This is a genomic window from Solibacillus sp. NPDC093137 (assembly GCF_050280445.1).
Taxonomy (GTDB): domain Bacteria; phylum Bacillota; class Bacilli; order Bacillales_A; family Planococcaceae; genus Solibacillus; species Solibacillus isronensis_B.
This window is the reverse complement of sequence record NZ_JBNNVH010000001.1, coordinates 1,152,766-1,210,436: the sequence shown is the minus strand read 5'-3', so window position 1 is coordinate 1,210,436 and position 57,671 is coordinate 1,152,766. Positions and strand designations below refer to the sequence as shown.

Here is a 57,671-nt window from a genome sequence, read left to right as displayed (position 1 = left end):
AAAATTAGAAAGTACTTACAAAGTTCTATGCGTGTAAATAGATTAATTCGTTGTGAAAAAGAGCGAGTAAAGTTTATTTTAATGTTAGAAGAAGTGGCCCGACTACGTAATAAATGATTATTTAAATTTACCTTGTGAACTGGTTGTTAAAGAATAAATTTAGACGGAGGAAAGGCACATGAAAAAAATAATTCTCTTTAATCTATTATTTTGTATAGTTGCTGTTTTTGTTGCTTTCAATTATTTTAATATTAAATCTCGAAGCGCGGTTGTATTCAATTATGTGGAAGGCTATATGGAGACTAACTATGGGATTGATGGGGAAAATATAATTTTAGTAGAAAACAATTTCCGAAGAGGAATGGGGTTGTTTGAAATAGAAGTTAAGGATAAAGTTACGAATACCTATTACTTTTTTGAAGTCGATATTAGAGATAACTATTCATTAATATATATTAGAGATCTTTCAGAGTTACATCGTAAAAATCAGGCTGATAATAAAAGGTGAGAGTGGGGGGAAGGGAAGTGATCAAACAAATTTATGCTTTTGAAAGCATACAGGATTTTGAAAACTATAAAGACGAAATTCAATTATTAAATAACAATTTGAATATGTATAAAGAATTGTTAATTAACCAATTTGAGCTCATAGAGTTACCTAAAACAATTGTTTGGACGAGTAGTAAGAATGCTACTACCGTATTTTCGCAAGTCCCTGTCCCAGCCTATACTAATCGGGAAACCATTTATATGTCGCCAAGTGTTAGTGAATGGAAGGCGTTTTACCTTTCGCTATTCGATGGTGAGGAATTAGAGAAAAGTGATGAATTGAGTACATAAAACAATATTTCCAATCACTGACGATCGATGACGTTTTTTGTATTTTAGCTCATGAATTAACACATCATATTGAACTTTTTCCTGATGAGTTTGAAGATGAGCGCAATAACAGTATTTGGTTTGAAGAAGGGATGTGTGAATATCTCTCTCAAAGAATGACATTATCGGAACAGCGATATAATGAATTAAGGAAAAATGAAAACTTATTGATTAAACTATTTAAGCCAAAGTATGGAGGCTTTTCATTAGACGACTTTGGAGCAGGTAGTTATCATCAAACATCGTTAGCTTCAATTATGCTCAATTATTGGAGAAGCACCGCTGCAATTCATTTTTTAGTAGAATGTCGCTATGAAGGCGACGTAAAAAAGGTATTTAGCAAATATGAAGAATGGCATGAAAAAGGGCGACAGCAACCTTTAACTGAATATTTTGGTGTGGAGAAATTTTAAAACCAACTATCGGTGGAATTCATGATGATGAATTTCTCCTTTTTACTTAATAAAGTGAAGGTGTGTCCGTTTCACTAAATAAATAATCTGTTTGTGCTAATATATTCAATAAGTCTTTGCTTTAGGAGGATCACATGAATTTGATCGCGCAACATCCTTATATTAAAGTAGAAAGAACCGTGACAAGTACTGAACAGTTTGAAATTGTACATGACCGGATCATTTATTTATACAATGATAAAGTCGTTACACAAAATAGAGTGTTTCCGATTAAAATTGTAATGGATTTTTCGTACCGGGAAATTGCAAAGCAGGGAGGGATCCTTTATTTACATACGTTGCAAGGTGTATATACGTATATCGTGAAATCCTCACCTGAAGCTTTCATCAATGCATATAGAGAATATTTTAAGTAAATGCAGTATTTGAAGAATTAGTTTTTTGTGGTAGGATATAGGCGGTGGCCGATTATATTAGACTTATTTGGATTTACTATTCCAGTGCATAATGAGGTGGTGGGAAGTTTGTTATATTTAACGCTGTTAGTAGGCTTGGTTTTGATCGTAATGACAACGAAGCTTACTCAGAAATTTAATCTTTCAGGCTTTTGGTTAATTGTTGGGCAAATTAGCGCATCATTAATCATTGTTTTGTTTGGTGATCTTGAAGTTAGTTATATTAATCAAATTGAATTAGGATTATTAGCGATTCCATTTTCTTTATTATTCCTAGTAGGGTTTTCTAATGTGATGAATATCGAAAAAGAGCAACAACCATTAATCTTGCTGTTGCCATGTATTTCATTACTTTGTCTTTCCATAGCGGCTTTGTTGATGGGTTATACATTTGCTTCAATTTCCGGACTATTTGCTGTGTTAACTATTATGTTGTGTGCTTCTATTTCAGGAAAAAAAACTTTAGGAAGAACCTTTACTACATCTATAGGTTTTGTAATTGCAGTACTGTCGTTGTCTTTACTTAAGCTTTCTTTTATCACAATTTACATTCCAATTTTTACTTTGGCATTACCGTTAGTAATTTATCTTTTCTTACAAAATAGATTAACTAGCGCACAGTCAATGATCATTAGCGCTTCAGTAGCTGTTTTGTTTGGTTTACTGATGTTTGTAATTCCCTTTAATATAATTTGGGATTTGGTAGTTGGGGCAACTGTTATTTTGGCTATTTCCCAATTCTCCCGTAAGTATCGATTTATTTAAAATTCATTTGGCGCGATTCTGTAATTGGAATCAGCGCTTATTTATTTTCTAGGGTGAAAATTTTGTACAAATAATCCTATGTAATTTTAGAGAATATAAAACTAAAGAAAAAAGAAAGAAGGTAACTGATGGGTATACTATTCGCTATATTATTTTTCGTTGGTCTCTTTGCTATATATGATTTGATTAGAAGAATGAACAATAATATTCTGGAACAGACGGAAGAAATAAAGAAATTAAGAGAAGAAATAAATCAAAGAGATTATAAATAATGTAAAGCACTCTTGGATAATGTTTTATCAAAATAAAAAATATAAATTCTTGTAGGGGGTTCTATCTTGCAACTATTAAATTTTACGAAAGATAAAGCGAAACCAGTTTTGAATTATAATTCAATTTTCACTACCTATAATAAAGTTATAAAAACTGAAACGCCCACAAATTTTGGATTTATTTATGTCGAAGCTAACGGTTTAGTAGGTCGTCATGAAGCACCTGTTCCACAATTGTTTATCGTGATTGAGGGAGAAGGTTGGGTTCAGGGGAAAAGCGACGAGAAGGTAAAATTGCAAATGGGTGAAGCTGTCTTATGGGAAAAAGGAGAAAGTCACGTTTGTGGTAGTCAAAAAGGTTTCACTGCTATTGATTATACAATCAGCAGAGTTACAAATATAGTATAGCCATTTTAAATTTTAGGAGGTAAAGAGTGAAAAATATACTGGGTTTAATAATGGGGTCTATAGCAGGTTGGTTAATATGGGGATATTTTACAGATGATTTTTCAGTAGAAAGGTTTTTCATGTTTTTAATGGGAATCATTATAGGGTACATAATCGGTAGAAGTAGGCCAAAAGAAGAAACTAAATAAGTACATAACTGGTACGACACATTCGTATTTCATAATTTAGAAATGCGCCTATTTTAAGGGGACAATCTAGGTTGGTGATTTTATTCCATATTTTGATAGAGGTATTTTGAATGCTTAGATTTTGAAATATCGGCGAGGTGGCAAATGAAAAACTTATTTTTATTTATCTTTGTCCTTTTGTTAAGCTCCATCTGTTTAGGTTGTACTAATGAAAATCACGTAGCAACATTAAAAGAGCCAACAGAAATTGTAATTGAATTAGAGAAAGTATATATGGAAATGCGGGAAATTGCTTGGGCAAGTTTGAGCGATACGGATAAAGAAACCGTGATGGGGAATTGGAAAGACGCGAAAGTAACTGAGGAACAGCTCAGCGTTAATGATGAAGTACTCCCAGATAATAATCCAATGAAAGTCATGAAAGTAATATTTAATACATCTCGAGACAGATTTCTGGGACCTATTGGCATCTATATAAATCCCGATACTAATAAAATAATTAGTAAAGACATAAGAATGTAAATACCTCTAAAACAACCCTCAGGATAAAGCTTATCCTTTTATCAGAAAAATAATTCAGGAGTGCTTTACTTTAAGAAGCATTTTCATCAATTGGGCGAGATTCTTAAACAAGAATTAGCGCCCATTTTACATTTAAGGGCATAAAATGTAGGAGAAATGTTATGAAGTGCAAGAATTTAAAAGAGGATAAAGTAGCGGATTACAAAATCCCTATTGACTATGTATATTTCATATCTAACAATAACCTTTATGCAGAAGCTGATTCGTCAGACTAGAAGGTGGAATAAAACGTGAGAAGAACGGAAAGAAGACAGCAAGAAAAATTAACCGGGCGGATATGGAGTAAGGTTAAAAATAAAAAAATAATGGTGAAGGTTATAGCAGTGGGTTCAGTATTTTTATTATGCTGTTTCCTCATATTTAATATTTTTGTTTGGGCAAGCGATGTCAGTAAACTAGAAGAACCCACTCCGCAGCCAACGATTATTTATGATCAAAATGGAGATATAGCCAGCAAGGTAACGGGTTCTAAAATAGATGGGGTCAGTATAGGACAGATTCCGGAACATCTTATTCATGCTGTAATTGCAACGGAAGACCAGAAGTTTTACAAGCATGGTGGAATTAATATGATAGGGATTGTTCGGGCATTGACTCAAAACATGATGAGTGGAGAAATAGTGGCTGGAGGCAGTACGATTACACAGCAGTTAGCTAAAAATGTCTTTCTAACACAAGAACGTACATATACGAGAAAGTTAAAAGAACTCATATTGACGAAGAAAATTGAACGAACATACGATAAAGACGAAATAATGGAACGGTACTTAAACCAGATTTACTTTGGTGAAGGCGCATGGGGCATACAGCGTGCTTCCGAAACGTACTTCGGCAAAGATGTTAGTGAATTAACATTAGGTGAGTCGGCTATGCTTGCGGGGTTGATTAAAGCGCCGTCAGTTTTGTCACCATTAAAAGATATGAATAAATCAGTTCAACGGAGAGACCTTGTTCTAGCATTAATGGAAAAGGAAGGTTACATAACTCAAAACGATGCAAAAAAAGCAAAAGAACAACCTATCGAATTAGAGGGCAAAAAGATGGATGATTATAAGGGGAAATATCCTTATTATGTAGACCATATTATTGAAGAAGCGATCGAACAATACGGGCTTACAGAAAATGAGGTACTTTCGGGTGGACTTCATATTTATACAGAACTTAATCCTGCAATACAAAATGCAGTTGAACAGGTATATAAAGATAATGAAATGTTTCCTGAAGGGCAATCGGACCAGTTAATCCAAAGTGGAGCAATCTTCATCAATCCCTCAACCGGAGGAATCACTGCACTAATTGGAGGTAGAGGGGAACATACTTTTAGAGGATTTAATCGAGCTACTCAATTAAAACGTCAGCCTGCGTCAACTATGAAACCATTGGCGGCGTATACTCCTGCTTTGGAGCAAGGATACGAAATCTATGATAAGTTACAAGATTCACCTATTAATATTGACGGGTATCAACCAATGAACTATGACAAACGATTCCATGGTGAAGTAACGATGTATGAAGCATTGGTGAATTCATACAACATCCCACCGGTATGGTTATTAAATAAAATGGGATTGAAATACGGTATAAATGCTGTTGAGCGTTTTGGTATTAAATTAAAAGAAGAGGATCATAATTTAGGTTTAGCACTTGGTGGTTTAAGTGAAGGTGTATCGCCTTTACAAATGGCTCAGGCATATTCCACATTTCCTAATGATGGTGTAATGGTAGAAGCACACTCTATACAAAAAATTGAAGATGCAGATGGCGAGGTCATTGCTAAGTGGCATCATAATGAGACGAGTGTTACGAAGCCCCTAGTCGCTCAAGAAATAACATATATGCTTCAGGGCGTTGTTGAAGAAGGTTCAGCAAAAAACGCTCAAGTGGAAGGATGGGAAGTAGCAGGTAAAACGGGCACGACCGAGCTTCCTTTTGCGAATTCAGGGGGCGCGAAGGATCATTGGTTTGTTGGATATACGCCAGAAATTGTTGGGGCAGTTTGGATGGGATATGATCAAACAGATGAAAATCATTATTTGATGGGAACTGGCGGATCTACTGTCACAAAGATTTTCAAAGCAGCTTTGGCTGAATCTATGACGGAATTTAACCAAAAAGAATTTAACTTACCTCTACTAGGCAAACAGCTAAAAGAGCAGGCGAAGATAGAGGAAGAGCAGAGGAAGAAAGAGAAAGAGATAAAGAAAAAAGAGAAGAAGGAGAAGGATAAGGAGAAGAAAGATAAAGAGAAGAAGGAGAAAGAAAAAGAGAAGAAAGAGAAGGATAAGGAGAAGAAAGAGAAAGAAAAAGAGAAGAAAGAGATGGATAAAAAGAAGAAAGACAAGGAAAAGGAGAACAAAAAGGAGGAAAAAGAGTAATTTGAAATGATCGAGGTTTATTATGAGGGACATCCTACTTTTCTAGGTATAATCTGTTTGCCGACTTTTGTTGCCATTTTTCCATTTAGTCGAAAAGAGGGGTTCCATACCATCTTTATTAAAAAAGTTTAAGTTTTAAAATTTTTTAATCTAAAGTGAAAAAGCCCGTGAAAAAATCTCACAGGCTTTGCTAATAAATTTATCAAGACTTAGGTTTTCTACTTATCAAAATTCGCACCATTATCACGTTTAAATGCTTGGTCTTTAGTAGGGGGGAATTCCTTTGCAATCTCTTCTAGGCTCTTCTGTTGTGATTTCATCGGAGCAAACGCATTGGACATTCGATTTGTTTGATTATTTGCAGGGAGGAATTCTTTCGCAATTTCTTCCTGGCTTTTCGGTTGTGATTTCATTGAAGCAAATGCATTGGACATTCGGTTAGCTTGATCAGCAGGAAGGAACTCTTTTGCAATTTCTTCGATTTTGGATTTAGCATCGGTTGAAAGGATGGGTGAAAATTCTTTCGCGATCTCGTAAAGAGTACCTAGCTTCGATTGATCATTACTTGCCTGCTTGTTTTCTTTATTGTTCTTATTTGACAATGTTATCATCTCCTCATACCTTAATATGAGAGATAGTGAATGGAATTATATCAAGAAATGATTGACAAAATTTTTAGTGATATTCTTGTTTTTTAGATAGGTGAACGTCATGAAAAGAATAAAAATAAAATTGATTATCGGGCGCGATTCTATCAAAAGAATCAGCGCTCTATCGTTATGACGCTTGTATGTAGCTTAGTTGTTTTTCTTTTATTCCGAATCAATTTTTAATGTATTCCAAATAGAACCCCAATTTTTACTTTGTAATCGATTTGAATAAATAGGATGTAATTTGGAGTCTGGATTAAATGGAGGAGTAGGTCTAACTAGTCCTTCAAATAAATCATTTAAGCCATAAGGAGCTAAGATTTCTATCTGATTGTTATTTAAATGAACGGCTACTGCAGTTGGAGTTTCAGGGAAATGAGCAACACTTTCAAATGATGATGAATAGGGAGAAAGTCTGTTTTTAACATGCATTCTGGCTTGATTTTTTACGGACCAGGGCAGATGAGGCATACTCTTTTGCAACTCGGATTCTAACGCTTTTTCAGACTCTATTGAACTATTCAACTCGTCAAAATATATAACATCAATATCATTTATTTCAGTTTGTACATTATGTAAGTAATCCCAAATTTTATTTCGAATAACACCCGCTGCGACCCAGCAATCATTTAATTGTAATTCTTGCACGGTTTTTAAAATCGACATCATAAGTTGATCTGATTTTATAATGTTCGTTAACTCTAATTCGTAATCCAAATGTAATCATCTCCTTTTTTACTGCTATTATATCCTTTGTATTTTGAACTAGCTATTCCTTATAAAAGATTATACAAACTTAATGCTTACAATGTTTTGCCTTAGAGAAGCACTGGAAGTCAGATTGATTTCATTAGGGAAATTCTTAACAAGTTTTCAGTTTAACTGGTAAAGTATGTATATGGAGGGGAGTTTAATGGGGAATTTTTTAGTTGTACTAATGATCTTTTTAATCGTTATTGCAAATGTTATTGGGTTTATAATCTTCAAAAAGGAGAAAAGCCTGTACTCTGCTGCATTGATAATATTACTGCTGGCAGGTGTATTTGGGGGACTAGGAATTGCGTTATCATTATTTATTAATGATGCCTTTGCCATATTCTACGGGCTGAATCTTGCCGGCTATTTACTAATTAATAGTCTGATTGTATTCCTTATTGCCATTTTAGTAACTATAATTAAGAAATTTTACAGTATTTTTTAAAATCGAATTATAAAGGCAATCCTCATCAGATGAAGATTGCCTCAAATTGGTTATTTATAGAGAAGTCTTCACTCTCTTATGCAACAGTATCATCGGTAGTACGTTTATTTCCTTTATAGATAAAATATAGGGAGATAAACATAAAGAATAAGGCAAATGTTCGTTTAACATCTAATTCTATGACTAAGCTATTGAACCACCCGAAATGATCAATAATCACTCCGATTACTAGTTGACCAGCTATACCAGCAATACTGGTTGCGATCACTCCAATTCGTGGTACTGCCATAACTGTCAACAGTAAATACATAGTACCTAAAAACGCTGCACTTAATTGCCATTTTGGCGCCTCTAAAATTCCTAGCAGATTCCCGTTACCGAAAAATAAAATAAATATGGTCAAAAACATTGTCCCAGTTAGAAAGGTTAAAAATGTTGTTTCAATTGTTCCGGCTTTTTGACTAAATGTACCATTGATAGATGATTGTGCGCTTAATGTGATACCGCCAATCAACGTGAATAGAATCATAAATAATCCCATGGAAATGCCTCCTAATTTATTAATATAAGTGCAATGATCATTGAAATAACTGCATATATTTTTTCTTTATTAATCTTATTTTTCTTACTCCCTAACCACCCGAAATGCTCGATCGTCATACTCATTACCAATTGCCCGATGATGACAGCAACCATTGTTATGCCTACTCCGACGAACGGGACACTTACAACGATGGAAGTTAAATAAACAACACCTAAGAGCCCTCCAAGCAATGCCCATTTAGGTGCCTCCAAAGTATAGGAAATCCTGCCTTTTCCAAAAAAGAGCCACAAAAGCCCCATGATGATTGAGCCCATAAAGAAGTTATAAAAGCTTGTTTCTATTTGTCCGATTGTTTTTCCTAGTTCAGCGTAAATTGCGCCTTCAAAGCTAAGTGCTGCTCCAGCTAAAAAAGCAAATAGATAAAATATAAAGCGCATAGATGAAATCCTCTTTTCGGTATAATTGTATATCTAGAAATATCAATATAAGTTTGATAAAAAAAAACAGAAATCAATAATATTAGATATCTGTTTTAAAGTATTCAGCTAACTGTTGAATAAATTCTTCATTACGTCTGTAGTATGTCCATTGTCCATGGCGAATCGACTCAAGTAAACCAGCTTTTTGCATCATATTTAAGTAGCTAGAAACAGTAGATTGAGAAATTTTGGCCTTTTCCTGAATATCCCCAACACATACTCCACCCTTGTAACTTACCTCCTTCGGTAGGTGAGCGCCTTGTTTTGGGAAATGTTTCTCGGGTTCCTTTAACCACTCTAAGATATTGAGTCTTGTTTCATTCGATAATGCTTTGAATACATCAATAGGTTCCATGCGTGTAATTATATATCTAGAATTTTCGATATGTCAAGGTGATTTATTGAAGTATTTCCCAGGAAAAGTAACCCACCAGTTAAACTAGTGGGTGCTTTTTTATTCCCCGCGTGCCAGTTCTCTTGAGCGGTTTTCTGCACTTCGAACACAGTTCACAATTGCTTCGTTAAAGGACATCGATTCAAGGGCTTTGATTCCAGCTTCTGTCGTTCCACCTGGACTCGTTACTTTTCTACGCAATATTGAAGGTTCAACGTTTCCGGATTTCAGCATTTCAGCTGAACCGGCTATTGTCTGTACCATCAGTTCCCGCACGACTTCCTTTGATAGCCCAAACTCAGCGCCGGCCTGTTCAAATGCTTCAACCAAATAGTATAAATAGGCAGGACCGCTTCCCGCAAGCGCTGTAACTGCATGAAGCTTTTCTTCCTCAACTTCAATGACTATGCCAATCGCTTCAAGCATTTGAATATAAAGTGCACGCTGCACTTCTGTTACATGCTGATTGAATGCAATACCGGATGCAGACATGCCGATTGTTGCAGAAGTGTTTGGCATCACACGAGCTATCGAACGGCTGCCGAGATACTGTTCAATAGTTTCGATGGTTACACCAGCGAGCACCGATATAATAGCTGTATCCGCACCTAGATGTGGGGCGATAATTTCCATTGCAGCGCGGGCATCTTTCGGTTTCATTGCCAAAATGACGAGATCCGCATCCTGCAATTGTGTATGGTCCTCTAACAGGTTGACATCGTAGCTTTCGACCAATTCTTTAAGTCGTTCTTTATTGGACCGATTGGATATGAACAGGGCATGGGGATTGATAACATTCCTTTTGATCCACCCGTGAATGAGCGCTTCTGCCATCGAACCCGCGCCGATAAATATAACTTTTTGCATACTGTATCCCTCCGATTTTTAAATCCGATTCCTTTAAACATTTGTAAAAGAAATATAAAAAAGCACTTCCATCCCTACTATCAGTAAGGACGAAAATGCATTGATTTCCGCGGTACCACCTTTATTCACACATAATGTGTGCAGCTTCAGCCTTTTTATCGCAAAGGGTACGGTTATGTTGTCATAACGGCTCAAAAGGAGGTTCAATTATTTCAGCGGGTTATGCCGATTTCAGCAAAGACGGCACTCTCTATAACCTTAAAATAATCTACTTGGCTTTTTCATTGCCTGTAAATTTTGAATTATCCAAAATTATAGTGCTGTATTGAAAAACTGTCAACCTTTGACGTGACGAATGAAGAAAAAAGAGTTAAAATAAATGAATAGTCATTCATTACAAGCATACCAATTACGCCTCGGCGTAATTACGTCCAGATTTTTTTGAGTATACTCAAAAACTTTCAATTTAAAATCTGTGACATCTGCCAGAGGCTTATCTTTATTCAGCTGGCTTTTGTACCAGCAGCTGGGTTAAACAAAACAAGCAGCTATCATCTACTTGAAGAGGTGAGTGATTGCTGAATTAAGATAAAGGGGATTAAAATATGGAAGTACATAAAATTGTTATACCGACACCATATGCAGTGGGAGATGTAAATGCTTTTCTAGTAAAGGGGGATGCACTGACATTATTCGATGCAGGTCCGAAAACGGAAGAAGCATATGAAGCAATCAAATGGGGTTTACACAGTGCAGGTTATGACTTGAAAGACGTGGAACAAGTCGTGCTGACACATCATCATCCGGACCATGCCGGTTGGATCGACGCATTTCCAGCGGCGGAAGTATTAGGGCATCAATATGTTGATTACTGGATGAAGAAAGAACCGGAATTTCTGCAGTATCATGAGCGGTTTTTTAAAAAGCTTTTAATCGAGCAAGGAGTACCGGAAAAATACGTAAACCGGATTTTACATGTTAAAGGGGAAATTGAGTTATTCGGTACGATTCCATTGACTGGCTATTTAAAAGAGGGGGATGAAGTGCCAGGTCATCCTGGTTTGAAAGTATATGAAACACCCGGTCATGCACAAAGCCATCTGATTTTTGTCGACGAGACTACTCGGGAATGTATCGGTGGAGATTTACTGCTGGAACGCACATCATCGAATCCATTAATCGAGCCACCACTAGATTTATCGATGGAACGTCCTAAATCATTGCTGCAGTATAATGAATCACTCAAGCGACTGAAAAATTTAGAGATTTCAAAAGTGTACGCGGGGCACGGAGGGGAACTGACAAATATCGAACCACTCATCGATGAGCGCTTGGAAAAACAAAGACAACGTGCATTAAAAGTATACGGTCTGCTTCAAACACCGCAGACAAATTTTGAAATGACTACTCAATTATTTGAACGCATTTACCAGCAGCAGCTTGGGCTGACACTATCGGAAACATTAGGGCAGTTTGATTACTTGGTCGATCAAGGGATGGTCGAGATTGAAGAGCGGGATGGGATTCATTATTATAAGAAAAGTGATATTTCCCGTCATGCTTCAAGAGAAGCGAATAAATCATTAAATAAAACAGGGTATTAATAGAAAAATGAAAAATCTTAAAGATGTTCAGTATTTATTAGAGCACAATGTCAATGGGTGGGAAATTTCTTCTTTAGATATAAACTATTTCGCTGAAACGATTTCCCTTATAGTTGAAAGTGTGAAAGGCCAAAATATTATTAAAACGCATGTAACTTTTAAAGAAGTTATTTCTTATTTTATTTATCAGGAACCGGTCGTGTATGATCAGGAGTCAAACAAAACGTATAGGTTAAATGACCGCAAATATAATGATAATAATTTTGTCAGTGAAATTGGCTACCATCAGAATGGATTCGGAAAAATTAAAATTGAAAGTTTAAACCGAGATTTAACAGCGATTGAAGATATCAGTTCAAATACAAATTTTTATTTCCAGGTGAATAATAAAGATCACTTTTTTATTGAAGCGAACAAAGTTCAAATCAATGATGAAACATTTAGTGATATACTTCAAAGCAGTGGAAATTTTAAAATTCAATAGTTCGGACGCCTCCTAATTAAAAATTGGGAGGTTTTTTTGTGGTTAAAATAAATTGATTTTCTTTTCGTAAGAAATCTATGTGTTTTAGTTAAGCAGATTTGTATTTTACAATAGAAAAGGCATAGTTTAGGAATGTAATATATAGTTAAAATAGTAGTACAAACCTTGGCTCTGGTTTGTACTACTATTGTATTTATTATACTGTTATGTTTGATGGGCTAACATGAATAGCTGGTTTGCGATCAATCCACGGTATGGCTTCTTCTAGTTGTTTCCCTAATTGTAATAGCGTTGTTTCATCGCCATATCGCCCTGCAAATTGCATACCAATTGGTAAGTTATTGTTACTTAAATGTAATGGTAATGAAAGTGCTGGTTGTCCAGTTGCATTGTATAGTGCAGTATAAGGTGCAACTTGTCCCAGCATTTGATGTGTTAATTGTAACGCTGAAATATTAGGATTGTTGGCATTTAGAACATTGTGCTTTACTGGCTCAGATCCCATCGTCGGACTTAATGCTACATCATATTTAGTGAAGAATTCTCCTACTTGACGAGAAACTTTTGCTTGTATTTCAATTGCCGCTTTGTATCGTAATGCGGACATATTTTTTCCTTCTTGGTAACAGTCCCAGATCGCTGCTTCAATTACATCTTCGGTTGGCTCTTCACCCTTCATTGCTGCGACCGCTTCAATCATTCCTGCTACAGATGCAGACCAAATATCATTCACAGCGGCCAAAAACTCTTCGCCATCGTATTCAGGATAATCTTCTACTACCTCGTGACCCAAAGAACGTAGTAATTCCACTGTTTTATTTAATGCTGCTACCACTTCATCAGTTGGCTCGTGATTTAAAGCTGTTTTTGTACTATAAGAAATTCGTAGCTTTCCTACAGGCTTTTTAATACCTACTTTGTAGGGAACTTTTGGACGTGGTGCGTAGCAATACTCGCCTGGACGTTCAACACTTACCGCATCTAATAATGCGGCAGTATCACGAATTGATTTTGTTAAAGCAAATTCAATGCCATTTCCAGCTAATGGCTCGCTATTAAATGGACCAGCACTTACGCGACCACGAGTTGGTTTTAAGCCAATAACACCACTATTTGCAGCTGGAATACGAATAGAACCGCCACCGTCATTACCATGTGCAATTGGAACAATACCACTTGCAACTGACGCTGCTGCACCACCTGATGAACCACCCGAGCTATGTCCTAATCCCCATGGGTTATGTGTTGGACCGTAGAGCACACCCTCAGTTGTAGCATTGTAGCCCCATTCAGGTGTGCTTGTCGTACCGATTGTCACAAAGCCTGCTTTTCGGAATGATTCCATTAAAAAACTATCTACTGGAAAGCTTACGCCTTCCGCAAAACGGCTGCCGAAGTTTGTAGTAACATCTTTTGCATGTAGCAATATCTCTTTAATTAAGAAAGGGACCCCTTGGAAATCACCTTCAGGTAATCCGGCTTCAATTTCTTTATATGCTTGCTCTTTTAAAATTTGCCAGACGCCATTTAATTGAGGGTTTACTTTGTCAATTCCCTCTAATGCTAAATCTACTAGCTCTTTTGGTGTAACTTGCCCTGTCTTAACTAATTCAGCTAAACCTAATCCATCATAATTTGCATACTCGTGTAAGTTCATCCAATCACCTCGTTGTTTTGTTTGATACAGTCTCATTGTATTAAGAGTTGAAAAAGAATAATATTACCCGAAAGGATAATTATATCTTTCGTAGAATATTTATGACATGAAATAGTAAATGAGGTGCTTTTTTGTTTGAGGGAAAAGATTATGAAAATGTCTTGAAGACAGTCTTTCAACTATCAAATATAGATATTCAACAAAGTCGAGAGGATTTCAAATTAAATGTTTTAGAAATATTAAGGGACACATTGTGTTATCACCATTCAGTATTTTGGGAAGTAACTGAGGGTGAACTGAATGAGACTCCTACGGTATTAAATATTGAACAATATACGGTTCAAGATTATTTAACAACATATAAATATTATGATCCGTTACATCCAGCTAATATGCAAAATCAGCCGACAATTCAATTAATTCATCAACATGATAATATTTCATTGAAAAAGAAAAACTATTATCAAGATTATTTTCTGAAGCATACTTATTTTAAAGATGAGATGGTAATGTATTTAAAAGACGGGCACAATTCACTAGCAGCGATTGGTTTTTTAAGAAACAAAGACGAAAAAAACTTTCATCTAAAAGATACATTGAAATTATCTTATGTAAGAAAAGCATTAGAAAACGTTTATTTACTCTGGAAAAATGCACAGCCAACAAGGTTGAATCATATTACAATGCGTGAAGAGGAACTATTAAACTACATTTGTAAAGGCTATAAAAATCATGAAATCGCAAAGTTATTATTTGTAAGTGAGAACACTATAAAGAAACATCTTCAAAACTTATATCGAAAATGCCAAGTAAGTAACCGCACTCAGTTAGCACTTATTTATTCAAAGTTATAAATAAAATCAAACTTTAGTTGATGAGGTTAACAAAATTGTCTAAATACTATCATTGAATACCCAACGTATTTTTTACGTCAATAGGTTTTAATCATGTAACAATTCATGTCTCAACCCTCAATGTTTGTTTGCTCTCTTGCCCTATATATGCCTTCCGAAAATAAAAAAGGGGACAATTTATGTGAAATAATAATCTTTAAATGCCAGATTGATAAAATCGCAAAAAAAATGTACCCGGTTGCGTTTTAACGCAACAATATATATTTTTTAAATTATTTAAAAGATATAAGATCTTTTTGAGGGGACGTTTTTGGCCACATGTGGATGGGATATAATTGACCTGTTCTGGAGGAGTCAGAACCGTCCGATGGGATGGACTAATTTGTACGTAAACAGGAAAGTGTAGAAGTTAAAGAAATTTCTATTTTAAAATAATAATTATAAAGTGGTGAGGAATAAAAAGTGTTATTTCTATAAAATAAAGCTCAGTAAGATTTTTAACAAAAATCGTTTACTGGGCTTTAATTTACAGATGTTTGTTTATACACAAATTAATTGAACGATTTAGTTTTCGGAATCTGCTTCACCATTCTTTGAATCCTCTTCCATAACGTCAGGGAAGACCATTGATTCAGTTTGTTCACCAGTTTTTTCGTCGATTAAATTAACCTTAGTTTTAATATCGTCACTAGATTTGCCATCAAATGCACTGTAAAACATAGATACATAGGCCAATCCCATTAACCCAAATGCATCAAAACTATTTTCAAAGCTTGCCGTATCCACTGTTACGTCAAATTCTGTGAAATCTTTGTTATATGAAATTTCTTTAAATGATTTAAAATCTTCGCCATTTACAAGATCATCGACCGTACTGACGATACTTTCTTCCATTTCTTTCATCATTTTTTTATGAGCAGACTTACTCATTTTATAATAAACAGAACCGTCTGGATTAACTTTTACTTCCTTAACACCTTTTTCTTTAGCAGCTGCTTCGATTTCTTCTGGCGTTTCATCTTCAAAAAACTCTGCAGGTAAAGTGAGTTCAACATTTAAAAGCCCTTTTTCTACCTCTAAACTTTGTTCCTTTTGACTATCTGATTGCTTCTTATCTTCTTCTGCACTACAAGCCGTTAAAAATAATAGAGCTGTACTTATAATAAATAATGATTTTTTCATCCTATATACTCCTTCGTTTACCAAGTGAAGCCGTAGCTTTTTACTTCGATTTTATTTACTTTTGAACCAATATTATCTGGTAAGGGCGGGTAGCTAAGTTCAAATCCTGCTTCACCGCCAGCAGCTAATCCTACATCAACACTGCCTGATAATCCGCCTAAAATTTTACCGTTCGCATCATATAAAATGGCCGCGAGACGTATATCTTCTTGCTGAACGTCTGTAGGGTTTTTAACAATCCCTGTAACACTATAGTCGTAGTCACTGGGAATCCCTTTAACTGCACTAACTTCCATTAAGTTTGAATCTTCTTCAGTTGCATCAAAATTAAAATTAAAGGTTGTTTCAGCAAAATTATCCAGTGATGTTGCTTCATCGAGTGTTGTGCCTTCTACGATAATTGCTGATTCTCCAGGCTGAACAATTTCAGGGACAGCATAAATCATAGTTGAAGTTCCTAAAATACTACCGTCTTTCCCTTTGTAATTCATTTGTGTTTCACCAATATCAACTGGCACTTCGCCTGTATTTTTAAAAACTGCCGCTGTATTGATCCAAATTGAGTCAATAGAATCGCTCCATACATTAGATCCTGAATCTTCAATTTCTAATTTGGCATTGGCTTTTACTTCAGTATTTGCACTTTCTTCAGTTTTATCAGTTTTACTTTCTTTATCTGCAGATTGTGAAATTGTTTGTTTTGAATCTCCACATGCAGTCAATATAAAAAGTAAACTAAACATTAATATAGTAAATTTTTTCATTTAATTCCCTCCTATTATAATACTGTTGATTAATATAATTCCTAAATGATTATAACATAGTCTAAAAGTTATGTTTAATTTTTCTGTAAATCAAAAAAATATCAAAAATTCAACTAAGTAACTCGTTTCAAACTTCGCAAAAACCTACAATATTTTACTATCTTCCCCGTACTTTTTTTAGCATTTCCTATCTACAGCTAGACTTCAAATAGTAAGATTTTATATGCTAATTTCATCAAGATTTGAACACAAAGGATGGGATACGATGCAGCAGCATAGTACGGCGGTTTATAATATTGATCAGTTTGGTGCGGTTGGTGATGGCTGGGCCAATAACACATCGGCGATTAAGCGTGCAATAGAGGCTTGTTCACAAGGCGGAGGAGGAACGATATATGTGCCTGCCGGTGTGTATGTTACCGGTGCGATTGAATTAAAAAGTAATATACATCTGCATTTGGAAGCGGGTTCCGAGCTTTTGTTTTCAAATGATCGAGCGGATTACCCGGTTATTTCTTCACGCTGGGAAGGGGCGAGTCGTGATGTGTATATGTCCTGTATTTATGCCTGTCATGCGGAAAATATCGCCATTACCGGTTTTGGTACATTGAATGGACAGGGTGCCTATTGGTGGAAGCTGTTTAAAGAGGATTCTCTTGCATACCCACGCCCTAATTTAGTGAGCTTTGATCATTGTGAGCATGTACATATCGAGCAGGTGAAAATGATCAATTCTCCGAGCTGGACCATCCATCCGAATGTTTGTGATAATGTGACGGTTTCGGGAGTTACGATTATAAATCCGGCGAATTCCCCGAATACGGACGGCATTAATCCTGAATCATGCCGCAATGTGAAAATTTCCGATTGTTCGATTGATGTCGGGGATGACTGTATTGCGATAAAAGCGGGTACCGAGGATGCGGAGCGCGCAATTCCTTGTGAAAATATAACGATTACGAACTGTACGATGCTGCATGGTCATGGCGGGGTTGTCTTTGGCAGTGAGATGAGCGGGGACATTCGCAATGTCGTCGTATCGAACTGTATTTTTGAAGGAACAGACCGGGGCATTCGCTTTAAATCACGGCGCGGCCGGGGCGGTACGATTGAAAATATCCGTGTAAGCAATATTGTGATGAATAATGTCATTTGTCCGTTTATACTAAACTTATACTATTATCATGGTCCAAGAGGTTTGGAGCCCTATGTTTCAGATAAGAGTGAGCAGCCTGTGACAGCGCTGACACCGAAGTTCAGGCATATTCATTTTTCAAATATTACTGCAACAAACGTAACGGCAGCTGCGGGATTCTTATACGGTTTACCTGAAATGCCGGTTGAGGATATTACATTCAGCCATATCCGTGTTGCGATGAAGTCGGGTGCTGAACCGGATCTGCCGGCAATGATGATGGATTTGGAACCGATGAAACAACGTGGTTTTTTCTGTTCCAATGCAGAAGATGTATTGTTTGAGCATGTGACGGTCCAACAACATGAAGGGCCGGCATTTGAAATAATAAATAGTAAAAATATCGTAATGGAACATTGTCGCTCCAAAGAGACGGCAAAGGATGAAAGACTTGTTCAAATGACGAATGTTATAAGCTAGCTGGCGTTAAGGGGGAATCACATTGAGCAGCTTAAGAAAAACCTATTTGTTTTATGTCTTCCCCATTTGTTTACTATTCTTGCTCTCGGGTTGTTCAAGTGAGGAAGTAGAAAAAGTGGATGGCACGCAAAAAGATGTGACATTAACTTTTTGGTTTGATGATGCCGGTCCGTTAAGAAATGCTATTTGGGAAGAAATGATCGCCGCTTTTGAAGAGGAGTATCCACATATTCATATTGAATACAAAGGCTTCGTGAAGGATATTGCAAAAGTGAAATTCAATTCGGCACTCGCGATGCAGTCACTGCCGGATGTAGGAAGTATATATACAAGCTGGTTACCGGAATATACATACCGTGAAGCATTGGTGCCACTCGATACCTATTTTGGAAATTGGCCGGACGGTGATAAAATTGAGGAATCTGTCATCAATTACAATCGTCAATTAACACCGGATAATAAATTGTACGGATTGCCTTACACGCGAAATATGGATGTCCTTTGGGTTCGCAAAGATTGGCTCTCCGACTATGGTCTGGAAACGATTGAAACATGGGATGACTTTTTTCATACCGTTGAAACCTTTACGGATAAAGAGCTACAACAGTACGGCTACAGCATTCGTGGCGGGGAAGGGTCGTCACTGCAGCTGCAGCGGATGATGTATGCCTACTCCGGGATTTCGACGTATATCGAAAATGGTGAAAGTACGATTGATGATCCCCGCCATGTGGAGTTTCTGGAAAAATATTTGTCGCTATATGATTTGCATACATCCAGAAATGATATTGTAAAAGATTATAAAGGAATGCTCGATGATTTTGAGCATGGGGCTGTCGGTTTAATCCAGCATAATATCGGCTCTTATGCAGAACATCAAAAAGTGCTGTCTCCGGATCAGTTCCAGTCATTGCCATTGCCGAAGTCGGTCGATGGTCATTACACTGTCGAGGCAGGCAACACGATGGACATGGTGATGTTTGAGGGTACGAAACATCCTAAAGAGGCGTGGACATTTATTTCCTTTATCGCGTCGCAAAAGGGACAAAGCCATTGGAACAAGCGGGTCGGTCAATTGCCGACACATCAGGAAGTGCTGCAGGAAGATTGGGTGCAAAATTCCCCGCATTTGCAAACAGCGCTTTCTGTCTATGAAGATCCGCAAACAAAAATGTACGAGCCACCTTTTTATTTAATTAGGTACAACTCCATCCGGTATACGATTGTTGAACCGGGGCTCCAGGAAGTGCTGAGCGGTACGAAAACAATCGAGCAGTTCTTGAAAGAGTGGAGCGTGGCCATTGAAAATGAATATGCACTATATGAAAAATATCATGCCCAAACATCGAAGCGCTGAGCAAGTGAAAAACTTGCTCGGCGCTTTTTTTATGACATCTAAATGTGAAGATTCTTAAAATTTTTATCTAACATCTTAATATTTTGAATATTTCGGGAAAGCGTTTTCAATTAGAATAATGTGTAAGAAGGGAGGAAATTTAATGAGTTATTCCCCAGAAGTAAATGAACCAGTATTGGAAAAAAAGAAAAGTGAAAAAGTCCGCAAATTTAATAAGGCGAAGTTGGTTCCTTATCTATTCATTACGCCGGCCGTACTAATGGTAGTAAGTTTCCTTTTCTACCCGATTGGAATGGTATTTTATTATAGCTTCCAAAACTATGATATTTCGGCACCTTACTATAATAGTTTTGCAGGGCTCGATAACTTCGTGAATATTTTTACCAGTGATAAGCTGTTCTTCCCGAGTTTACTCAACAGTTTGAAGTGGGTTGTTACAGAAGTGGGGCTTCAATTGGTATTTGGTTTGATTTTGGCTCTGTTGCTGAACCAGACATTTAAATTCAGAGGGATTATACGTGCGGTTGCTTTTATTCCTTGGGCGATTTCAGGTGTACTGGCATCTGTTATCTGGTCACTGATGTACAACGAACATATGGGTGTACTGAATGATATACTGATGCGTTTCGGCATTATAGATTCACCGCAAGCCTTTTTGGCAAGTACATCTACCGCATTTGGTGCAGTAGTTATTGCCGAACTGTGGAGGGGGATTCCATTCTTTGCGATTACCCTTTTGGCCGGTCTGCAAAGTATTCCGCAAGAATTGTACGAAGCAGCGCGCGTAGATGGTGCGAGCCGCTGGAAATCATTCCTGTTCGTAACATTGCCGCAGCTGAAAAATACGATTATTTTAACGACACTGCTGCGAGTGGTTTGGGAGTTTAATAACGTTGACCTGATCTTCAACTTAACAGGCGGCGGACCTGCCCATTCAACAACGACACTGACTATGTATATTGCAGAATTAGCTGTTCATGGCAGTAACTTTGGATATGGCTCAGCGCTTACAGTCATTTCGTTTGGTATTCTATTAGTTTTCGCGGCGCTTTATCTGAAATTATCGCGCTATGAAAAGGAGTGATAGCCTATGTTTTCTAATAATAAAAAAATAGATAAGTTATTGACACTTTATGTGCCGCTCGGTATGTTGTTAAGTTTTACCCTTTTCCCGCTCTATTGGACAATCAATACGGCATTCAAGCCTGAGGGAGATATTATGAAACGTCCGCTTGAATATGCGCCGCTTAATCCGACAGTGGAAAACTTTGTGATGGCGTGGAATAATGTCGGGTTTGCCACATTCATGAAAAACAGTTTGATCGTCGGCGTCAGTACAGTGATTGTCGTATTGATCTGTTCAACATTATCCGGCTATGCATTGGCCCGTTATCAGTTCAAGGGAAAACGCGCCTTTATGCTGATGCTGTTATGTACGCAATTTATCCCGAGATCAATGATGATTATCCCGTTATTTATCATTTTCAAAAATTTAGGGCTGATCAGCAGTCCACTCGCTCTAATTATTACGTATACGGCGATTGAGATTCCGTTCACGACCATATTGATGAGCGGGTTCATCGCAAACGTTCCGAAAGAGTTGGAGGAAGCGGCGATGATTGATGGGTGTACGAAACTTCAGTCCATCCGTCATGTCGTGTTCCCGCTGCTGCTTCCAGGTATTGTCGCAACAGGGGTGTTTACATTCATTTACACATGGAATGAATTTTTAATTGCCTTAATGCTCACGAATCGTCAGGACCGGTTCACCTTGCCGGTCGGTCTGAGTACGATGATGGGCGAATTCAATGTCAACTACGGTGCGTTGGCAGCAGGCAGTGTCATTGCCTTAATTCCGGCAGTAATTTTATTTGCATATGCACAAAAGCATTTAGTCAATGGTATGGGTGGAGCAGTAAAAGGTTAATTGTACATGAATTTATAAGGGGTGAAGGTTGATGTTCAAAAGCAAGTTCAGAAAATCGATAGCAGTAGGTACGATCGCAACAGCGTTATTATTGGCCGCTTGCGGGGATGATGAGTCGGCGGGTAAAAAAGAGGTGTCTGCAGAAAACGGGAAGCCGGTAAAAATTACGTTCTGGGATGAAAATGCCGGACCGCAGCGTACACCGATTTGGGAAGAGTTAATCTCCCGTTTTGAAGAAGAAAATCCGATGATTGATGTGGAGTATGTCGGATTACCGAAAGACTCGGCAAAATCAAAAATGGATGCAGCCATTGCAGCGGACGATACGCCTGACTTGGCGTCTGTCCAAACGAGCTGGCTACCTGAATTCTCGATTCGTGAAGCATTACTGCCACTGGATGATTACTTTGCTGAATCGGAGCTGAACGGTCTGATCAATGAAGGGGCACTGAATTTCAATAAAGAAATCGTAGCGGATAAAAAGCTATATGGAATTCCTTACACACAAAACCTGGATATCCTCTGGGTACGTAAGGACTGGTTTGAAGAAAAAGGAGTAAAAATTCCTGAGACTTGGGATGAGTTTTATGCGGCTGCAGAAGCAATGACGGATAAAGCGAATAATCGCTACGGCTACACAATCCGTGGAGGTGCAGGCGGATCATTCCAGATTCAGCGTATGATGTATGCATACAACGGGTTTGAAGATTATTTGACGGAAGACGGCAAAGCAACGATCAATGATCAGAAAAACGTCGAGTTTATCGAAAAGTATTTATCGTTATATGAAGATTACACACCGAAAAGCGATATTACAAACGGCTATAAAGAAATGATCGCCGGCTTTGATACAGGTGTAGTGGCAATGGTACAGCACAACATCGGTTCATTCGGTGAGCACAAAGAAGCACTGGAAGAAAGTCAGTTCCAGGCGATCCCATTGCCTAAATCGGAAAACGGCAACTACGTGGCAGAAGGCGGTAATACGATCGGTATTTCAATTTTCAACGGGACAGATAATCCGGATGAAGCTTGGAAATTTGCAGAATTCCTGAACTCGGCTGCTAGTCAAAGTTTCTGGAATGAGCAAGTTGGTCAGATCCCAACGAACAGTGACGTGTTAAAAGAAGACTGGATTAAAAATTCACCTCATATTCAAACAGCATTTGAAGTGTATGATGATCCGAACACAGTTCTTTATAAGCCGCCATTCTATTTACCAGAATACCGTTCAATCCTGGATGGTACGGTCGATGCCGGAATTCAATCGGTTATGAGTGGTAAAGCTTCAGCACAGGAATTTTTAGATGAGTGGGCGGGTGCGATGGAAGCTGCAGAAGCTAAATACTCAGAGCACTTCGGCAAATAATACAAAAAAAGGGTGCGGTGCTTCAGCCACACCCTTTGTTTTTTGAAAAATACAAACAACGCTAAAGCTAAAGGAGATGGCATAAATGAGAACGACATCTGAAAATATTACGGTTAATACACCGCTTGCACTGGCGGAAAAAGCATGTAAGGCGATTATGAATACGTATACACCGGACCAGCTGCCACCGGCGAATTCCTTCCACTATCATCAGGGGGTATTTTTATACGGTATGCTTCGTGTATGGGAAGCGACAGGTGATCAGCAGTACTTTGAATATATGAAAGGCTATATAGATAGCCTGATTGACGAAGAAGGTAACTTATACTTTGCACGGGATGAGCTGGATTCTGTGCAGGCCGGCATTTTATTGTTCCCATTATATGAACAGACGAAGGACCGTCGTTATTTAGTTGCAGCGAAAAAACTCCGTCATCTGCTGTATTCGATAAACCAGACGACAGAGGGCGGCTTCTGGCATAAAGACAAATATCCTTATCAAATGTGGCTGGACGGGTTATTCATGGCAGGTCCGTTTATGCTTATGTACAATAACCATTTTGTCGAAGAAGAGCTTGTGCTGAATGTCGTACGCCAGGAAAAACTGATGCGTACACATATGAAAGATGAGAAAACAGGCTTACTATTCCACGCATGGGATGAAAAAAAAGCTCAACCATGGGCAGACCCGGAAACAGGGTGCTCACCAGAGTTTTGGGGACGTTCTGTCGGCTGGTACGGGACGGCGCTCGTCGATATATTGGAACTGATCAACGGTGCACGCGGTCAGGAAGATATCGTCCAGTCATTGAAAGATCTAGTGCCTGCTATTAAAAAATTTCAGGATGAGAAGACGGGATTATGGTATCAAATCGTGGATAAAGGTGATCATACCGATAACTGGCTGGAATCTTCATGCTCGTCCCTGTTTATTTACTTCATTGCAAAAGCGATTAAACTAGGATTAGTTGATGATTCGTACCAATCAGTAGTAAATAAAGCGTATGACGGGTTAATCGAGCATATGGTCGATGTGAAGGAAGATGTGGCCAATCTAAAAGGCATCTGCATCGGCACATCGGCAGGGGTATACGACTATTATGTGGACCGCCCGACATCAGAAAACGATTTACACGGTATGGGCGCATTCATTCTAGCAAGCATAGCTTTGCATGATATAACGGTAAAATAGTAATAGTTAAGAAAAGGTACCCGAATCAAGGGTACTTTTTTCTTGCCTCTGAAAAAATAAATGTCAAGTGTTTACATATTATGTTAGAATTATTGGAATATAAAGAAAATATAGATTATACTACTTTATTCTATTTGTATGCGCTTTAAGCTTGGAATATCTTATTTTTATATGAAAACGGAATGTTTGGTAGGTGTGGCATCTGGAACGACTAAGGACATTTATGTATAAATATATTTTTCATTCCTTTAAAACAACGATGAATATGTTATTTTTGCCGATTGTGATTATATGTATTTTAGTAACCGGCGGTGTGTCGACTTATATTGCTACCGCCCAAATTGAAGAGAATACGTATCAAAGTATGAACGATACGATTTATCAGACGAAGAATTATTTAGACCATACCCTTTCGGATTTGTTTTCGCAGCTAGTGTCCATTTCATATGATACACGGCTCGTCAACTTATTGATGAAGGAGCAGGAGCAAATCGTACCGGAAGATTACATTCCGATCGATAAAAATCTGCAGATCATTTACGGACGTTACAGTACGATTTTGGAGTCGGCTACGATTGATCTGAACGAAGGGGAATTTTTGATTTATCAAAGTGAATTTACGAGGAAACCTGTCATTGATTATGATGACTTTTTCGTGAATTACCGGGCAGATAGTGAGAATTTTAAATGGAAAAATGTGCATGAAGACGTAGCGTTCCATACCGGAAATGCGGTGATGTCGATGTACAAGCTTTTGGAACTGAATGATCTGGAGAAAAGAGGTATTGTGCTCTTTAATATTCGTGAGGAATTTTTCGGAAAGGTGCTGAGCCGATCACTCATCGGGGAGAATGGTTATTTGGCGCTCATTTCAGAAGATGGTATCTATCAGTCGAAGGAACTTGAGTCTAAATATACGCTTGATGATGAGACCTTTCAGAAATTGCATCAATTATCAACTCCAAAAAATCAAATTACATATACAAATGAAGACAATGAAGAAATGATTGTCATTTACGATACGCTTGAATCCAATGGTTGGAAAATCGCGGCGATTGTACCTGAAGATGATCTGTTGAACAAAGTGGAATATATCAAAATATTCGCTGTGTTTTTAATAATCATCATGATCGGTCTCGTCGTATTTGTGACGAATATTTTTATTTCCTATATGTCAAAACCGTTTCAGAAATTAGCAAAACAGATGGATCTCGTCAATGAAAACCATCTTTATCTGGAAGAAAGAATTTCAGGACCGAAAGAGATGCGCGTGTTGAACCGCGGATTTATCGAACTGATCGACCGGATTAACGTGTTGATGGACCAAGTGATTTTGGAGCAGGAAGAAAAACGCCAGCTGGAATTTGCGATTATGCACGCGCAAATCAATCCGCATTTCCTCTATAATACGCTTTACTCGATTAAAGGGCTTTGTGACATGGGCATGACAAAGGAAGCGAGCCATATGGTCACGGCGTTATCGAATTTTTTCCGTATCGGGATTAGTAAAGGGAAGGAAATTATCTCGGTCAAAGAAGAAATCGAGCATATCGAAAACTATTTAATCATACAGGAGATGCGCTATGGGGATGATTTCACGTATGAGATCGATGTGGAAGAAAGTATTTTAGATAATGAGATTGTTAAACTTTCGTTGCAGCCGATAATTGAAAATGCGATCTATCATGGCGTAAAGCAAAAGCGCGGTCAAGGAAAGATTGTTATTAAAGGGTATTGCGACGCAAATTATGTTTACTTGGAAGTTTCTGACAACGGCACAGGGATTTCGGAGGAGCGGCTTGAAGCGATTCATGCAGAGCTGCAGCTGAATTATCAAGAGCAGAAGCAATATATCGGAATTGGCATAAAGTCTGTCAATGACCGGATTAAAATGCAGTACGGGGAAGCTTACGGACTCACAATCCGAAGCAAATATGGTGAAGGAACATCGATGATTATTACTATTCCGGTGACAACAGGGGGCTTGACAAAGGATGTATAAAATAATCGTAGTAGAGGATGACCGCATTATTCGTCGAGGCATTTGCCAGACGATTCCATGGGGAGAAAACGGGATAGAGGTTGTAGGTGAAGCAAGTGACGGGGAAATGGCACTTGAACTGATTGCACAGCAGCAGCCACATCTCGTCATTTCAGATATTAATATGCCTTTTTTAAATGGGCTCGATATGGCACGTCAATTAAAAGAAATTAGTCCACAGACAAAATTTATCTTTTTAACGGGTTATGAGGATTTTAGTTACGCGCAGCAGGCCGTTCAGTTAAAGGCATTTGATTACTTACTGAAACCGGTCGATTCGGAACTGCTGCTGGAAAAGGTGAAGGAAGCACTTGCTGAATGGTCCGAAACGTTTTCGAATGAACAGTTGCTCGTGGAGTCGCGTGCAATACGGCAACAGAAATTCTTTAAACAGCTCATGGCAGTTGGTGAAACGGAAACCGATATCGAAAAAGGGCTTTCAGATTTGGATGTACACTTAGAAGGGACATGCTATTCGGCAATTGTTGTTCATGATGGATGCGAAGGACAGTTGCTTGATGAGCAGATTGTTCAACTTGCTTCGAAAAAGCTTGATGAAGATAAATTTCATCTGCTCTCGGTCGAGGACAATGAATGGGTACTGCTGATTGGACATGATGCAGCATTAGAGGCTGTAGACCTGGCAACCTTCTTGCTTGAACAGCTGCCGGATGTAACGTTGGCATATGGGCGTCCATATACGAATTTGTTCGAGATTGGCCGTTCGTTTATTGAGGCCAAAATGGCGCTGGATTTGCGCTATATTATGGGGACAGGCAAATTGTTTTCAATTGACGATAAAGTGACGAATGGTGAGCAGACAGCGGAAAATTTAAGAGCGTTTGATGTGAAACTGATTGCACAGATTAAGCAAGGAGTCCCGGAAAAGGTGGAAGAGCTGCTTGAAGAATTTCATGACGCAATAATCAACTATCAATCGTTATCGCTCACGGATCTTAAAGTGATGACGCTAAAATATGCAACACTGTTATCATTTGAAATCGACCGCTGGAGTAAAGACGAGGCATCGACCCATTCGGCTGATGTATATAAGGCAATAATGGAAATGAATTCACTGTACGACATGATGCAAATTATCCGGGAGCTTATTCAACAATGGTCGGAAACTCTTTATCAAAAAGAGGAAAGTAAGTTTAAAAGCCATGTTGATTTAGCGATCCACTATATGAATGAATATTATTCGGACAGCACATTAACATTGCAGAAACTGGCCAAAATGATTCATGTAAGTGCACCGTATTTAAGCAATCTGTTTAAACTCGAAAAAGGGTTTAATTTTGGGGACTACTTATTGGAATTGCGCATGAAAAAAGCGATGGAACTGCTGCGAGAAGAAAGTTTGAAAACATATGAAATCAGTGAGCAGGTAGGGTACAGTAACCCGCAATATTTCAGTATTTGTTTTAAGAAATACACTGGCCATACCCCGGCCGAATTTAAAAAGAAACTGAATCCTAATGTCAGCTAGCGGTATTAAATGCCGCTAGTTTTTTTATGTTTCAGACTGAAGCCATGCTTATGAGTACAAATATTTAAGAAAAGCGTTTGATATTTTAAGGACATCGTTACGTAACATTGTAAACCCTTACATCGTTTTTTATAATCGGGTTGTAACAATATTCAGAAAACAATAGTAGAGGTTATGGAAAACAGACCTAGATGATTAAAACTGTTCATTAACCGGAGGAGGTAGCAAAATGGAAACACGTTATGCCAATCACCCTGAAGAGATTAAACGCTATAATACGGACGAATTACGTGAGCATTTTTTAGTGGAAGCATTATTTGAACTTGGAAAGGTACATTTAACATATACACATGTCGACCGTATGATTTTTGGCGGGGTGACACCAGCTGATACGGAACTGACGATTGAACTGGATAAAGAATTGGGCGTGAGTTACTTTTTAGAACGCCGTGAACTGGGCATCATCAATATCGGCGGTGACGGGGTTGTCGTATTGGATGGTATTGAATATGACATGCAGCGCCGAGATGGATTATATGTGAGCCGCGGTACGAAACAAGTGCTGTTCCGGTCAAACGATGCAGCAAACCCGGCGAAATTCTATATCAATTCCACACCGGCGCACCATACATACCCGACGGTGAAGATTGATATTAACAACATCAAACCGTTAGAAGCTGGTGCACCGGGTACATTGAACGAACGAAAAATTTATCAATATATTCATCCGAATGTTTGCGAGAGCTGCCAGTTGCAGATGGGCTTGACGATGCTGTCACCGGGAAGTGTGTGGAATACAATGCCTGCTCATACGCATGAACGTCGCATGGAAGTATATTTATATTTTGATATGGAAGCTGATACACGTGTTTTCCATTTTATGGGACAACCGGATGAAACACGTCATCTTATTCTGAAAAATGAACAGGCGGTAATTTCGCCGAGCTGGTCGATTCATACAGGTACAGCGACAAGTAACTATACATTCATTTGGGGAATGTGCGGAGAAAACATAACGTATGACGACATGGACCATGTAAAAATGGAAGATTTACGCTAAGCGAATGGAGGAATAATAGATGACACAGGAAGTAGCCGGTTTTTCATTAGATTACTTTAGCTTAAAAGGAAAAGTTGCCATTGTAACAGGCGGCAATAAAGGATTAGGCCAGGCATATGCGGTCGCTTTGGCAAAAGCGGGTGCAGACATTTTTGTTATTGCACGCAGCGCGGACTGGAGTGAGACAGAACGTTTAATTAACGAAACAGGCCAAAAAGTGACGTTTTATCAGGGTGATTTAAGCGATCGTACGATTATCAAACCTGCTGTAGAAGCTTGCCTGCAAAAGTATGGCACAGTGGATATTTTAGTAAATAATGCCGGTACGATCCGCCGTTCACCATTACTGGACTACCAGGAACAGGACTGGGACGCGGTAATGGAAATTAACTTAAACTCTCTATACCTCTTAAGCCAGGAAGTTGCGAAAGTAATGGTAGAAAAAAAGAGCGGGAAAATTATTAATATCGCATCGATGCTATCATATCAGGGGGGGAAATTTGTTCCGCCATATACAGCGAGTAAACATGCCGTTGCCGGTTTAACTAAGGCATTTGCCAATGAACTCGCAGAACATAATGTACAGATTAACGCGATTGCGCCAGGTTATGTGGCGACAGATAATACGGCGCCAATTCGCCAGGATGAAAAACGCAGCGCGGAAATTTTATCCCGTATTCCTGCAGGACGTTGGGCTACGACTGCAGACTTGATGGGATCTGTCGTGTACTTGGCTAGCCGCGCTTCGGATTATACGAACGGACATATTTTAGCTGTTGATGGCGGCTGGCTGGCAAGATAACTACTAAAAATAATAGGAAATAATTATAAGCCGTATCACGCAATGCTGATACGGCTTTTACTAAAGGATGTGGGAATAATGAAAGCAAATTTAGGTATTCGTGCACATGATCTGGAAGCTGAAAATTTACAGGAACTCGCCGCAAACGTCAAAGCTAGAGGTTTCTCAGCTGTCCAGTTGGCGCTTGCAAAATCCATAACTGCATTTTCAACTAGTACAGGGGCATTATCACCTGGGTATGGCCACTATATAAAATCGGTATTTCAGCAGCACGATGTTCGGATCGCTGTTTTAGGCTGCTATATTAACATGATTCATCCAGATTTAACTGAAAGACAGCGTCAGCTTGATCGCTTTAAAGAGCATATCCGCTTTGCACGTGATTTCGGCTGCACTATTGTCGGAACAGAAACGGGCAGTGTTATTCCGTCACTCGGTTACAGCGAAGATAATTTTACTGAGGAAGCTTATATAGAAGTGGTGAAAAGTGTGCGTGAGCTCGTAGAAGAGGCCGAAAAGTTTAGTGTCATCGTCGGGGTTGAAGGCGGTATCAATCATCCTATTCACACACCGAAACGGATGAAGCGTTTACTGGAAGATGTACCGTCGCCGAACTTGCAAGTCATTTATGACCCGGCGAATTTTATGAGCTTGGAAAATGTCCATGATCAGCATTCCGCAATGGATGAAGCCTTCGAATTATTCGGCGATCGGATCGTTATTGTTCATGCGAAAGACTTCATTGTGAACAACGGTGAAATTGTAATGGTACCAGTCGGGACCGGCCAGCTCGATTATAAGTATTTAGCGGAACGACTGAAGAAGGAGAAGCCGTTCATCAATATTCTTTTGGAAAATACGCGCGATCCTCATATTGCCGAAAGCATTCGTTATATACAAGACCGGTATGAACAAGCTTAATAGAGCGCAGTAGTGAAACACAATGTGCATATATGCCACTTATTATAAGATTTTAAACTATTATCTAAAAATTTTAAATTATTTCTGAAAGCGTTTTCTATTACTATTAAATTAAGAAATACATTAGCAGTGTTCACATGGAATCGATTGAGGGGGTAAGGAAATGGCAGAATTAAAATTAAATAATATTTATAAAATTTACGATAATAAAGTAACCGCTGTAGATAATTTTAACTTGCATATCGAGGATAAGGAATTCATCGTTTTTGTTGGTCCTTCGGGTTGCGGAAAATCGACAACATTACGGATGATGGCCGGTTTGGAGGAGATTTCAAAAGGGGATTTCTATATTGATGATAAGCGTGTTAATGACATCGCACCAAAAGACCGCGATATCGCAATGGTATTCCAAAACTATGCATTGTACCCGCATATGACGGTTTATGACAATATTGCATTTGGTTTAAAATTACGGAAGCTGCCGAAGTCGGAAATCGATGAGCGAGTGCGCAATGCGGCGAAAATTTTAGGCATTGAAAATTATTTAAATCGTAAACCGAAAGCTTTATCTGGTGGACAAAGACAACGTGTTGCATTGGGCCGTGCCATTGTACGGGATGCGAAGCTGTTCTTAATGGACGAGCCGCTGTCAAATCTGGATGCAAAGCTGCGTGTCCAAATGCGTGCGGAAATTATTAAATTGCACCGTCGTATCGGAACAACGACAATTTATGTAACACATGACCAAACAGAAGCAATGACGATGGCGAGCCGTATTGTCGTAATGAAGGACGGTATTATTCATCAGGTAGGAGCACCGAAGTATATTTATGATAATCCGGAAAATGTGTTTGTTGGCGGCTTTATCGGTTCACCGTCTATGAACTTTTTAGATGGACGTGTAGAAGATGGCTATTACCAGCTAGGAGATAGAAAAATTATCATTCCTGAAGATAAAATGACGATGCTTCGTCAGCAAGGCTATGTCGGGAAGGAAGTTATTTTAGGAATTCGTCCTGAGAGCTTTTTCGTAGGAGAAGAGACGGCAGAGCTTGATCCTTCTGTTGTGTCTCAATATGAAATTGAGGTTGCGGAGTTAACAGGTTCTGAAATTATGCTGTATTTCAAAATCGGTGATCAGGAAGTTGTAGCATTGACGGATGCCCAACAAACAATTGAAGCAGGACAAAAAATCAGTTTTGCCGTTAATACGAATAAAATGCATTTCTTTGATAAAGAAACAGAAATCCGTATTCGTTAATAACGGAGTGGAAGAAACAATAGAAAAGCTTCTAACTTAATAGAAGAAATAAGGCTGTCCAAAAGTCATTCACTTTTAGGACAGCCTTTCTTTCAACGATTACTTGTATGAAGGCAGGGGGAGAGCTCATGGAACGACACTATATTTTTACTTTAGGGGATGCACTAATTACATTTAATCCAGTGACTACAGGTCCGTTACGCTATGTTAATTCCTTTGAGCGCAAGTTAGGCGGGGCCGAACTGAATTTTGCCATTGGCTGTGCCAGATTAGGGCTTCCCGTTAAGTGGATGAGCCGATTAGGCGGGGATGAATTTTCGAAATATATTTATAACACAGTGCGCGGTGAAGGCATCAATATGGAATATGTGGAGCATGTTTCCGGCTATCCGACTTCGCTGAATTTTAAAGAAATATTGGAAAACGGCTCCGGAAAGACGTTTTACTACCGGTATCAGTCACCGATTTTAACAATGACCGAAGAGGATATCGAGGAATCGATGTTTGATGATATAGCTTATGTTCATCTGACAGGCGTATTTCTGGCAATTGCACCGCAAAACCTGCAAATTGCATTGGCTATTTTACGCATCGCAAAAGCAAAAGGCATTCCGGTTTCTTTTGACCCGAATATCCGTTTGAAACTTTGGACATTGGAGCAAGCAAGGGCTGCCTATTTTGAGATTTTCCCGTTTGTCGACATTTTATTGACCGGGCTGGACGAAATCGAAATGATTATCGGTACTCAGCCATTTGAGCAGTTTGCCGCACAGTATAACATTTCCGAACTCGTCATTAAGGACGGTGCAAATGGATCGAAAGCTTATGTAGACAGACAATGGCATATAGCGGAACCGTTTCAAGTTAAACCTGTCGATACGGTAGGTGCTGGTGACGGCTATGATGCAGCATATATTTTCGGGTTGATGAAAAACTATGATGTGACCGAGCGTCTGCGCATGGCAAATGCTGTTGGTGCAATGGTGACAACGGTAAAGGGTGACAATGAAGGTTTGCCTGAATACACAGATGTGGAAGTGTTTTTAGGACAGAAAACGCTAGTTGAAAGGTAAGGGTCTTATGAAAAAATATGAAGTGATTCACCAACTGAAAGAACATAAAATTGTAGCGGTCATTCGCGGAAGTTCGGTTCAGGAAGCGACAGAAATTATTCAAGGTGCTGTACAAGGAGGAATTCGCCTTATAGAGCTTACATATACAACACCATTTGTTCAGGGAGTATTTGAGAAAATCCGTTCTTTAGATGCAATCATAGGAGCTGGAACCGTATTAGATTCGGAAACGGCAAGACATGCCATTTTATGTGGTGCAAAATTTATTGTCAGCCCGAGCTTTAATGCGGACATCGCGAAATTATGCAACCGCTACGGCATACCCTATTTACCAGGGTGTATGACTTTAAATGAAATAGTAACCGCATTGGAAGCGGGCTGTGACATCGTAAAACTTTTCCCGGCGAACCATTTCTCACCCGGCTTTATCCGTACGGTGAATGGGCCGTTGCCTCATGTGGAAATTATGCCGACAGGCGGGATTAACGCCAACAATATGCAGGAGTGGCTCGATGCAGGTGCTGTCGCTGTAGGGATCGGCAGTGATTTAACGAAGGCCTATGCGACAGGTGGAATAGATGCTGTCGTAGCTGCAAGTCAGGAATATTGCAGGAAGCTGTAAGCAGAGTTTGGTTGACAGTTAGTTCACTCCTCATATTCTCCATTTAAAACGTCAAAACCTTTTATCAATGATTGGTTTTGACGTTTTATTATTTATTCTTAAACACCCACAAACCGTCTACAGTTAGTCAATAAAAAATTAATATTAAGAATCCGATATAACGAGTGGTAAAAGTGTAATTAATAACCAATAACGGGAGCGCATTAATTTTATTTTATCAGTATAATATTTCCATATGCATACATAACGAGTCTGCACAATGTTATACAAGAAATAAAATGAAGCAGGAGGCTGTTTATGAAAACGATGTTGCAGTTACCTTTCCAATTAAAAAGCTTTTTGGAATTGGGTGATGCTGTACTGATTACAGACAGTGATCATATTATTTTAGCTGTTAATGATACATATGAAGAGGTAACAGGCTTTGAAAGAAATAAAATCATCGGTGTGAAAGCGGGCTTTATTAAATCGAACCTTACGAGTAAAGAAACGTATCGGTCAATGAAAGATTCATTAAAGCAGCATATCCCTTGGTCAGGAATTTTTGTGAATCGAAAGAAATCCAGGGAACTTTGGCATTCATCTATTACCATTACGCCTTTCAAAATTGAGGATGAATGGTTTTATATAGGAGTTTTTCGCGCGTTAGAACAGCTGGAAGAGGGCTTATACTTATCGGAAGACAAGATGATAGAAGTGCAGAGAGAGCTGTTGAAAGTGCTGGCCATCTCCTGTGAAATCCGTGATCCCGGAACGGAAGAGCATTTACTAAGAGTTCAGGCATTGACGGAAAAACTTCTGAAGGCACACAATGAGAAAAACAACCTTCAATTAGAATCTAATTATATGAACAATGTGATTCATTCCAGCATACTGCATGACATCGGAAAAGCGGGTATGCCAGAAGGAATTTTATATAAACCGGGTGCATTGTCCATTTATGAAAGAAAAATAATCGAGATGCATCCGTTGACAGGGGCAGACATTCTTAACAAAATGTCGAAGGAAATCAATTATGATTTTATAAAAAGTATGGAAGTGGCAGAAAATATTATTTTGTATCACCATGAAAAATGGGATGGAACGGGCTACCCATTCCAGTTAAAAGGCGAGCAGATTCCACTTGAAGCAAGAGTCGTATCAATCGTCGATGTGTTTGATGCGTTAACGACGCGCAGACCGTATAAAGATTCCTGGCCTGAAGAAAAAGCATTGGCATTTATTGAGGATAACAAAGGTAAACATTTTGATCCGTTAATTGCGGAAACGTTTATCAGCCTGTTTTAAATATGGGTCCGGTATTACACCGGACTCATTAATTTTAAGATGAAATTTATTAATAGTGGTGCTAACATATTAGAAGTTCTCGGCAGCTTATTAGAAGACCTCGACCACTTATTTGAACATCGGCGACTTATATTAGAAGATCGGTGTTTTATTAGAACCTTTTCGGGTTTATTAGAACATCTCACCACTTTATTAGAAACATAGTAAGTAAATAGTAGTGAAAGGGGAGGAAAACAAAAAACCAGTCCCCGGTATGGTTACCGGAAACTGGCCGTTTCTCCTTCATAATAAATTAAGCCGTTTTCTTAATCTGCAACGCCATCGCTGCACCGAAGAATTCATAATGAATTTTCTCAGCAGGTACACCCAGCTCAACTAAGTATTGGATTACAGTTTCCATGAATACTGTTGGACCACATACATACACTTCTGTACCGGGAACAAGGAATTCCTCGATTTGCGCTTTTGTAATATAGCCGTCTAAATCTGAATATACCGCTTTATATTTACCGTCTGTCGCTGCAACGTTTTCTTCGATTGTTTCTTTAAATGCCGCTACATTTTCATTGCGTGCACATTGGATAAATGATGCTTGGCGGCCTTCAATTGTTTTTAGCATCCCTTGTAATGGTGTTACACCAACACCACCGCTGATGAATAGAACTGGGCTATCATTTTCCACTAATGTGAATACACCTGCAGGAGCACTTACATCCACTTTTGTACCGATTTCTGCTTTGTGCAGGAAGTTTGAAACAATTCCGTTTGGTGTTACATCATCTTCACGTTTTACAGAAATGCGGAAATAATCTTCCGAACCGTCTGTTAATGTATATTGGCGGTTCATTAAGTATTGTTCACCAGGTACTTGTGTGCGCAATGTAATGAATTGTCCAGCTTTGAATGGAGGCAGTTTCTCGCCGTTAACTGGTTTTAAGTAGAATGATTTTACTGCTTCGCTTTCTTCCGCAACTTCTGCAATTGTAAATTCTTTGAATGCGCGCCAGCCTCCAGCATTTTCTGCTGCTTTGTATAAATCTTCTTCAACAGAAATGAATACATCCGCAATAACTCCGTAAGCTTTACCCCAAGCGTCGATAATTTCATCTGTCGCCGCATCTCCAAGAACTTCTTTAATCGCTTCTAATAAATACTTGCCGACAATCGGATAATGCTCCGGTAAAATGCCTAAACTTACATGTTTATGGGCAATTTGAACAACAGCCGGAACGATTGCCTCCAGGTGATCGATGTGAACTGCTGCTGCATAAACCGTGTTTGCCAAAGCTGTTTGCTGACGATCTTTCTTTTGGTTTGTATGGTTAAAAATATTTAATAATTCAGGGTTTTCTCTGAAAAGGTTTGAATAGAAAGTTTTAGTAATTGCTAATCCGTGTACCTCCAATACAGGTACTGTTGATTTAATAATATTAATTGTTTGTTGTGCTAACATATAGTGCACGTCCCCTCAAAATTGGTTAGTTTGTTTCTTGCACCATCAATATACTGCTAAAAAAATGTTAAAGCAATATCAAAAATACATCTTTAACAGATCTGTCACAAAGATATATAAAGAATACATCTTTAACAAAATGGACACAAAACATTATAATGAATTCATCGATAAACATAAGCCGTTCTATTCGAACATTTTATTTAAAATGTTATACTTAAGTTGAAGAAAGATGGTGAACAGCGTGCGGTTAACAGTATATACAGATTATTCTTTACGTACGCTCATGTATTTAGGTGTACGGGGCAGAGAAAATTTAGTTACGATTCAGGAAATTGCAGATGCGTATCAGATATCCAAAAACCATTTAATGAAAGTAACCCATGATTTAGGGAAACATGGCTATATTGAAACGATTCGCGGACGCGGTGGCGGCATTCGTCTGGCAGTGGAACCTGAACAAATCAATATCGGTGATGTTGTCCGTAAAACAGAAGATGACTTTCACCTTGTAGAATGTTTCAATCCGGAAGGAAACCTTTGCAAAATATCACCGGAGTGCAGGCTGAAATTTGCTTTACAGGAAGCATTAAAAGCGTATTTAGCTGTGCTTGATACCTATACATTGGCGGATGTGCTCGTATCGAAAGACATTTTAAGTGAATTATTCGGCATTACCCAAACTAGTAAATAATCATTTACTAGTTTTTATATACATAAAAATAAACGGATAAAGAGGGAAGCTATGAAAAATACAGTTTTTATTACAGGTGCGACAAGCGGTATTGGACGCATCATTACAGAATTGCTTGTAAAAGAAGGTCATACTGTTTATGCAACCGGCAGAAATGACAGTGCCATTAACTATTTAAATGGGATAGGAGCGGTCGCCTTTAAAGCGGATTTAAGAATTCCATCTCATATAGATGAAGTCGTATCGCAACTACCACCAATCGACATCGCCATTTTAAACGCCGGACTGGGCTATTTTGAAAGTGCAGTTGATTTAGCAGACCAGGAAATCGACCAGATGCTCGATGTAAATGTTCGTGCGCCGATTTACTTGGCGAAGCGTTTGGCACCGGCAATGATTGAAAGAAAGAATGGTCATTTTATCTTTGTCGGCTCACAGGCAGGCAAGGTCGCTACGAAAAAAGCGAGTGTTTATGCAGCGAGTAAACATGCAATTACCGGTTTTGTGAATGGCCTTCGTCTGGAGCTGGCGGAATACAATATACACGTTACCGGAATTTATCCGGGACCGATTGATACACCGTTTATTCAAAAAGCCGATGCAACAAACGCTTATAAAGAAGCAATCGGGAAATTTCTGTTACCGGCTGAAAAAGTCGCGAAAGAAGTTGTCCATGCAATCGAGAAGCGTCCGCGTGAAGTGAATCTGCCTCGTATTATGAGTGTAACGAGTAAATTATATGCGGTAGCGCCAGCACTTGTAGAATTTGTCGGCAAAGGATTCTTTAATAAGAAGTAAGTGTGAGAGCATTCGATTTTTAATCATAAAAATTGAACTGCTCTCTTTTGAAATCTGCTGCAATTAATAGCATATTTATGCATGAACGAGAGCTTGTGAAAACTTCCGGAATGAATGTTTTTAGATTGTATCAAAAAGTGAAAAAATTTATATAAATGCAGTTGCGTTTATTTTTATAACGTGTTACTATTCGTGTATAAACTATTAATTCAATGTATAAACATACATCATTTGGGGGCAATTAACATGGCGAACAAGAAAGTCGTATTAGCATATTCAGGTGGTCTTGATACATCAGTAGCAATTCCGTGGTTAAAAGAACAAGGTTGGGACGTAATCGCAGTATGTCTTGATGTTGGTGAAGGTAAGGACTTAGAATTTATCCGTAACAAGGCACTTCAAGTAGGTGCTGTTGAATCATATATGATCGATGCAAAAGATGAGTTTGCAGAAGACTTTGCATTAATCTCATTACAAGGACACACTTGGTATGAGCAAAAATATCCATTAGTTTCTGCATTATCTCGTCCATTAATTTCTAAAAAATTAGTAGAAATCGCAAATGAAACAAATGCCGATGCAGTAGCACACGGTTGTACTGGTAAAGGAAATGACCAAGTACGTTTTGAAGTATCAATTAAAGCATTAAATCCGGATCTTGAAGTATTAGCACCTGTACGTGAGTGGGGCTGGAGCCGTGACGAAGAAATCGAATATGCAGCAAAACACGGTGTTCCAATTCCTGCAACACTCGATTCACCATTCTCGATTGACCAAAACCTATGGGGCCGTGCAAACGAAGCTGGCGTAATGGAAGATCCTTGGGTTGCACCACCAGAAGAAGCATACGGTTTAACGGTTTCATTGGAAGAAGCACCAGATACACCGGAATACGTTGAAATCGAATTTATTGAAGGAAAACCTGTTTCAATTAACGGAATTCAAATGAAACTAGCAGACTTAATTCAAGAATTAAATAAAATTGCCGGTGAACACGGTATCGGCCGTATCGACCACGTTGAAAACCGTCTAGTTGGTATTAAATCTCGTGAAGTATACGAAATTCCAGGTGCGAAAGTGTTATTAACAGCGCATAAAGAATTAGAAGATATTACATTAGTAAAAGAATTGGCGCATTTCAAACCAATCATTGAACAAAAACTATCTGAAATTATCTATAACGGTCTTTGGTTCAACCCGATCCGTACAGCTCTAGTAGCGTTCTTAAAAGAAACGCAAAAGTATGTAAACGGAACAGTTCGCGTAAAACTTTACAAAGGTCATGCGATTGTTGAAGGACGTAAATCTCCAAATTCTCTATACTCTGAAGAATTGGCGACATATTCTAAACATGACCAATTCAACCACGCTTCAGCTGTAGGCTTTATCGAATTATGGGGTATGCCAACAGTTGTAGCATCAGAAGTAGCAAAAAGCACAAAACAAACAGTAAATAAATAATTAGATATACGGTTAATGAAGTGAGCGATTCGGAACCCGAGTCGCTTCTTCTATTATGAGGAACAAAAGTTGAGGAGTGAAACTACTATGGCAAAATTATGGGGCGGTCGTTTCCAAAAGTCTGCAGAAAGCTGGGTTGACGAGTTCGGGGCATCGATTGGCTTTGATCAGCAGTTAGTATTGGAAGATATTGAAGGATCTGTAGCGCATGTCACAATGCTTGGAGCACAAAATATTTTACCAAAAGAAGATGTCGAGAAAATTCTGGATGGTCTGGCACAATTAAAAGTAAAAGCCGAAGCAGGGGAACTGGAGTTTTCAGTTTCAAATGAAGACATCCATTTAAATCTTGAGAAAATGCTGATTGATCTGATCGGTCCAGTTGGCGGGAAGCTGCATACAGGGCGCTCACGTAATGACCAAGTCGCAACAGATATGCACTTATTTTTGAAAAAACGCGTACCTGAAGTGATCGGTTTAATCGAACATTTCCAAAAAACGATTATCGAACAGGCGGAGCAGAATGTGGATACGATTGCACCTGGCTACACGCATTTACAGCGTGCGCAGCCGATTAGTTTTGCCCACCATTTAATGGTGTACTTCTGGCAGCTGCAACGTGATAAAGAGCGTTTTACAGAATCGATGAAACGCATTGATATTTTGCCATTAGGTGCCGGCGCGATGGCAGGTACAACATTCCCGATCGACCGCTTAAAATCGGCAGAACTGCTTGGATTTGCGGAAGTGTATGCCAATTCTATGGATGCGGTAAGTGACCGTGACTTTATCGTTGAATTTTTATCAAATTCAGCATTATTAATGACACATTTATCACGTTTTGCGGAAGAAATTATTATTTGGTCGACAGATGAATTTAAATTTATCGAGCTGGATGATGCGTTCTCAACGGGTTCATCCATTATGCCACAAAAGAAAAACCCGGATATGGCGGAACTGATCCGCGGGAAAACAGGCCGTGCTTACGGAAACTTAATGGGGCTGTTAACAGTTTTAAAAGGTACGCCGTTAACATATAACAAAGACATGCAGGAAGATAAAGAAGGCATGTTCGATACGATGGAAACGGTATTAGGTTCACTGAAAATCTTCGAGGGCATGGTTCGTACGATGACGGTCAATAAAGCGCGTCTACACAGTGCGGTACATTCAGACTTTTCGAATGCAACAGAGCTTGCGGATTATTTGGCGACAAAAGGAATGCCGTTCCGTGAAGCGCATGAAGTAACAGGGAAGCTTGTATTTACATGTATCCAGCAAGGAATCTACCTACTGGATTTGCCATTGGAAGAAATGCAGAAAGAATCTGCATTAATTGAAGAAGATATTTATGCAGTACTTGCACCAGAAGCTGCGGTGAGCCGACGTAATTCATTGGGCGGCACAGGTTTTGAGCAAGTGGCACTTCAAATCCAAAATGCGAAACAGCTATTAGTTTAACAATGGATGTCCTGTAAAAATTTTTACAGGGCATTTTTGTTCCTTTTTTTGGTACTTTTACTTAGTCAATTTCAAAATTAGCAGTATAATAATAGGTAACTTAAAAAGAAAGGTGTCTTTTTATGACGAATGCGAAGACTTCACAAACATGGGTGCTTACGTTATTTGCACTTGGCGTATTTATGGCGGCACTCGATAATGGAATCATCAGTGCAGCTCTCACTACGATCAACAGCTCGTTCAATGTTGAAGCAAACTGGGGAGCTTGGGGTGTCACGTTGTATACTCTTGGCTTGGCAATCAGTGTTCCGATCGTAGGGAAACTTTCGGACCGTTATGGACGAAAAAAACTGTTTATTGTTGAAATTGCATTGTTTGGTCTAGGTTCACTGCTCGTTGCACTAAGCCCGAACTTTACGTTTTATTTAATTTCCCGCTTTATCCAGGCGATGGGCGGAGGCGGTATTTTTATTATCGGTACTTCGTATGTCGTGAGTACACTGCCAGCAGAAAAGCAAGGGAAAGCATTAGGATTACTTGGCGGGATGAACGGGGTTGCCGCTGTTTTAGGTCCGAATATCGGAAGTGTCATTTTGGATCTGACAGGCAGCTGGCATTGGCTGTTTTTAATTAATGTGCCAATCGCAATTTTCCTTGTCATCATGGGTTTTCTCAAACTGGAAGAAACGAAAGACGCAGCACCCGGCAAGCTTGATATGACGGGTACGGTCCTACTTTCTGTCGCTATTTTAGGGATTATGTACGGACTGACAAATATTGAGGGCATCAACTTCTTTAGCTCTCTTATCGAACCAACAGTATATCCGTATTTGCTAGCTGGCATTATCGTACTTATTATCCTTTATTTCTATGAAACACGTCTTGAACGCCGTGGAGGGGACCCGATTTTACCGGTGGCATTAATGCGTCAGCCGACTTATTTACTGACATTGCTGCTAGGTCTTCTTTCAGGTGCGATGCTTGCGGCAATGATTTTCATTCCGGCCTTTTCAGAACAAGTATTGGGCATTAAATCCCAGCATGCTGGGTACTGGATGACACCACTTGCACTAGCTGCAGGTATCGGGGCAGCGGTTGGCGGTATTTTAGTTGATAAGCGTGGCCCGGTTTTAGCAGTACTGTTTTCAGGTCTCGTTGCTGCAATTGGCTTTTTCCTGTTCCCGACATGGATTGATGCCAAATGGCAGTTTGTTATTGCATCCGTAATTGGCGGTGTCGGCATGGGAGTTCTTCTAGGAGCACCACTGAACATATTGGCGACGGAAAAACTCGAAGCAAATAAAGGGACTGCTCTAGCGTCATTATCGTTAATCCGAACAATCGGGATGACGATTGCGCCGACAATATATGCAGGATTTATCGCACGCGGATTCAGCGAAATCCCATCGATTTTTAAAAACGATTTTCAAGGGATTCTGCAGCAAAATGTACAACAGGCGAATTTATCGGAACAGGCAACTGCGGAACTTGCACAAGTGGGCAGTCAGTTCGCGGCGGGCGGTCAGTTTTCCGAAGACCAAATGATGACTGTCGTCCAAAATATTCAGGATCCGACATTAAAGGAAGTCATTTTGAATTCTGTCAATGAAGTAACAGTCATGGCGGCACAAAACGGCTATGGCGGCTTGTTTTACTCGGCAGTTGTCATTGCCATCTGTATTTTTGCAGTTGGTTTGATTTTAAAACCGATTCGAAAAAAATCACTGGAAATTTAAAAAAGTGTTTTAGGTTGAACGATTTGGGGTAATTTATCTTTAGACTCATGCAAAGCTTGTGTGGGTGTGAAGTCTCTCCCCCAATAGTAGACTTACAAAAAGTGCCCTTTTGCGCATAAAAGGGCATTTTTTGTTGTCTGAAAGCGATGCATTTGTTTTCCGGTAGCCTTAAATTAGAATATTCACAATGTTTTGCGTTATAATTAGCAGCAACAACATGAAACTTTTCATCAAAATTTACGTAAATACTAGTAATACATAGAATGGAGGAATCGAACATGGCTGAAAATCCATTATTTGATGATTTAAATAAACGAGCTGAGCAAGAGCCGGCACCAACGACTGATATAGTCGAACAACCACAAAAACAACTTGTTTCGGAACAGGAGCTTTCTCAAATCCGTCAGCGTCAGGAACAATTAAAACAACAGCCGCAAGTTCAGCAGCTTGCAGAAAAAATTGACGTGAAAAACCAAATCGCGGTTCTCGAATTCGGTAAAGAAACGGCTCAGGGCATTTCAACATTTTCAGATCGTATGCTTGCAACAATTAAACAAAGCAATTTGGAAAAATCAACTACATTACTAAACAATTTAAATAAAATTATGGACCGCTTTGATCCCCAGGATTTCCAGGAGGAGCAGAAAAAAGGCTTCCTGAAAAAACTGTTTTCAAAAAGCAAGGAGCAATTGGAGCGCATTTTATCTAAATACGACACGATGAACAAAGAAGTCGATGTCGTTTATAACGAAATTCAGAAGTATGAAGTGGAAATGAAACAAAACACGGTGCAGCTGGAACAAATGTATGATGAGAACTTAAACTACTTCCATACGTTAAGCGAGCATATTGCGGCAATCGATATTAAAGTAAATGATTTACGACAGCAACTGCCGGCATTGTCAGCGAAAGCGGATTCCGGTGACCATGAAGCAATTATGGAGCTTGAAACGGTTACACGCGGAATCGAGTTACTGGAGCAACGAGGCTACGATCTTGAAATGGCACAGCAAGTTTCATTCCAGTCAGCGCCGCAAATTCGTTTAATGCAGCAAGGGAACAACCATTTGATCGGAAAAATCAACTCAGCATTCGTGACGACAATTCCGATTTTCAAACAAGGTCTGATCCATGCCGTTACAATGCAGCGACAAAAGCTTGTTTCCGATTCGATGGCTGAACTGGACCGTCGAACAAATGAAATGCTTGTACGAAACGCGGAAAATGTGCGACAAAATTCAGTGAACATTGCGCGTCAGGCAGGCAGTCCGAGCATCAAAGTTGAAACGATCGAAACAACGTGGAAAACGATCATTTCCGGTATTGAAGAAACAAAACAAATTCAGGCAGAAACAGTGCGCAATCGTGAAGAAGGTCGTAAGCGTATTGAACAATTACAGCTTGAATATGAAAAATTAAAGAGCATGTAATCAATACATTATTCTTACAGGCATCGAGCAACCATTGCTCGATGCCTTTTATCATTTTTCGGAACGCCCTTTACTTTTTTTAAAATGCCAAGCTTTTAATATTTTCAATTATAGGAGGGTTGGGGGGCTGCCATCTATTGTGGCATACACCTAATATTCGATAAATATATATTCAAAAATACGAATTAACATTCAATTTAAAAGCTTGTTATATTAGGCAAATTAGCGGTCTAAAATTTCCTCTTGGTGATTAATTAGGGGTGAATTTGGTGAAATTGGGTAAATAACAACAAAAGAAGATTTACACAAGTATTGCCATGAGGGAAGGGAAGACAAAGATGGAAAAGAACTTAATGAAAATCGACGAATTTCTTAAAATGCCGAAAAGTGTTATACGCAGAGCAAATGAACGGGACGTATTGAGTATAAAGAATGAGCTGCTGATATTAATGAATGAAAAAAGCGATATGTATGATAAGGCACATATCCGAAAATTAATTAATGAAATACAGTTTTTAAATGTGTTTGTAGTAAAGGATGATTTTGATAAAACCGTATTTTCCTACGAACCCCCAAAGTATGCATCACCCCGTGTAACGATTAAAGAAAGTGGTTGGATTGAGCTAATCAAATAATAAGTACTATATTCCCGACAATGGAATCATGATAAAATTTTATTATGATTAGAACGTTGGAAGAAGGTAGTAGTTGTGGAACGATTGAAAGGCATAGCGATGATAATAGTAGGCTCGATGTTTTGGGGGGCTACCGGTCCGATGATGGAATGGCTCCTGCAAAATACAGCAATGACCGCACAGTTTATGCTTGCAGTACGATTAACGATCGCAGGTATTTTAATACTTGGCATTGCAGCTATGCAGAAAAAATCGGTATTCTCCATTTGGAAAAACCGGAACCATTCCGTACAGTTACTTGTTTTCAGTGTAATCGGAATGGTAGGGTTACAATTTACGTTTGTAAAGTCAATTGAAGTGAGCAATGCGATAATTGCAACACTATTGCAGTTTTTAGCGCCCATCTTCATCGTGATCTATACATCGGTTATTGGGAAGGTTCTTCCTCCACGCAGTCAACTAATCGGTATTTGCGGTACGCTTTTCGGGCTGTTTCTATTGCTGACAAATGGCTCGGTTTCTGGGTTACTTGTAAGCAATGAAGCGCTTGTATGGGGGCTGCTGTTAGGATTTACGTATGCATTTTATACACTGTATCCTGCTCGGTTAATGGCTGAAGTAGGGGTAATCATTATAATCGGCTGGGGTATGATTATAGGCGGGCTTATATTTTCGGTAACGGGACAGCTTTGGGAACCGGAGCAATGGCTGTTGCTGCTGGATCCGGTAAATGTAGTCATCATTATTGCTACGGGCATTTTGGGATCCTTCGCCTATATTTTATTTTTAACAAGCCTGAAATACATATCACCAGTTGAAACGAGTATTTTATCGAGTTTCGAACCGTTGACGGCAATGGCGATTTCCGTTGTCTGGCTCGGTGCGACATTGTATAACTGGCAGTATGTCGGTATTTTATTAATGCTAGTATTTGTCGCCTATTTATCAATTGCCGGGAGCAAAAAGTCTCCCACTTCGAATGTCTAAGTGAATGTCACTTAGGCATTTTTGGGTATAGAAAACGAAGGAGGCGTTGTTATGGAAGCATTCGATTTTTTTACATTGCATGAAAAGGATATAAAAGATGATATTAAACGCTTAGTATTAGCCGATTCACCTTCGCAAAACAAAGAGTTGCTTGATCTATGCAAAGATGTACTACAGTCGATGTTTTATGACTATTTTCATGTGAAGGCAACGGAATATGCGATGGAGCATAACGGCAATCATCTCCGCTTTGAAATGGGCGAAGGAACCGAACAGATTTTAATGATCGGTCACTATGATACCGTTTGGGATAAAGGGGCTTTACCGTACCGGGAGGAAGAAGATAAAATTTTTGGTCCTGGTATTTTGGATATGAAATCAGGTCTCGTCAGTGCTATCTGGTTTTTTAAATATGTCCAAAAAATGAATCTACCTTTGAAGCGGCGGGTTGTTTTTTTCCTGAACAGCGACGAAGAAATTGGAAGCCCTACATCCAGAGCGCTAATCGAAGAAGAAGCAAAAAAGTCGGTGGCGGCTTTTATATTGGAGCCTGCTGTTACTGTTTCGGGTGAACTGAAAATTGCGCGGAAAGGGACATCCAGGTATTTACTGAACATTCGAGGGCTAGCATCGCATGCGGGCAATAATCCGCGGGATGGTGTCAGTGCGATTACGGAAGCAGCAAGGCAAATCCTGAATATTGATGCACTCAACGATTACGAGAAGGGGACAACGCTGAATGTCGGTATGATTCAGGGCGGCGGTAAACTGAATGTCGTACCTGATGAAGCGCACGTAGGAGTCGATGTCCGATCGGTTACTCGCACAGAGCAGGAACGTATCGACGATTATTTTGAAGAGCTTAAACCATATGATCAGCGTACGAAAATCGAAATCGATGGGGGAGTTAACCGGCCGCCGATGGAACGTGATGAAGACAGCGAAGAATTGTTCGAAATTGCGCAGGAAGAGGCGGAGGAACTTGGTTTTGATGTAGATGAAGCGTCAGTCGGCGGTGCAAGCGACGGCAATTTCACGTCGTTATACACGCCAACATTGGATGGTCTTGGACTAGTTGGGGACGGTATTCACGCAGAACATGAGCATATTTTAAAAGAGCATATCATTGAACGTTTTGCACTTTTGACGAATACATTGCTGGAAGTTGTGAATGAAATTGAGATGGAGGGGAATCGGAATGACGGCTGAAACACTGGCTCACTTGATAAAAGATTCGAATCGTACGGTCGTGCTGACAGGTGCGGGGATGTCGACTGAATCGGGCATACCGGATTTTCGCTCGTCAACAGGCTTGTGGCAAAATATCGATCCACGTATTGTTGCCTCTACAGAAAGTCTGCAAAAGAACTATGAACAGTTCCGTGAGTTTTACCAGATGAGGATTACCGCATTGGTCAATTGCAAACCCCATCAAGGACATCTAATATTGGCGGACTTCGAAAAGCGCGGACTTGTTTCGCTTATCGCTACCCAAAATGTCGACCAGCTTCACCAGCAGGCCGGAAGTAAAAATGTAGCGGAACTTCATGGCAATATCGTGTCAATTCGCTGTCAAAAATGCGGCAAACCCCATGGGAAAGAGCAGTTTTTGAATTACAGTATTTGCACATATTGTTCGGGGAAATTACGACCGAATGTAGTTCTGTTTGGTGAAACATTACCGACGGAGGCATGGGAACGTACGCTACACGAAATACACGAGGCAGACCTTGTCATAGTGATCGGCACAAGTTTGGAAGTATACCCTGTCAATCAGATGCCGAGCATGTCGAAAGGGAAGCTCGTCTATATTAACCGCGAGCAAACATCCACGAGCTTACATTATTCTTTTGATTTAGTGTTGGAAGGGTCGGCCGGGGAGATTTTGGCGGATGTTCATCGAGAGTTGGGGGATTTCAAAAAGTTATAACAAAGCCTGTATGAAAATGCAGGCTTTTTACTTTGGCAGTAATGAAAGCTATAAACAACAAATTGCAAATTTACAAACATTTACTCAAGTACTCCTTTATAATAGAATTTAGTAATTATCCCTAAAAGGAGAATATGTAACATTATGCAATTATCTATTTACACGAAAAATCCGCATGCGAGAGCAATTTCACATTTACTGGCGAAAAACCCGGCTACCGTTTATGAGCGCAAAGTAAAAGGGCACGCAGTACGATTTGTATATCATAAAATGACAGATGACGAATTATACGCTTCCATCTTTGTTACACCTGATTCATTGGCGCTTGTAAAAGACAATGAAGCGTTTGATATTACCCATTACATTAATGACCGTGAATTTGCTGTAAGTACCATTTTCTTATCGCTTATTCGTTCAGCTTTAGGCACAGCGCTGAACGGAAAGCCTAAAGAAGAATATTTACAATTTGCAGCAATGGACTTTCCGTTTACATTTGAGTTTGGTCCAATTTCATCAAAGCTCACAGACGAGGAACTCCGAAATTTATGGGAACCGTTAGGCTATGAAGTAACGATTAACACAATGACTGACGCTAAACGCGCACGATTCTTAACGCTTGCAAATACCATTACGTTAAAGAAAGCACTACAGCAAATTTTTATATTAATCCCGGTTATGGATGACTATAAGCATTATTTTATTGATGAAGCCGAGCGGGAGCGTATAGAAAACTACGGTGAAGGCTGGCTTGAAACTCATCCGATGCGTGAATTTATTTACAAAAAAGCATTGCGCTTTAAACAATTGTACATGACAGAAGAGAATGAGCAAAAAGTCGATAAACCATCTTTAAATACGCGTCGCTATGAAACAATTGCCGAGGCAGTAACAGCATTAAAACCTGAAACGGTTATCGATATGGGGGCAGGAGAAGGGAAGTTATCGATGCTTCTTGCGCATATCGATACGATTAAAAAACTGTACAGTGTAGATCCTAGTAATCATGCACTTGCTAAAATGCAAAAACGTTTTGCCGATCAGCAATTTGCTACAAGACCTATTATTAAGTGGGGATCACTTTACTATGAGGATAAAGAGTTTACAGAGGCGGATGTCTTTATTTTATGCGAGGTTATTGAACATATAAATGAGGAACGACTGCCTCAAATGATGCAGCTCATCACACAAAATTATACGCCTAAGCATTTAATTATTACGACACCAAACGCAGAGTATAATACAGTTTACGAACTTGAAGATATGCGCCACGATGATCACCGCTTTGAATGGAATCGCAAGCAGTTTGAGGCATGGTGTAAAGCAGTTGCGCCAAACTATGATTTACAATTTGAAGGGATCGGTTCTGTACATGAACAATATGGTGCTCCTACTCAAATGTGTATCATGACAAGGAGAGATTCACATGCAATTTAAACTTCCAAACGGGGCCATCGTACTTGTAATAGGGCCATCGAATAGCGGGAAATCCACATTACTGCAATCATTAGTCGATTCAGGTCAGCTCCTTGAAAGCGAGATCATTAGCTCTGACTACTATCGTCGGCTTGTGGCGGATATAGATTTCATCGATTTTACAGCGGTATCTAAAGATGATGAGGATATTGTTTATGAAGAATATCAGCGTATTTCAGAACAGGCGTTTCACGCACTTCATACGGTTGTGGAAGCCCGTGCAAAGCTAAATAAAGTATCGATAATTGATGCCACAAATTTACGCGGCTTTGAACGTGTCAAATATTTTGGAATTGCTAAACGTCATCATGTACCTGTTTTAGCGCTAATTTTGAATACACCAAAAGAGCAGCTGCTTGCACGTGATGTGTTGCGTGATAACCCTAGAGGTCGTAAACGTGTGCTGCAGCAATTTAATACGTTGAAATATGAGTTGAAAACAATAAAGAAAGAGCCATTCGCCAAAATTTATAAAGTAAATGACGAAAGCGTCGAGATAGTGCGAGAACCGAATAAGCTTTGTTTAGAAATCGAAAGCGGTTTTGATATTATCGGGGATATTCACGGCTGCTATGATGAGATGCTTGTGCTCTTGAAGGATCTTGGATATGAGCAGCGCGGCGATGTATATGTTCACCCAGCTGGACGCCGGTTAATTTCTGTCGGCGATATTATGAGCCGCGGCCCTAAATCAATTGAAACAATGCAATTTTGGTTGAATCAGATTGAAGCAGGACTAAGCTATATGACAGACAGCAATCATGGCTGGAAATTAGCGCGCTGGTTGGACGGGAAAAATGTATCTCTAAATCATGGGGATGAACTTGTCGAGCAAGAATTTACCGAGTATGAAAAGGTGTATGGAGAAGAGGCTGCTAAGGCACTAAAAGAACAATTTGCTAACATGCTTTTAAAAGCACCGTCACATTATATTTTAACGAAAAATAATATGACAAAAGCTGTTGTTACACACGCCGGCATTAAGGACCATTACATCGGGAAGGAATCTAAACGCATATCTGATTTTTGTCGATACGGTGATATTCAGCAAACGGACAGCTCCAGTAAGCCTGTTCGCGGTGATTGGTTCTCGCAGCATAAAACGAGCGAACTGATCATTTGGGGACATGACGTAAAAGTACAGCCGTTTAAAGCAAACCGAACAATTAATATTGACCAAGGTGTTGTATTTGGCGGGGAGCTTACGGCATTTCAATATCCTGAGCAGACATTCAAAAGTGTTAAGGCATTCGCGAATTATGCCGGGACTGAGGGCAACCCTATTTTAGAGGCGAAAAATAAGCGGTTCAGTCCGCCAAATGTTGCACAATTTATAAATGGCTTTGCGGTTCATACAACGAGCGGGGATCAAATAACAATCCCGAAAGAAAATGCATTGGCAGCAATGGATACATTTTCTCACTATACATTGCCCTTGGAGCAGGTAATTTACATTCCGCCAACAATGAGTCCAACACCCCAAACATCTGCGTTACCGGATTACTTGGAACACCCTGCAGATGCTTTTCATTACTATAAGAAAAACGGTATTCAAAAATTGATTGCCCAGAAGAAGCATATGGGTAGCCGCGCTGTGATCTTTATTGCAAAAAATAAAGAAGTTGCAAAAGAGCTCATTAACAGTGATAGCCTGGGCTACATTACAACTCGTACAGGCCGCGCCTTCTTTGAACAAAAAGAGCAGCAACAGATGGTGGAGAATATTCATGCTGAGCTAGTCGGTAAAAATTACTTCGAGCAATTTAATACAAATTTCGTCTTAATGGATGCCGAAATATTACCATGGAATTTAAAAGCACAAAGCTTAATCGATCAACAATATGAAACGGTCGCTGAAAATGCGTTGATGGATCGCTATAAACTTATCGAAAAATTGAAAGCAACAGAGCATGTGGACGTGACGAGCTGGATGGAGGAATATACCGATAAATATAAAAATGCTGCACGCTTCGATGCGGTTTTCAAAAACTATTGCTGGCCAACAAATGAGCTTTCAGGCATACAAATAGCACCGTTCCATATTCTTGCACATAGCTCATCAGCAAACTTCCACCAGTCTCATAGCTGGCATATGAAAATGAATGCGTATTTGGCCGAAAACAGCTCGCTATTTATAGCGACAGAATACCGTTTGATTGAAAGCGAGCAGGATGAACAGGAAGTAATAAATTGGTGGAAGGACATGACTGAAAATGGTCATGAAGGCATTGTTATTAAGCCATTTGATTTCCTGGCTTATCATAAAGGGAAATTACTGCAGCCGGCTATAAAAGTACGTGGCCGTGAATATTTACGCATCATTTATGGCATGGACTATACAAATGAAGACACTATGAAGAAGTTAAAACAGCGTAACCCTTCCCGGAAAATGAAGAACGCTTTATTGGAATTTAAATTAGGTCTGGAAGGGATTTCACGCTTTGTAAGTTTGGAAAGCAGCAATCGTGTACATGAATGTGCACTTGCAACGCTTGCGTTAGAAAGCGATACAATCGATCCGCGCTTATAAAATAATATCAGACTCTCTTTAATTCAGTTAATTGGATTGGAGGGAGTTTTTGTTTTGCTGCAAGACTTTAAATTGCTAGGCAAACAAGTAGAAATTAGCCACTGTATAATTAGGTGTGTAAATCCTGAAAAGGAACTTTTTTGAAGCTGTTTCGTTAAAATAACTGATCTTTGAGTGCATGAATCAACATAAAGGGAGGTCGGAAAGTTGAAAAAAGTTATAATTACCGTGGTTGTGATATGTTCAATATTGTTAGGCGGATGTAATAAAATTGAGGTAATAGAAAGCGAGCAGGAAGTTATAGTTTCTTATAAAACCTTATTTGCGGAATTACAAAATGAAATTATAGTATCAGTTACAGAGAAAACGGAACTTGAAAGTGATGCGCTCGCTCTAATGATAGATGGTGGAGCAAGTGATTTAACAGTTTCAGTAGGTTACCCGAAAGATTCAAAAATTGATGCTACGTTGATTCAACAAATAGTAGAAGACTCGATCAATAATATTTCTGAAAAAGATACAACTAGCGAAGAGAGAGTAAAAATAACTATTAAAATCGAGAAATACTAGCAGATAGTATGGTTGAAAAGAGTATGTGGAGGTTTGAAGTTGTTTAAGTATGTTTTGCAAATTATAGCTGGGGTCTTAACATTAGTAGTATCAACTTTTATTGCAAGGTATGAAGGAAGCGCAATTATAGAAAATACATTAGAATGGAAGTACTCAACACCGTTTACTAGTTTGTTTCAAAGGGAGATTATTAATTCGTATGATATTAGCCAACTCGATTATTTCGTTTATGCAGCTAAATTTCAGCCTTTCTTTCCAACAATTATGATAGCAAGTGTCCTCTATATTCTAAGTGTAACTGGCTATTTTCTTATAAAAAGAAAACCGAAATGGGGAATTGGTTTCTGTGGATTAATAGGTTTTATACTCTTATTATTTAGTAGCTTGTTTTATAATTCCACAACTATGGGGGGGAATGTTTTTTTCTGGATTTCCTCAATAAGCGGACTTTTATTTATAGTAATTACAGTTTTACAGTATAAGTTGCATAATACTAAAATGTTAACGGAGGTTAAATAATGCCAGTTATTATGACGAGTGTTTTCTCGGCAATCATCATTTTTATTACTGTTTTTTCTATGATTAAAGTATTAAGTATAGCCTATAAAAGAAAAGAGATTTCTATGTCAAAATATAGAGTGTATGCAACATTTTTTATCGTGGCAGGGATTTTAGTTGCTGCAATAATACCTTTTGGTTATCAAAAAATATATGAAATGATCCTCTAACTGTGTCATGCAATTTAGCATAGTGAAATTATGATTGGAGCTGATTAAAGCAGTGAAACAATTAATACCTATGAATGAAGTTGAATACGATACATACATAAAAGATAAAACGGAGAGGTATGCTCTTACCCTTGAAGAAAATACTTTTGAAATGATAAGTGAAACTGCTTTTGTTAGAGCAGAAAAAGCGATAAAAGGATATTTGCCAAATGGATTCAACACAGAAAATCACGAATTCTATAATATTTTAGAAAATGAAAAAGTGGTAGGTTATGTATGGATAAAAATAGTAAAAGAAAACAAAAGTGCCTTTTTATATGAAATCTATCTCAAAGAAGAGTTTCGTTCTAAAGGGATTGGGAAAAAGGTGATGACTGAGCTTGAATCCCTTTTAGCTGTTCGTAAAATTGCCTTTTTTAAATTACATGTTTTCGGAAATAATGAACATGCTCTAAATTTATATAATAATCTGGGTTTCCGTGTTGCAGGTATCAACATGTATAAAGAAATAGACAAATAAATATTTATTTTAAATCTGTGAATTTATTTTAATATAGGGAGGGGTAGTAATTAGCCCAGCAACTATCGGCTTCCTTAAACTAGCGCGACAATCTGTAAGAAGGTGAGTAATAAAACAAATGAGCCAGCATATGGATACAAAAATTTTGTATTATAAAAAATTTAAAGGTGAAGAAATGCCTATTAACTACATTAATTGGGCTAACAGCATGTTGGAAAACGAAAACTCTACAACATCCCTAAATATCCTTGCTTCTTTGAGAGAACCGTTAAATATTTTTGAAATTGAAGAATATTTTAAAAGAGCTTTGGGTGAATTAGGTATGAAGGAGCCTTCAAATGTAGAATGTGCTAAACACTACATACGTCATTTATTGAAGAAAATATTAAATGATAAAAATAATGCAATAAACTTAGCTTATGAAATATATGAAGTGGTGCGTGAACACTTTTTTAATGAGGAGTTAGAGATATGGTATATATGGTATGGAATAAGTGAAATGATAGACGACTTTCGATATGGAGATAATCCAAGAAACATCACTCATGAATACCTAATTTCCATTATTGTACACGAAACGAAAAAACAATTAAGTAACAAGTTTTATATTTACTAAGGTGATTTTTCTTAAAAAACGTATTTCAACAAACCTGTGTTTTCCTTGAAAATGTAAAGGTCTTTTTGCGTTAAGTACTGGTTTGCGACATCGGTATAAAATGCTGCATTAACAATATCAAAAGAATAGGCACGAAATGCTGATATAACTACATTCGTGCCTTACTGCTGTATTCCCAATCTTTTATTTGGAAACGTTATTTTGTTTGAAGATGTGTAAGCTTATACTCCATAAAAGGATATATTCTACCAGGTATAACTGTTGATTCCACATAAATTATTCTTTTTGCACCCATTTTTAAGTAAAATTCATATGCATTTGGATCACTATTAAATTGGAAGCTACTTAATCCAAATTCTTCCGCCTTCAGTAAAATATCTTTCCATAATAATCTCCCTAAGCCTTGACCAATGTATGTAGGGGCTACAAATAAGGATTCTAATTCTTTCGTTTCTATACACAAACAATAGAACCCTTTAATAGCCTTTTCTTCTTCTAGCAGATAAATAACTTTAGACTGGATATCGTCTACTGTAAGTGTTAAAACATCTTTCCATGCATTCATAAAATCATCTGAATAACCCCAATAGCCTTTTGCTTTAAAAGCTATATCCGTCAGTGTCGCTGCATCCTCGACATTTGCTTTTCTTATCTTATTCATAACATATTCCTCTTAATCCATATTTTCAATATGCCGCATTCATTCCAATCAACAAATTCTTAATTCCTGATGAAGGATTGGGCTTAAACTTTTAGTATTTACTTCATCTTTTAATCTCCCTTATTTCGTAATGCGCTGTACAGACGGAAAAAACGAGAAATAGTTTCAATATATTTTAGATTTTTATGAAACGCCCATATCTCCATATATGCCAGTCCTTGAATTAGAATGGTCCTTGTCATTATCTGGCGTTTTCCTTGAAGAAGAGTCTTTTTTTATTGAAAGCCACACATTCAATTAAGAAAAATTGAGGATAATTTCGGTTAATAGTCGTAAAATAGTAAATGAAGGGAATGTTTGGGTATAAGATGGGGGTTCAAATTGTTTTAAAGTTATCGTTGATGGAAATTCTAAATAAGGTTTAACGGACAGAGAACAACTAATTTTACAAAATTCAATTTTACATTTTTCAACAATGACAAATGCAATTATTACAGACGCAGGTGTAATGTTAAACCCGCCGGATGAAGGTACAATTGGGATTACTTTTGTATATCCTGAAGCGCTAGATGCTGAAAAGGAAGTTGAAGTTCGGGAAAGTATTGTTAAAAGATTGAACAGCTTTTTTGTGTCAAATCTTGAATTAAATGCAGTTATTACTTGAAAAATCAATCATCAAAAATTGGGCACTTTTGCTGGAAGACTGTCAGAGTGGTCTTTTCTGAGGAGGAAAGATGAAAAGCAAAAATATTATAAAAATAATAAACTGGGTTACATTTATTATAATTTTATTGGTCGGAATTTTTACAGCAGGGTTTTCGCTGTATGACTTAAGTACACAGGTTGCCTTAGGGGAAGAAGGGCAGTCTCGCGCAGGATTCCGGTGGGGGATATTCCACATCATCATTTTAGTTATAATAGTAATGTCAGCTGCCTTTTTAGGTTTTGCTTGGAAAATATTATTCCCGTTTAATGTACCCATTGCAATAATAATAGCTGGTTTATGCTATCAACTATTTTTCCTTACGTTCACTATTGGTTGGGTCGGTTTAAATGGAACATTTGGCTTCGTTATCGCATTTTTGATTGGAATAATATTAATTATTTCTTACACAGTTTTAAAATTTCTAGAAAGCCGTAAGCGCAGTGAAACGAATTAAAAGGTTCAATGCTATTTTATTTAATTAGGGCTGTTAAGAGGGGGCATTATTATGGGCGGAGATTCTATTGTTTGGTTGGTTATAATTTTGTCTATTTTAATTTGTGATGGAATAGCCGTGTATTTATACCGTATAAAAAAATTCCCTATATGGGCATCGGCAATTTTTATAGCCCTTTTAGTTCCAGTGATCGTTTATATTTTTGTTTCTTTAGGAATTGATTATTTTAAAAAAACCAATACCGATCTGGATGATACAGGAGAAGGAATAGCTTTTGCAGGTGGATTTATTGCAATAGTACTGGCATTCAATGCGATAGTTATGTTTGGAACTGGAGTTATTTTAAATATCTACACTTTCATAAAAAAGAAATAAAGGGTATAACTGCATTTGAAATAATCCTTTGGGTGATAGTTTGTTAAGAATAATTTTTTCGGTAGTATCCGCATTTCTTTGTATTTTAACAATTTCATTATTTAATAAAATACCTTTTCATTTGGGGGGGGGATTTTTAATAAATACAAAATATAAGAGGTTTAAATTGTGAAATATAAGCTTTGGAATGGTGCATCAGCCATTATAAATAAAGATAATCGTGTAGTTGTATCAGTGTCTATAACCTTCAGAGAATGTCCTTAACACATCAATTCGCAACATCGCATAAATTTATGTGGTCTTGTTAAAATCGATGTTAAAACTTGTGTGAAATGTTAGCATATATCGATCGAAATTCTTTCTTTTGAAAGGGATATGGAAAATTTACGCTAAAATGAATTTATATATTGTGAAGTAATGTACTTAAACAAACGGGGCAGTTTAGTTTAATAGCGGAAAAAAGGGGGGCGTCGTTTTTGCAAAAATGTATAAAATGCAATAGTCAATTTGGTTGGAGAAAAATCTTTCAATCTTATAAATGGACATACGGACCACTTGAATGTGACAATTGTGGTTCTATACATAAGATAGCTATTTTTGGGAGATTTACGGTTGCATTCCTGACAATGTTACCATTTCTGATAGTTCAATTTTTTCTTATTCCTTCCGATAATGTCTTTTTAACCATTGGTGGGTCAGGTCTTATGGCAACGGTCTGTTTTTTACTCTCGCCATTTGTTGTTCGATACAAAGAGAGATTGTGAGGAAAACTTTTAGTAACGGAGGGCTTTAGTTTAATTAGGTTAGTAAAATATTATATCAAAATTTTTCGCCCTTTTTTGATTGATTCGAGATATGTTTCGTGTAATGCCATTTGATGTATCATGAATTCTCCTCCAGTTACATTTAATTTTTATTCTAAATGTAATAAATCACTTTTTGAATTGGATGTAGAAAACCCTTGTTGGGTAATATCATGTTTATTACGAGCGAAATATGTATATTCCACTTGTGGTTCATTATCAAATATGACACCAATAAAATATGGATTCGAGGATTCATAACCATCTTCACGATGAGGCACTGTTCGAAATTCCCATGTTTCCCCAGGGTACTTTTTCTCCAAATGCAACTGTATATAACTTACCTTCTTTTCAATTTGTATATCTGTCCAAGATGGACGTACGAAATAAATGATGCCAAAAGACACTAAAAATAATAGAGCCAACCCCTGAATCCTTTTTCTCCGCTTTCCTTTAAAGATAAAAGAAATGAATAAAATAAAAACTAAAATTCCACTGGCTAGCATCAATTGAATAAATTCTATTGGGTGCAATGAATCCCCCCCTTTTTTCAGTTAGTCCGTTAATCAAATTAAAACGTCCCCAAACCTGAAGTGACTATTCTTCCGATTCACTAT

Annotated in this window: 63 protein-coding genes and 1 other annotated feature (2 of these 64 only partly in view); of the genes, 50 read left to right on the top strand and 13 right to left on the bottom strand. The window is 38.4% G+C overall.

The features are described from left to right. From ACQKN3_RS06215 to ACQKN3_RS06170, 10 genes are all read left to right on the top strand, one after another. Nucleotides 1–117, top strand: the 3' end of a protein-coding gene (locus tag ACQKN3_RS06215) for a nitrite reductase (protein ID WP_340735011.1). The gene continues 216 nt to the left of window position 1, outside the view; the window shows 117 of its 333 coding nt (coding positions 217–333); the start codon falls outside the window, past its left edge; it ends in the stop codon at nt 115–117. Nucleotides 118–178: 61 nt separating this feature from the next. Further along, complete coding sequence (locus tag ACQKN3_RS06210) at nt 179–508, top strand: histidine kinase (RefSeq protein ID WP_427710197.1); 330 nt, start codon at nt 179–181, stop codon at nt 506–508. A 17-nt stretch (nt 509–525) separates the two neighbouring features. Continuing rightward, the gene (locus ACQKN3_RS06205) at nt 526–840 is read left to right on the top strand and encodes a hypothetical protein (RefSeq protein ID WP_427710195.1); all 315 of its coding nucleotides are present in this window, start codon (nt 526–528) and stop codon (nt 838–840) included. A 131-nt stretch (nt 841–971) separates the two neighbouring features. Beyond that, nucleotides 972–1,292, top strand: a complete 321-nt coding sequence (locus ACQKN3_RS06200; RefSeq protein ID WP_427710193.1) for a hypothetical protein — start codon at nt 972–974, stop codon at nt 1,290–1,292. Between the two features lie 134 nt (nt 1,293–1,426). After that, a complete protein-coding gene (locus tag ACQKN3_RS06195; RefSeq protein ID WP_008407889.1) occupies nt 1,427–1,708 on the top strand; it encodes a hypothetical protein in 282 nt (93 codons plus the stop codon). 99 nt (nt 1,709–1,807) lie between these two features. Further along, nucleotides 1,808–2,512: a UDP-N-acetylmuramyl pentapeptide phosphotransferase gene (locus tag ACQKN3_RS06190; protein ID WP_238541496.1), complete on the top strand. Its 705-nt coding sequence runs from the start codon at nt 1,808–1,810 to the stop codon at nt 2,510–2,512. 338 nt (nt 2,513–2,850) lie between these two features. Beyond that, nucleotides 2,851–3,192, top strand: coding sequence for a cupin domain-containing protein (locus tag ACQKN3_RS06185; RefSeq protein WP_427710191.1), 342 nt, complete (start codon nt 2,851–2,853; stop codon nt 3,190–3,192). A gap of 26 nt (nt 3,193–3,218) precedes the next feature. After that, a complete protein-coding gene (locus tag ACQKN3_RS06180; protein ID WP_065216172.1) occupies nt 3,219–3,380 on the top strand; it encodes a tRNA U-34 5-methylaminomethyl-2-thiouridine biosynthesis protein in 162 nt (53 codons plus the stop codon). Nucleotides 3,381–3,524: 144 nt separating this feature from the next. Beyond that, a complete protein-coding gene (locus ACQKN3_RS06175; protein WP_065216171.1) occupies nt 3,525–3,902 on the top strand; it encodes a hypothetical protein in 378 nt (125 codons plus the stop codon). Nucleotides 3,903–4,192: 290 nt separating this feature from the next. Next, the gene (locus ACQKN3_RS06170; RefSeq protein WP_427710188.1) at nt 4,193–6,337 is read left to right on the top strand and encodes a transglycosylase domain-containing protein; all 2,145 of its coding nucleotides are present in this window, start codon (nt 4,193–4,195) and stop codon (nt 6,335–6,337) included. Nucleotides 6,338–6,555: 218 nt separating this feature from the next. On the opposite strand, the gene ACQKN3_RS06165 is transcribed toward ACQKN3_RS06170, so the two are convergent. Beyond that, nucleotides 6,556–6,948, bottom strand: a complete 393-nt coding sequence (locus tag ACQKN3_RS06165; RefSeq protein WP_339264389.1) for a cohesin — start codon at nt 6,946–6,948, stop codon at nt 6,556–6,558. A 201-nt stretch (nt 6,949–7,149) separates the two neighbouring features. Beyond that, complete coding sequence (locus tag ACQKN3_RS06160; protein ID WP_427710186.1) at nt 7,150–7,704, bottom strand: nucleotidyltransferase family protein; 555 nt, start codon at nt 7,702–7,704, stop codon at nt 7,150–7,152. Nucleotides 7,705–7,900: 196 nt separating this feature from the next. Here ACQKN3_RS06160 and ACQKN3_RS06155 point away from each other — a divergent pair, with 196 nt between their 5' ends. Continuing rightward, nucleotides 7,901–8,188, top strand: coding sequence for a hypothetical protein (locus ACQKN3_RS06155; protein ID WP_014824058.1), 288 nt, complete (start codon nt 7,901–7,903; stop codon nt 8,186–8,188). Between the two features lie 76 nt (nt 8,189–8,264). On the opposite strand, the gene ACQKN3_RS06150 is transcribed toward ACQKN3_RS06155, so the two are convergent. From ACQKN3_RS06150 to proC, 4 genes are all read right to left on the bottom strand, one after another. Beyond that, nucleotides 8,265–8,729, bottom strand: coding sequence for a DMT family transporter (locus tag ACQKN3_RS06150; RefSeq protein WP_014824057.1), 465 nt, complete (start codon nt 8,727–8,729; stop codon nt 8,265–8,267). Nucleotides 8,730–8,740: 11 nt separating this feature from the next. Next, nucleotides 8,741–9,169, bottom strand: coding sequence for a DMT family transporter (locus ACQKN3_RS06145; protein ID WP_251688254.1), 429 nt, complete (start codon nt 9,167–9,169; stop codon nt 8,741–8,743). An 82-nt stretch (nt 9,170–9,251) separates the two neighbouring features. Beyond that, nucleotides 9,252–9,566 (bottom strand): ArsR/SmtB family transcription factor, encoded by a 315-nt coding sequence (locus ACQKN3_RS06140; RefSeq protein ID WP_008407867.1) that lies wholly within the window; start codon nt 9,564–9,566, stop codon nt 9,252–9,254. A 99-nt stretch (nt 9,567–9,665) separates the two neighbouring features. Then, nucleotides 9,666–10,472 (bottom strand): pyrroline-5-carboxylate reductase, encoded by an 807-nt coding sequence (proC, locus tag ACQKN3_RS06135; RefSeq protein WP_427710182.1) that lies wholly within the window; start codon nt 10,470–10,472, stop codon nt 9,666–9,668. Nucleotides 10,473–10,554: 82 nt separating this feature from the next. After that, nucleotides 10,555–10,766: a binding site (T-box leader), on the bottom strand. Between the two features lie 311 nt (nt 10,767–11,077). On the opposite strand from proC, the gene ACQKN3_RS06130 reads away from it, so the two are divergent. Both ACQKN3_RS06130 and ACQKN3_RS06125 read left to right on the top strand, forming a co-directional pair. Continuing rightward, a complete protein-coding gene (locus ACQKN3_RS06130; protein WP_427710180.1) occupies nt 11,078–12,076 on the top strand; it encodes an MBL fold metallo-hydrolase in 999 nt (332 codons plus the stop codon). A 7-nt stretch (nt 12,077–12,083) separates the two neighbouring features. Beyond that, nucleotides 12,084–12,560 carry a YxiG family protein gene (locus ACQKN3_RS06125; protein WP_251688240.1) on the top strand — a complete coding sequence of 159 codons (477 nt, stop codon included), beginning with the start codon at nt 12,084–12,086 and terminating at the stop codon, nt 12,558–12,560. 196 nt (nt 12,561–12,756) lie between these two features. Here the strand turns inward: ACQKN3_RS06125 and ACQKN3_RS06120 are convergent, their stop codons facing one another. After that, nucleotides 12,757–14,217: an amidase gene (locus ACQKN3_RS06120; RefSeq protein WP_427710178.1), complete on the bottom strand. Its 1,461-nt coding sequence runs from the start codon at nt 14,215–14,217 to the stop codon at nt 12,757–12,759. Nucleotides 14,218–14,348: 131 nt separating this feature from the next. On the opposite strand from ACQKN3_RS06120, the gene ACQKN3_RS06115 reads away from it, so the two are divergent. Next, nucleotides 14,349–15,071, top strand: coding sequence for a response regulator transcription factor (locus tag ACQKN3_RS06115; protein ID WP_427710176.1), 723 nt, complete (start codon nt 14,349–14,351; stop codon nt 15,069–15,071). A 564-nt stretch (nt 15,072–15,635) separates the two neighbouring features. Here ACQKN3_RS06115 and ACQKN3_RS06110 read toward each other — a convergent pair. After that, entirely contained in the window at nt 15,636–16,253 is a 618-nt protein-coding gene (locus ACQKN3_RS06110; RefSeq protein WP_427710174.1) for a hypothetical protein, read from the bottom strand. A gap of 17 nt (nt 16,254–16,270) precedes the next feature. Next, on the bottom strand, nt 16,271–17,017 hold the full coding sequence (locus tag ACQKN3_RS06105; protein ID WP_427710172.1) for an FxLYD domain-containing protein: 747 nt from the start codon (nt 17,015–17,017) through the stop codon (nt 16,271–16,273). A gap of 265 nt (nt 17,018–17,282) precedes the next feature. Here ACQKN3_RS06105 and ACQKN3_RS06100 point away from each other — a divergent pair, with 265 nt between their 5' ends. The 15 genes from ACQKN3_RS06100 to ACQKN3_RS06030 all read left to right on the top strand — a co-directional run bounded on the left by ACQKN3_RS06100 (nt 17,283) and on the right by ACQKN3_RS06030 (nt 35,033). Next, on the top strand, nt 17,283–18,632 hold the full coding sequence (locus ACQKN3_RS06100) for a glycoside hydrolase family 28 protein (RefSeq protein WP_427710170.1): 1,350 nt from the start codon (nt 17,283–17,285) through the stop codon (nt 18,630–18,632). Nucleotides 18,633–18,654: 22 nt separating this feature from the next. Beyond that, on the top strand, nt 18,655–19,989 hold the full coding sequence (locus ACQKN3_RS06095) for an ABC transporter substrate-binding protein (protein WP_427710168.1): 1,335 nt from the start codon (nt 18,655–18,657) through the stop codon (nt 19,987–19,989). A 142-nt stretch (nt 19,990–20,131) separates the two neighbouring features. Then, nucleotides 20,132–21,073 carry a carbohydrate ABC transporter permease gene (locus ACQKN3_RS06090; RefSeq protein ID WP_008407851.1) on the top strand — a complete coding sequence of 314 codons (942 nt, stop codon included), beginning with the start codon at nt 20,132–20,134 and terminating at the stop codon, nt 21,071–21,073. Between the two features lie 6 nt (nt 21,074–21,079). After that, entirely contained in the window at nt 21,080–21,916 is an 837-nt protein-coding gene (locus ACQKN3_RS06085) for a carbohydrate ABC transporter permease (protein ID WP_427710165.1), read from the top strand. 31 nt (nt 21,917–21,947) lie between these two features. Continuing rightward, nucleotides 21,948–23,285, top strand: coding sequence for an ABC transporter substrate-binding protein (locus ACQKN3_RS06080; RefSeq protein WP_427710163.1), 1,338 nt, complete (start codon nt 21,948–21,950; stop codon nt 23,283–23,285). An 85-nt stretch (nt 23,286–23,370) separates the two neighbouring features. Beyond that, the gene (locus ACQKN3_RS06075; RefSeq protein WP_427710161.1) at nt 23,371–24,477 is read left to right on the top strand and encodes a glycoside hydrolase family 88/105 protein; all 1,107 of its coding nucleotides are present in this window, start codon (nt 23,371–23,373) and stop codon (nt 24,475–24,477) included. A gap of 223 nt (nt 24,478–24,700) precedes the next feature. Next, a complete protein-coding gene (locus ACQKN3_RS06070) occupies nt 24,701–26,479 on the top strand; it encodes a sensor histidine kinase (RefSeq protein ID WP_427710159.1) in 1,779 nt (592 codons plus the stop codon). Continuing rightward, a complete protein-coding gene (locus ACQKN3_RS06065; RefSeq protein ID WP_427710157.1) occupies nt 26,472–28,007 on the top strand; it encodes a response regulator in 1,536 nt (511 codons plus the stop codon). Before ACQKN3_RS06070 ends, ACQKN3_RS06065 begins: the two co-directional genes overlap by 8 nt. A 229-nt stretch (nt 28,008–28,236) precedes the next feature. Next, on the top strand, nt 28,237–29,067 hold the full coding sequence (gene kduI / locus ACQKN3_RS06060) for a 5-dehydro-4-deoxy-D-glucuronate isomerase (protein ID WP_427710155.1): 831 nt from the start codon (nt 28,237–28,239) through the stop codon (nt 29,065–29,067). A 19-nt stretch (nt 29,068–29,086) separates the two neighbouring features. Next, nucleotides 29,087–29,869 carry a 2-dehydro-3-deoxy-D-gluconate 5-dehydrogenase KduD gene (kduD, locus tag ACQKN3_RS06055; protein ID WP_427710153.1) on the top strand — a complete coding sequence of 261 codons (783 nt, stop codon included), beginning with the start codon at nt 29,087–29,089 and terminating at the stop codon, nt 29,867–29,869. A 78-nt stretch (nt 29,870–29,947) separates the two neighbouring features. Then, nucleotides 29,948–30,790: a sugar phosphate isomerase/epimerase family protein gene (locus ACQKN3_RS06050; protein WP_427710151.1), complete on the top strand. Its 843-nt coding sequence runs from the start codon at nt 29,948–29,950 to the stop codon at nt 30,788–30,790. 163 nt (nt 30,791–30,953) lie between these two features. After that, nucleotides 30,954–32,051: an ABC transporter ATP-binding protein gene (locus tag ACQKN3_RS06045; protein ID WP_251688212.1), complete on the top strand. Its 1,098-nt coding sequence runs from the start codon at nt 30,954–30,956 to the stop codon at nt 32,049–32,051. Between the two features lie 128 nt (nt 32,052–32,179). Further along, nucleotides 32,180–33,124, top strand: coding sequence for a sugar kinase (locus ACQKN3_RS06040; RefSeq protein ID WP_427710149.1), 945 nt, complete (start codon nt 32,180–32,182; stop codon nt 33,122–33,124). A gap of 7 nt (nt 33,125–33,131) precedes the next feature. Further along, complete coding sequence (locus ACQKN3_RS06035; RefSeq protein ID WP_427710147.1) at nt 33,132–33,746, top strand: bifunctional 2-keto-4-hydroxyglutarate aldolase/2-keto-3-deoxy-6-phosphogluconate aldolase; 615 nt, start codon at nt 33,132–33,134, stop codon at nt 33,744–33,746. Between the two features lie 297 nt (nt 33,747–34,043). After that, nucleotides 34,044–35,033 carry an HD domain-containing phosphohydrolase gene (locus ACQKN3_RS06030; protein WP_427710145.1) on the top strand — a complete coding sequence of 330 codons (990 nt, stop codon included), beginning with the start codon at nt 34,044–34,046 and terminating at the stop codon, nt 35,031–35,033. A gap of 292 nt (nt 35,034–35,325) precedes the next feature. Here the strand turns inward: ACQKN3_RS06030 and hmpA are convergent, their stop codons facing one another. Continuing rightward, nucleotides 35,326–36,486, bottom strand: a complete 1,161-nt coding sequence (hmpA, locus tag ACQKN3_RS06025) for an NO-inducible flavohemoprotein (RefSeq protein WP_427710143.1) — start codon at nt 36,484–36,486, stop codon at nt 35,326–35,328. Between the two features lie 244 nt (nt 36,487–36,730). Here hmpA and ACQKN3_RS06020 point away from each other — a divergent pair, with 244 nt between their 5' ends. The 17 genes from ACQKN3_RS06020 to ACQKN3_RS05940 all read left to right on the top strand — a co-directional run bounded on the left by ACQKN3_RS06020 (nt 36,731) and on the right by ACQKN3_RS05940 (nt 54,055). Then, nucleotides 36,731–37,180 carry an RrF2 family transcriptional regulator gene (locus ACQKN3_RS06020; protein WP_427710141.1) on the top strand — a complete coding sequence of 150 codons (450 nt, stop codon included), beginning with the start codon at nt 36,731–36,733 and terminating at the stop codon, nt 37,178–37,180. A 51-nt stretch (nt 37,181–37,231) separates the two neighbouring features. Further along, on the top strand, nt 37,232–37,978 hold the full coding sequence (locus ACQKN3_RS06015) for an SDR family NAD(P)-dependent oxidoreductase (protein ID WP_427710139.1): 747 nt from the start codon (nt 37,232–37,234) through the stop codon (nt 37,976–37,978). A 246-nt stretch (nt 37,979–38,224) separates the two neighbouring features. After that, on the top strand, nt 38,225–39,439 hold the full coding sequence (locus tag ACQKN3_RS06010) for an argininosuccinate synthase (protein ID WP_427710137.1): 1,215 nt from the start codon (nt 38,225–38,227) through the stop codon (nt 39,437–39,439). 87 nt (nt 39,440–39,526) lie between these two features. Next, nucleotides 39,527–40,900, top strand: coding sequence for an argininosuccinate lyase (gene argH / locus ACQKN3_RS06005; protein WP_427710135.1), 1,374 nt, complete (start codon nt 39,527–39,529; stop codon nt 40,898–40,900). Nucleotides 40,901–41,022: 122 nt separating this feature from the next. Continuing rightward, nucleotides 41,023–42,636, top strand: coding sequence for an MFS transporter (locus ACQKN3_RS06000; protein ID WP_427710133.1), 1,614 nt, complete (start codon nt 41,023–41,025; stop codon nt 42,634–42,636). 278 nt (nt 42,637–42,914) lie between these two features. Further along, on the top strand, nt 42,915–44,066 hold the full coding sequence (locus ACQKN3_RS05995) for a toxic anion resistance protein (protein WP_251688191.1): 1,152 nt from the start codon (nt 42,915–42,917) through the stop codon (nt 44,064–44,066). A gap of 338 nt (nt 44,067–44,404) precedes the next feature. Beyond that, on the top strand, nt 44,405–44,701 hold the full coding sequence (locus ACQKN3_RS05990) for a hypothetical protein (protein ID WP_079526514.1): 297 nt from the start codon (nt 44,405–44,407) through the stop codon (nt 44,699–44,701). A 75-nt stretch (nt 44,702–44,776) separates the two neighbouring features. Continuing rightward, entirely contained in the window at nt 44,777–45,688 is a 912-nt protein-coding gene (locus tag ACQKN3_RS05985) for a DMT family transporter (RefSeq protein WP_427710130.1), read from the top strand. Between the two features lie 51 nt (nt 45,689–45,739). Continuing rightward, a complete protein-coding gene (locus ACQKN3_RS05980) occupies nt 45,740–46,897 on the top strand; it encodes a M20 family metallopeptidase (protein ID WP_427710128.1) in 1,158 nt (385 codons plus the stop codon). Beyond that, complete coding sequence (locus ACQKN3_RS05975) at nt 46,887–47,618, top strand: NAD-dependent deacylase (protein WP_427710126.1); 732 nt, start codon at nt 46,887–46,889, stop codon at nt 47,616–47,618. The genes ACQKN3_RS05980 and ACQKN3_RS05975 overlap by 11 nt, the downstream gene beginning before the upstream one ends. Nucleotides 47,619–47,762: 144 nt before the next feature. Further along, nucleotides 47,763–49,052, top strand: coding sequence for a methyltransferase domain-containing protein (locus tag ACQKN3_RS05970; RefSeq protein WP_427710124.1), 1,290 nt, complete (start codon nt 47,763–47,765; stop codon nt 49,050–49,052). Continuing rightward, a complete protein-coding gene (locus ACQKN3_RS05965) occupies nt 49,042–51,621 on the top strand; it encodes an AAA family ATPase (protein ID WP_427710122.1) in 2,580 nt (859 codons plus the stop codon). Before ACQKN3_RS05970 ends, ACQKN3_RS05965 begins: the two co-directional genes overlap by 11 nt. Nucleotides 51,622–51,828: 207 nt before the next feature. Next, the gene (locus ACQKN3_RS05960) at nt 51,829–52,191 is read left to right on the top strand and encodes a topoisomerase (protein ID WP_251688179.1); all 363 of its coding nucleotides are present in this window, start codon (nt 51,829–51,831) and stop codon (nt 52,189–52,191) included. Nucleotides 52,192–52,230: 39 nt separating this feature from the next. Then, nucleotides 52,231–52,710, top strand: a complete 480-nt coding sequence (locus ACQKN3_RS05955; protein WP_427710120.1) for a YjdJ family protein — start codon at nt 52,231–52,233, stop codon at nt 52,708–52,710. After that, a complete protein-coding gene (locus ACQKN3_RS05950; RefSeq protein WP_427710118.1) occupies nt 52,710–52,919 on the top strand; it encodes a hypothetical protein in 210 nt (69 codons plus the stop codon). The genes ACQKN3_RS05955 and ACQKN3_RS05950 overlap by 1 nt, the downstream gene beginning before the upstream one ends. A 52-nt stretch (nt 52,920–52,971) precedes the next feature. Beyond that, nucleotides 52,972–53,439, top strand: a complete 468-nt coding sequence (locus ACQKN3_RS05945) for a GNAT family N-acetyltransferase (RefSeq protein ID WP_427710116.1) — start codon at nt 52,972–52,974, stop codon at nt 53,437–53,439. Between the two features lie 130 nt (nt 53,440–53,569). Next, complete coding sequence (locus ACQKN3_RS05940; protein ID WP_427710114.1) at nt 53,570–54,055, top strand: hypothetical protein; 486 nt, start codon at nt 53,570–53,572, stop codon at nt 54,053–54,055. A 196-nt stretch (nt 54,056–54,251) separates the two neighbouring features. Here the strand turns inward: ACQKN3_RS05940 and ACQKN3_RS05935 are convergent, their stop codons facing one another. Next, complete coding sequence (locus tag ACQKN3_RS05935; protein ID WP_427710112.1) at nt 54,252–54,716, bottom strand: GNAT family N-acetyltransferase; 465 nt, start codon at nt 54,714–54,716, stop codon at nt 54,252–54,254. Nucleotides 54,717–55,191: 475 nt separating this feature from the next. Here ACQKN3_RS05935 and ACQKN3_RS05930 point away from each other — a divergent pair, with 475 nt between their 5' ends. From ACQKN3_RS05930 to ACQKN3_RS05915, 4 genes are all read left to right on the top strand, one after another. Beyond that, complete coding sequence (locus ACQKN3_RS05930) at nt 55,192–55,380, top strand: hypothetical protein (protein WP_427710110.1); 189 nt, start codon at nt 55,192–55,194, stop codon at nt 55,378–55,380. Between the two features lie 70 nt (nt 55,381–55,450). Next, nucleotides 55,451–55,876: an RND transporter gene (locus ACQKN3_RS05925; RefSeq protein ID WP_427710108.1), complete on the top strand. Its 426-nt coding sequence runs from the start codon at nt 55,451–55,453 to the stop codon at nt 55,874–55,876. A 51-nt stretch (nt 55,877–55,927) separates the two neighbouring features. Beyond that, nucleotides 55,928–56,251, top strand: coding sequence for a hypothetical protein (locus ACQKN3_RS05920; RefSeq protein ID WP_251688162.1), 324 nt, complete (start codon nt 55,928–55,930; stop codon nt 56,249–56,251). A gap of 476 nt (nt 56,252–56,727) precedes the next feature. Then, nucleotides 56,728–57,015 carry a TIGR04104 family putative zinc finger protein gene (locus ACQKN3_RS05915; RefSeq protein WP_427710106.1) on the top strand — a complete coding sequence of 96 codons (288 nt, stop codon included), beginning with the start codon at nt 56,728–56,730 and terminating at the stop codon, nt 57,013–57,015. A 149-nt stretch (nt 57,016–57,164) separates the two neighbouring features. Here ACQKN3_RS05915 and ACQKN3_RS05910 read toward each other — a convergent pair whose 3' ends face one another. Both ACQKN3_RS05910 and ACQKN3_RS05905 read right to left on the bottom strand, forming a co-directional pair. After that, nucleotides 57,165–57,587: a hypothetical protein gene (locus ACQKN3_RS05910; RefSeq protein ID WP_427710104.1), complete on the bottom strand. Its 423-nt coding sequence runs from the start codon at nt 57,585–57,587 to the stop codon at nt 57,165–57,167. Between the two features lie 64 nt (nt 57,588–57,651). Beyond that, nucleotides 57,652–57,671, bottom strand: the final stretch of a protein-coding gene (locus tag ACQKN3_RS05905; RefSeq protein WP_427710102.1) for a hypothetical protein. The gene runs 112 nt beyond the window's last position; the window shows 20 of its 132 coding nt (coding positions 113–132); the start codon falls outside the window, past its right edge; its stop codon occupies nt 57,652–57,654.

What these genes read in the sequence shown, in the direction of transcription:
- ACQKN3_RS06015 (WP_427710139.1), top strand. Translation starts at nt 37,232, where the DNA reads ATGAAAAATACAGTTTTTATTACAGGTGCGACAAGCGGTATTGGACGC.
- ACQKN3_RS06010 (WP_427710137.1), top strand. Translation starts at nt 38,225, where the DNA reads ATGGCGAACAAGAAAGTCGTATTAGCATATTCAGGTGGTCTTGATACA.
- ACQKN3_RS05930 (WP_427710110.1), top strand. Translation starts at nt 55,192, where the DNA reads ATGACAAATGCAATTATTACAGACGCAGGTGTAATGTTAAACCCGCCG.
- ACQKN3_RS06080 (WP_427710163.1), top strand. Translation starts at nt 21,948, where the DNA reads ATGTTCAAAAGCAAGTTCAGAAAATCGATAGCAGTAGGTACGATCGCA.
- ACQKN3_RS05920 (WP_251688162.1), top strand. Translation starts at nt 55,928, where the DNA reads ATGGGCGGAGATTCTATTGTTTGGTTGGTTATAATTTTGTCTATTTTA.
- ACQKN3_RS06105 (WP_427710172.1), bottom strand. Translation starts at nt 17,017, where the DNA reads ATGAAAAAATTTACTATATTAATGTTTAGTTTACTTTTTATATTGACT.
- ACQKN3_RS06110 (WP_427710174.1), bottom strand. Translation starts at nt 16,253, where the DNA reads ATGAAAAAATCATTATTTATTATAAGTACAGCTCTATTATTTTTAACG.
- ACQKN3_RS06200 (WP_427710193.1), top strand. Translation starts at nt 972, where the DNA reads ATGTGTGAATATCTCTCTCAAAGAATGACATTATCGGAACAGCGATAT.
- ACQKN3_RS06085 (WP_427710165.1), top strand. Translation starts at nt 21,080, where the DNA reads ATGTTTTCTAATAATAAAAAAATAGATAAGTTATTGACACTTTATGTG.
- ACQKN3_RS06130 (WP_427710180.1), top strand. Translation starts at nt 11,078, where the DNA reads ATGGAAGTACATAAAATTGTTATACCGACACCATATGCAGTGGGAGAT.
- ACQKN3_RS06210 (WP_427710197.1), top strand. Translation starts at nt 179, where the DNA reads ATGAAAAAAATAATTCTCTTTAATCTATTATTTTGTATAGTTGCTGTT.
- ACQKN3_RS05965 (WP_427710122.1), top strand. Translation starts at nt 49,042, where the DNA reads ATGCAATTTAAACTTCCAAACGGGGCCATCGTACTTGTAATAGGGCCA.
- hmpA (WP_427710143.1), bottom strand. Translation starts at nt 36,486, where the DNA reads ATGTTAGCACAACAAACAATTAATATTATTAAATCAACAGTACCTGTA.
- ACQKN3_RS06100 (WP_427710170.1), top strand. Translation starts at nt 17,283, where the DNA reads ATGCAGCAGCATAGTACGGCGGTTTATAATATTGATCAGTTTGGTGCG.
- ACQKN3_RS06040 (WP_427710149.1), top strand. Translation starts at nt 32,180, where the DNA reads ATGGAACGACACTATATTTTTACTTTAGGGGATGCACTAATTACATTT.
- ACQKN3_RS06030 (WP_427710145.1), top strand. Translation starts at nt 34,044, where the DNA reads ATGAAAACGATGTTGCAGTTACCTTTCCAATTAAAAAGCTTTTTGGAA.
- ACQKN3_RS05925 (WP_427710108.1), top strand. Translation starts at nt 55,451, where the DNA reads ATGAAAAGCAAAAATATTATAAAAATAATAAACTGGGTTACATTTATT.
- ACQKN3_RS06150 (WP_014824057.1), bottom strand. Translation starts at nt 8,729, where the DNA reads ATGGGATTATTTATGATTCTATTCACGTTGATTGGCGGTATCACATTA.
- ACQKN3_RS06195 (WP_008407889.1), top strand. Translation starts at nt 1,427, where the DNA reads ATGAATTTGATCGCGCAACATCCTTATATTAAAGTAGAAAGAACCGTG.
- ACQKN3_RS05995 (WP_251688191.1), top strand. Translation starts at nt 42,915, where the DNA reads ATGGCTGAAAATCCATTATTTGATGATTTAAATAAACGAGCTGAGCAA.
- ACQKN3_RS06070 (WP_427710159.1), top strand. Translation starts at nt 24,701, where the DNA reads ATGTATAAATATATTTTTCATTCCTTTAAAACAACGATGAATATGTTA.
- ACQKN3_RS06165 (WP_339264389.1), bottom strand. Translation starts at nt 6,948, where the DNA reads ATGATAACATTGTCAAATAAGAACAATAAAGAAAACAAGCAGGCAAGT.
- ACQKN3_RS06125 (WP_251688240.1), top strand. Translation starts at nt 12,084, where the DNA reads ATGAAAAATCTTAAAGATGTTCAGTATTTATTAGAGCACAATGTCAAT.
- kduI (WP_427710155.1), top strand. Translation starts at nt 28,237, where the DNA reads ATGGAAACACGTTATGCCAATCACCCTGAAGAGATTAAACGCTATAAT.
- ACQKN3_RS05940 (WP_427710114.1), top strand. Translation starts at nt 53,570, where the DNA reads ATGGATACAAAAATTTTGTATTATAAAAAATTTAAAGGTGAAGAAATG.
- ACQKN3_RS05970 (WP_427710124.1), top strand. Translation starts at nt 47,763, where the DNA reads ATGCAATTATCTATTTACACGAAAAATCCGCATGCGAGAGCAATTTCA.
- ACQKN3_RS06035 (WP_427710147.1), top strand. Translation starts at nt 33,132, where the DNA reads ATGAAAAAATATGAAGTGATTCACCAACTGAAAGAACATAAAATTGTA.
- ACQKN3_RS05935 (WP_427710112.1), bottom strand. Translation starts at nt 54,716, where the DNA reads ATGAATAAGATAAGAAAAGCAAATGTCGAGGATGCAGCGACACTGACG.
- ACQKN3_RS06065 (WP_427710157.1), top strand. Translation starts at nt 26,472, where the DNA reads ATGTATAAAATAATCGTAGTAGAGGATGACCGCATTATTCGTCGAGGC.
- ACQKN3_RS06075 (WP_427710161.1), top strand. Translation starts at nt 23,371, where the DNA reads ATGAGAACGACATCTGAAAATATTACGGTTAATACACCGCTTGCACTG.
- ACQKN3_RS06120 (WP_427710178.1), bottom strand. Translation starts at nt 14,217, where the DNA reads ATGAACTTACACGAGTATGCAAATTATGATGGATTAGGTTTAGCTGAA.
- ACQKN3_RS06145 (WP_251688254.1), bottom strand. Translation starts at nt 9,169, where the DNA reads ATGCGCTTTATATTTTATCTATTTGCTTTTTTAGCTGGAGCAGCACTT.
- ACQKN3_RS06155 (WP_014824058.1), top strand. Translation starts at nt 7,901, where the DNA reads ATGGGGAATTTTTTAGTTGTACTAATGATCTTTTTAATCGTTATTGCA.
- proC (WP_427710182.1), bottom strand. Translation starts at nt 10,472, where the DNA reads ATGCAAAAAGTTATATTTATCGGCGCGGGTTCGATGGCAGAAGCGCTC.
- argH (WP_427710135.1), top strand. Translation starts at nt 39,527, where the DNA reads ATGGCAAAATTATGGGGCGGTCGTTTCCAAAAGTCTGCAGAAAGCTGG.
- ACQKN3_RS05980 (WP_427710128.1), top strand. Translation starts at nt 45,740, where the DNA reads ATGGAAGCATTCGATTTTTTTACATTGCATGAAAAGGATATAAAAGAT.
- ACQKN3_RS06050 (WP_427710151.1), top strand. Translation starts at nt 29,948, where the DNA reads ATGAAAGCAAATTTAGGTATTCGTGCACATGATCTGGAAGCTGAAAAT.
- ACQKN3_RS05990 (WP_079526514.1), top strand. Translation starts at nt 44,405, where the DNA reads ATGGAAAAGAACTTAATGAAAATCGACGAATTTCTTAAAATGCCGAAA.
- ACQKN3_RS06090 (WP_008407851.1), top strand. Translation starts at nt 20,132, where the DNA reads ATGAGTTATTCCCCAGAAGTAAATGAACCAGTATTGGAAAAAAAGAAA.
- ACQKN3_RS05950 (WP_427710118.1), top strand. Translation starts at nt 52,710, where the DNA reads ATGCCAGTTATTATGACGAGTGTTTTCTCGGCAATCATCATTTTTATT.
- kduD (WP_427710153.1), top strand. Translation starts at nt 29,087, where the DNA reads ATGACACAGGAAGTAGCCGGTTTTTCATTAGATTACTTTAGCTTAAAA.
- ACQKN3_RS06045 (WP_251688212.1), top strand. Translation starts at nt 30,954, where the DNA reads ATGGCAGAATTAAAATTAAATAATATTTATAAAATTTACGATAATAAA.
- ACQKN3_RS06175 (WP_065216171.1), top strand. Translation starts at nt 3,525, where the DNA reads ATGAAAAACTTATTTTTATTTATCTTTGTCCTTTTGTTAAGCTCCATC.
- ACQKN3_RS05975 (WP_427710126.1), top strand. Translation starts at nt 46,887, where the DNA reads ATGACGGCTGAAACACTGGCTCACTTGATAAAAGATTCGAATCGTACG.
- ACQKN3_RS06140 (WP_008407867.1), bottom strand. Translation starts at nt 9,566, where the DNA reads ATGGAACCTATTGATGTATTCAAAGCATTATCGAATGAAACAAGACTC.
- ACQKN3_RS06000 (WP_427710133.1), top strand. Translation starts at nt 41,023, where the DNA reads ATGACGAATGCGAAGACTTCACAAACATGGGTGCTTACGTTATTTGCA.